This is a genomic window from Tenacibaculum sp. HL-MS23, from assembly GCF_032463465.1.
Lineage (GTDB): Bacteria > Bacteroidota > Bacteroidia > Flavobacteriales > Flavobacteriaceae > Polaribacter > Polaribacter bernardetii.
This window is the reverse complement of record NZ_CP135989.1, coordinates 1396374-1454044: the sequence shown is the minus strand read 5'-3', so window position 1 is coordinate 1454044 and position 57671 is coordinate 1396374. Positions and strand designations below refer to the sequence as shown.

Annotated in this window: 52 protein-coding genes and 2 tRNA genes (2 of these 54 cut by a window edge); 29 read left to right on the top strand and 25 right to left on the bottom strand. The window is 31.7% G+C overall.

Features of this window, described 5'->3' with window-relative positions:
* The 7 genes from topA to RRF68_RS06700 all read left to right on the top strand — a co-directional run.
* Positions 1-105: the 3' end of a type I DNA topoisomerase gene (gene topA / locus RRF68_RS06730; protein WP_315943874.1), read on the top strand. Its footprint begins 2394 nt before the window's first position; the window shows 105 of its 2499 coding nt (coding positions 2395-2499); its start codon lies beyond the left edge, outside the window; the stop codon is at positions 103-105.
* Positions 106-143: 38 nt separating this feature from the next.
* On the top strand, positions 144-1304 hold the full coding sequence (locus RRF68_RS06725; RefSeq protein WP_315943873.1) for a formimidoylglutamase: 1161 nt from the start codon (positions 144-146) through the stop codon (positions 1302-1304).
* 99 nt (positions 1305-1403) lie between these two features.
* Entirely contained in the window at positions 1404-2783 is a 1380-nt protein-coding gene (gldK, locus tag RRF68_RS06720) for a gliding motility lipoprotein GldK (RefSeq protein ID WP_218771365.1), read from the top strand.
* Positions 2784-2831: 48 nt separating this feature from the next.
* Entirely contained in the window at positions 2832-3482 is a 651-nt protein-coding gene (gene gldL, locus RRF68_RS06715) for a gliding motility protein GldL (protein WP_218771364.1), read from the top strand.
* A gap of 48 nt (positions 3483-3530) precedes the next feature.
* Complete coding sequence (gene gldM / locus RRF68_RS06710) at positions 3531-5060, top strand: gliding motility protein GldM (RefSeq protein WP_315943872.1); 1530 nt, start codon at positions 3531-3533, stop codon at positions 5058-5060.
* 18 nt (positions 5061-5078) lie between these two features.
* Positions 5079-5942: a gliding motility protein GldN gene (gene gldN, locus RRF68_RS06705; RefSeq protein ID WP_275316537.1), complete on the top strand. Its 864-nt coding sequence runs from the start codon at positions 5079-5081 to the stop codon at positions 5940-5942.
* Between the two features lie 78 nt (positions 5943-6020).
* The gene (locus RRF68_RS06700; RefSeq protein ID WP_315943871.1) at positions 6021-7070 is read left to right on the top strand and encodes an FAD-binding oxidoreductase; all 1050 of its coding nucleotides are present in this window, start codon (positions 6021-6023) and stop codon (positions 7068-7070) included.
* On the opposite strand, the gene RRF68_RS06695 is transcribed toward RRF68_RS06700, so the two are convergent.
* Entirely contained in the window at positions 7071-7466 is a 396-nt protein-coding gene (locus tag RRF68_RS06695; protein WP_218771361.1) for a DUF983 domain-containing protein, read from the bottom strand.
* A gap of 41 nt (positions 7467-7507) precedes the next feature.
* Between RRF68_RS06695 and RRF68_RS06690 the strand changes: the two genes are divergently transcribed.
* The 3 genes from RRF68_RS06690 (at position 7508) to RRF68_RS06680 (ending at position 11421) form a co-directional block, all read left to right on the top strand.
* Positions 7508-9424: an ABC-F family ATP-binding cassette domain-containing protein gene (locus tag RRF68_RS06690; protein WP_218771360.1), complete on the top strand. Its 1917-nt coding sequence runs from the start codon at positions 7508-7510 to the stop codon at positions 9422-9424.
* A 255-nt stretch (positions 9425-9679) separates the two neighbouring features.
* Complete coding sequence (locus tag RRF68_RS06685) at positions 9680-10627, top strand: 1-aminocyclopropane-1-carboxylate deaminase/D-cysteine desulfhydrase (RefSeq protein ID WP_315945366.1); 948 nt, start codon at positions 9680-9682, stop codon at positions 10625-10627.
* The gene (locus RRF68_RS06680; protein WP_218771359.1) at positions 10627-11421 is read left to right on the top strand and encodes a glucosaminidase domain-containing protein; all 795 of its coding nucleotides are present in this window, start codon (positions 10627-10629) and stop codon (positions 11419-11421) included. Before RRF68_RS06685 ends, RRF68_RS06680 begins: the two co-directional genes overlap by 1 nt.
* Before the next feature lie 76 nt (positions 11422-11497).
* On the opposite strand, the gene RRF68_RS06675 is transcribed toward RRF68_RS06680, so the two are convergent.
* Positions 11498-12622, bottom strand: coding sequence for a vWA domain-containing protein (locus RRF68_RS06675; protein ID WP_315943870.1), 1125 nt, complete (start codon positions 12620-12622; stop codon positions 11498-11500).
* A 257-nt stretch (positions 12623-12879) separates the two neighbouring features.
* Here RRF68_RS06675 and RRF68_RS06670 point away from each other — a divergent pair, with 257 nt between their 5' ends.
* The 3 genes from RRF68_RS06670 to RRF68_RS06660 are packed head-to-tail and all read left to right on the top strand — an operon-like array spanning position 12880 to position 16322.
* Positions 12880-15066 carry a histidine kinase gene (locus RRF68_RS06670; RefSeq protein ID WP_315943869.1) on the top strand — a complete coding sequence of 729 codons (2187 nt, stop codon included), beginning with the start codon at positions 12880-12882 and terminating at the stop codon, positions 15064-15066.
* A gap of 2 nt (positions 15067-15068) precedes the next feature.
* Complete coding sequence (locus RRF68_RS06665; RefSeq protein ID WP_315943868.1) at positions 15069-15800, top strand: LytTR family DNA-binding domain-containing protein; 732 nt, start codon at positions 15069-15071, stop codon at positions 15798-15800.
* Positions 15801-15806: 6 nt separating this feature from the next.
* Entirely contained in the window at positions 15807-16322 is a 516-nt protein-coding gene (locus RRF68_RS06660; RefSeq protein ID WP_218771355.1) for a gamma carbonic anhydrase family protein, read from the top strand.
* Positions 16323-16502: 180 nt separating this feature from the next.
* On the opposite strand, the gene RRF68_RS06655 is transcribed toward RRF68_RS06660, so the two are convergent.
* A complete protein-coding gene (locus tag RRF68_RS06655; RefSeq protein WP_315943867.1) occupies positions 16503-16970 on the bottom strand; it encodes a hypothetical protein in 468 nt (155 codons plus the stop codon).
* 100 nt (positions 16971-17070) lie between these two features.
* Here RRF68_RS06655 and RRF68_RS06650 point away from each other — a divergent pair, with 100 nt between their 5' ends.
* Positions 17071-18048, top strand: coding sequence for an endonuclease/exonuclease/phosphatase family protein (locus RRF68_RS06650; RefSeq protein ID WP_218771353.1), 978 nt, complete (start codon positions 17071-17073; stop codon positions 18046-18048).
* Between the two features lie 82 nt (positions 18049-18130).
* Here RRF68_RS06650 and RRF68_RS06645 read toward each other — a convergent pair.
* Both RRF68_RS06645 and RRF68_RS06640 read right to left on the bottom strand, forming a co-directional pair.
* Positions 18131-18203: transfer RNA gene (locus RRF68_RS06645), tRNA-Phe, on the bottom strand.
* A gap of 58 nt (positions 18204-18261) precedes the next feature.
* Positions 18262-18334: transfer RNA gene (locus RRF68_RS06640), tRNA-Phe, on the bottom strand.
* 110 nt (positions 18335-18444) lie between these two features.
* On the opposite strand from RRF68_RS06640, the gene RRF68_RS06635 reads away from it, so the two are divergent.
* From RRF68_RS06635 to RRF68_RS06605, 7 genes are all read left to right on the top strand, one after another.
* Positions 18445-19176 (top strand): type III pantothenate kinase, encoded by a 732-nt coding sequence (locus tag RRF68_RS06635; protein WP_315943866.1) that lies wholly within the window; start codon positions 18445-18447, stop codon positions 19174-19176.
* Entirely contained in the window at positions 19169-20425 is a 1257-nt protein-coding gene (locus RRF68_RS06630) for a hypothetical protein (protein WP_315943865.1), read from the top strand. Before RRF68_RS06635 ends, RRF68_RS06630 begins: the two co-directional genes overlap by 8 nt.
* Positions 20426-20444: 19 nt before the next feature.
* Positions 20445-21755: a hypothetical protein gene (locus tag RRF68_RS06625; RefSeq protein WP_275316890.1), complete on the top strand. Its 1311-nt coding sequence runs from the start codon at positions 20445-20447 to the stop codon at positions 21753-21755.
* Positions 21756-21764: 9 nt separating this feature from the next.
* A complete protein-coding gene (gene lptC / locus RRF68_RS06620) occupies positions 21765-22331 on the top strand; it encodes an LPS export ABC transporter periplasmic protein LptC (protein WP_315943864.1) in 567 nt (188 codons plus the stop codon).
* A 5-nt stretch (positions 22332-22336) separates the two neighbouring features.
* On the top strand, positions 22337-22534 hold the full coding sequence (locus tag RRF68_RS06615; protein WP_218771348.1) for a hypothetical protein: 198 nt from the start codon (positions 22337-22339) through the stop codon (positions 22532-22534).
* A complete protein-coding gene (locus tag RRF68_RS06610) occupies positions 22534-23826 on the top strand; it encodes a hemolysin family protein (protein ID WP_315943863.1) in 1293 nt (430 codons plus the stop codon). The genes RRF68_RS06615 and RRF68_RS06610 overlap by 1 nt, the downstream gene beginning before the upstream one ends.
* A 110-nt stretch (positions 23827-23936) precedes the next feature.
* Positions 23937-26057 (top strand): peptidylprolyl isomerase, encoded by a 2121-nt coding sequence (locus RRF68_RS06605; protein WP_315943862.1) that lies wholly within the window; start codon positions 23937-23939, stop codon positions 26055-26057.
* Between the two features lie 352 nt (positions 26058-26409).
* Here RRF68_RS06605 and lpdA read toward each other — a convergent pair whose 3' ends face one another.
* A complete protein-coding gene (lpdA, locus tag RRF68_RS06600; protein WP_315943861.1) occupies positions 26410-27810 on the bottom strand; it encodes a dihydrolipoyl dehydrogenase in 1401 nt (466 codons plus the stop codon).
* Between the two features lie 175 nt (positions 27811-27985).
* Between lpdA and RRF68_RS06595 the strand changes: the two genes are divergently transcribed.
* Complete coding sequence (locus RRF68_RS06595; RefSeq protein ID WP_315943860.1) at positions 27986-29218, top strand: glycosyltransferase; 1233 nt, start codon at positions 27986-27988, stop codon at positions 29216-29218.
* Positions 29219-29304: 86 nt separating this feature from the next.
* Here RRF68_RS06595 and RRF68_RS06590 read toward each other — a convergent pair whose 3' ends face one another.
* The 4 genes from RRF68_RS06590 to RRF68_RS06575 form a co-directional block, all read right to left on the bottom strand.
* Entirely contained in the window at positions 29305-31323 is a 2019-nt protein-coding gene (locus RRF68_RS06590) for a M3 family metallopeptidase (RefSeq protein ID WP_315943859.1), read from the bottom strand.
* 77 nt (positions 31324-31400) lie between these two features.
* Complete coding sequence (gene purE / locus RRF68_RS06585) at positions 31401-31880, bottom strand: 5-(carboxyamino)imidazole ribonucleotide mutase (RefSeq protein WP_218771342.1); 480 nt, start codon at positions 31878-31880, stop codon at positions 31401-31403.
* A 91-nt stretch (positions 31881-31971) separates the two neighbouring features.
* Positions 31972-33129 carry a 5-(carboxyamino)imidazole ribonucleotide synthase gene (locus tag RRF68_RS06580; protein WP_315943858.1) on the bottom strand — a complete coding sequence of 386 codons (1158 nt, stop codon included), beginning with the start codon at positions 33127-33129 and terminating at the stop codon, positions 31972-31974.
* A 65-nt stretch (positions 33130-33194) separates the two neighbouring features.
* Positions 33195-33605 carry a Rieske 2Fe-2S domain-containing protein gene (locus RRF68_RS06575; RefSeq protein ID WP_218771340.1) on the bottom strand — a complete coding sequence of 137 codons (411 nt, stop codon included), beginning with the start codon at positions 33603-33605 and terminating at the stop codon, positions 33195-33197.
* Between the two features lie 109 nt (positions 33606-33714).
* Here RRF68_RS06575 and greA point away from each other — a divergent pair, with 109 nt between their 5' ends.
* The 3 genes from greA (at position 33715) to RRF68_RS06560 (ending at position 34921) form a co-directional block, all read left to right on the top strand.
* Positions 33715-34188 (top strand): transcription elongation factor GreA, encoded by a 474-nt coding sequence (gene greA, locus RRF68_RS06570; protein ID WP_218771339.1) that lies wholly within the window; start codon positions 33715-33717, stop codon positions 34186-34188.
* Positions 34189-34326: 138 nt separating this feature from the next.
* On the top strand, positions 34327-34719 hold the full coding sequence (locus RRF68_RS06565; RefSeq protein WP_315943857.1) for an HIT family protein: 393 nt from the start codon (positions 34327-34329) through the stop codon (positions 34717-34719).
* A 1-nt stretch (position 34720) separates the two neighbouring features.
* On the top strand, positions 34721-34921 hold the full coding sequence (locus tag RRF68_RS06560; RefSeq protein ID WP_275316876.1) for a hypothetical protein: 201 nt from the start codon (positions 34721-34723) through the stop codon (positions 34919-34921).
* 77 nt (positions 34922-34998) lie between these two features.
* Here RRF68_RS06560 and RRF68_RS06555 read toward each other — a convergent pair whose 3' ends face one another.
* Positions 34999-36147 carry a HAMP domain-containing sensor histidine kinase gene (locus tag RRF68_RS06555; RefSeq protein ID WP_315943856.1) on the bottom strand — a complete coding sequence of 383 codons (1149 nt, stop codon included), beginning with the start codon at positions 36145-36147 and terminating at the stop codon, positions 34999-35001.
* Between the two features lie 76 nt (positions 36148-36223).
* On the opposite strand from RRF68_RS06555, the gene RRF68_RS06550 reads away from it, so the two are divergent.
* The gene (locus tag RRF68_RS06550) at positions 36224-37084 is read left to right on the top strand and encodes a flavin reductase family protein (protein ID WP_315943855.1); all 861 of its coding nucleotides are present in this window, start codon (positions 36224-36226) and stop codon (positions 37082-37084) included.
* Positions 37085-37092: 8 nt separating this feature from the next.
* On the top strand, positions 37093-37458 hold the full coding sequence (locus RRF68_RS06545; RefSeq protein ID WP_218771334.1) for a DUF3127 domain-containing protein: 366 nt from the start codon (positions 37093-37095) through the stop codon (positions 37456-37458).
* Positions 37459-37677: 219 nt separating this feature from the next.
* Here RRF68_RS06545 and RRF68_RS06540 read toward each other — a convergent pair whose 3' ends face one another.
* The 3 genes from RRF68_RS06540 to RRF68_RS06530 form a co-directional block, all read right to left on the bottom strand.
* Positions 37678-37917, bottom strand: coding sequence for a DUF1456 family protein (locus RRF68_RS06540; RefSeq protein ID WP_218771333.1), 240 nt, complete (start codon positions 37915-37917; stop codon positions 37678-37680).
* Between the two features lie 22 nt (positions 37918-37939).
* Complete coding sequence (locus RRF68_RS06535) at positions 37940-38569, bottom strand: short-chain dehydrogenase (RefSeq protein ID WP_315943854.1); 630 nt, start codon at positions 38567-38569, stop codon at positions 37940-37942.
* A 78-nt stretch (positions 38570-38647) separates the two neighbouring features.
* Positions 38648-40204 (bottom strand): NAD(P)/FAD-dependent oxidoreductase, encoded by a 1557-nt coding sequence (locus RRF68_RS06530; RefSeq protein ID WP_218771331.1) that lies wholly within the window; start codon positions 40202-40204, stop codon positions 38648-38650.
* A gap of 823 nt (positions 40205-41027) precedes the next feature.
* Between RRF68_RS06530 and aat the strand changes: the two genes are divergently transcribed.
* The gene (gene aat / locus RRF68_RS06525) at positions 41028-41651 is read left to right on the top strand and encodes a leucyl/phenylalanyl-tRNA--protein transferase (protein WP_315943853.1); all 624 of its coding nucleotides are present in this window, start codon (positions 41028-41030) and stop codon (positions 41649-41651) included.
* 109 nt (positions 41652-41760) lie between these two features.
* On the opposite strand, the gene RRF68_RS06520 is transcribed toward aat, so the two are convergent.
* From RRF68_RS06520 to RRF68_RS06505, 4 genes are all read right to left on the bottom strand, one after another.
* Positions 41761-42915 (bottom strand): DUF4062 domain-containing protein, encoded by a 1155-nt coding sequence (locus tag RRF68_RS06520; protein ID WP_315943852.1) that lies wholly within the window; start codon positions 42913-42915, stop codon positions 41761-41763.
* A 269-nt stretch (positions 42916-43184) separates the two neighbouring features.
* Complete coding sequence (locus RRF68_RS06515) at positions 43185-44633, bottom strand: NAD(P)/FAD-dependent oxidoreductase (RefSeq protein ID WP_315943851.1); 1449 nt, start codon at positions 44631-44633, stop codon at positions 43185-43187.
* 2 nt (positions 44634-44635) lie between these two features.
* Positions 44636-46561, bottom strand: coding sequence for a CocE/NonD family hydrolase (locus RRF68_RS06510; protein WP_315943850.1), 1926 nt, complete (start codon positions 46559-46561; stop codon positions 44636-44638).
* 115 nt (positions 46562-46676) lie between these two features.
* Complete coding sequence (locus RRF68_RS06505; protein ID WP_218771326.1) at positions 46677-49184, bottom strand: zinc-dependent metalloprotease; 2508 nt, start codon at positions 49182-49184, stop codon at positions 46677-46679.
* 184 nt (positions 49185-49368) lie between these two features.
* Here RRF68_RS06505 and RRF68_RS06500 point away from each other — a divergent pair, with 184 nt between their 5' ends.
* Complete coding sequence (locus RRF68_RS06500; protein WP_218773498.1) at positions 49369-51336, top strand: YgiQ family radical SAM protein; 1968 nt, start codon at positions 49369-49371, stop codon at positions 51334-51336.
* Between the two features lie 101 nt (positions 51337-51437).
* Here the strand turns inward: RRF68_RS06500 and RRF68_RS06495 are convergent, their stop codons facing one another.
* The 7 genes from RRF68_RS06495 to RRF68_RS06465 all read right to left on the bottom strand — a co-directional run.
* Positions 51438-51947, bottom strand: coding sequence for a DUF3124 domain-containing protein (locus RRF68_RS06495; protein ID WP_218771325.1), 510 nt, complete (start codon positions 51945-51947; stop codon positions 51438-51440).
* A 95-nt stretch (positions 51948-52042) separates the two neighbouring features.
* A complete protein-coding gene (locus RRF68_RS06490; RefSeq protein WP_275316467.1) occupies positions 52043-52582 on the bottom strand; it encodes a sigma-70 family RNA polymerase sigma factor in 540 nt (179 codons plus the stop codon).
* 386 nt (positions 52583-52968) lie between these two features.
* A complete protein-coding gene (locus tag RRF68_RS06485; protein WP_315943849.1) occupies positions 52969-53418 on the bottom strand; it encodes an FKBP-type peptidyl-prolyl cis-trans isomerase in 450 nt (149 codons plus the stop codon).
* A 30-nt stretch (positions 53419-53448) separates the two neighbouring features.
* On the bottom strand, positions 53449-55062 hold the full coding sequence (locus tag RRF68_RS06480) for an amidohydrolase (protein WP_315943848.1): 1614 nt from the start codon (positions 55060-55062) through the stop codon (positions 53449-53451).
* The gene (locus RRF68_RS06475) at positions 55059-55421 is read right to left on the bottom strand and encodes a DoxX family membrane protein (protein ID WP_315943847.1); all 363 of its coding nucleotides are present in this window, start codon (positions 55419-55421) and stop codon (positions 55059-55061) included. The genes RRF68_RS06480 and RRF68_RS06475 overlap by 4 nt, the downstream gene beginning before the upstream one ends.
* A gap of 3 nt (positions 55422-55424) precedes the next feature.
* On the bottom strand, positions 55425-56861 hold the full coding sequence (locus tag RRF68_RS06470; protein WP_315943846.1) for a M20/M25/M40 family metallo-hydrolase: 1437 nt from the start codon (positions 56859-56861) through the stop codon (positions 55425-55427).
* 151 nt (positions 56862-57012) lie between these two features.
* On the bottom strand, positions 57013-57671 hold the final stretch of the coding sequence (locus tag RRF68_RS06465; protein ID WP_315943845.1) for a hypothetical protein. The gene runs 1123 nt beyond the window's last position; 659 of the gene's 1782 nt are visible here — the last part of the coding sequence; the start codon falls outside the window, past its right edge; the stop codon is at positions 57013-57015.

The window sequence follows — 57671 nt, the reverse complement described above, 5'->3', positions numbered from 1 at the left end:
AAGATGAAGAAAGAAGAAGCAGTGAAGTTAATAGAGGCTAAAACACCTAAAAAGAAAACTGCGAAAAAGAAGGTCGTTAAAAAGAAAGTAGCGAAAAAGAAATAAAGTTTAGTATATTGCCAATTCCCTAGTCCCCAAAAAAGATGAGTTTTAATTTTTTTACACCTATTAAAAGTACCGTGGTTGCACATCTAATGTCGCAATCTGCAGCATCTTTAGGGCATAAAATTGAGGCCTACACTTTAGAAAATGGATTTCCTGATTTATCGGGTGTCAATATTGCTGTCATAGGTGTTAAAGATGGTAGGGGAGCTAATGAGAATGAAGGTTGTGGAGAGGAATTACAATATATTCGTGAAAAACTATATGAATTATTTCCTGGTAATTGGCATACTAAAATAGCCGATTTAGGAAATATAGAACAAGGTAGCACGCCAAAAGATACTTGTTTTGCCGTAGCATCATCTATAGAAGCTTTATTAAAGAAAAATATAATCCCGATATTAATTGGTGGGAGTCAAGATATAACGTACGCAAACTATAGAGCTTACGATTCTTTAGAACAAACCGTAAACTTAGTGTCTGTAGATAGTCGATTTGATATTGGTTCTATAGATGAGGAGTTATCTTCTAAATCATTTTTAAGTAAAGTGATTATGGAGCAGCCAAATAATTTGTTTAACTATAGTAACATAGGCTATCAAACGTATTTTAATTCACAAGACGAAATACAACTACTTGATAAATTATATTTTGATGCTTTTAGGTTAGGTGAAGTAAAAGATGTAACTTTAGTGGAGCCTATAATGAGAGATGCAGATATTGTTAGTGTAGATATTGGCTGCGTTCGTCAAAGTGAAGCGCCAGCAAATAATAACGCATCACCAAACGGTTTTTATGGAGAAGAAATCTGTGCAATCGCAAGATATGCAGGGATTAGTGATAAAGTAACTTCATTTGGAATTTATGAGTATAATCATAGGTTAGATTCAAACAATCAAACAGCAAGCTTAATTGCTCAAATGATTTGGTATTTTATTGAAGGAGTTAATGCCAGAGCAAAAGATTATCCGTTTGTAACAAAAGAAAATTATCAAAAATTCACGGTACTTTTAAGTGATGATGATCCTATAAACTTTTATAAAAGTGATAAAAGTGGTCGTTGGTGGATGGAAATAAATTTAATTTCGAATAATAAACACAAAAGACATGCGTTAATACCATGTAACTATAAAGATTACGAGCAGGCGTTAAAAAGAAAGATGCCTGATAGATGGTTTAAAGCACAGCAAAAGCTTGTTTAAAACCTATTTATATTTGTTTTTGAAAAAATTATAACACGTAATTGTTTTTTAATAAAAAAAATAATAGGTTTACGACCTCTTTTATAAGAAAGGAATAATATGAAAAAAATAGTAATATTTGCATTGTTAGTATCTCTGATTTACGCTTGTGGTTCAAGTGGAGATAGAGGAGAGTTAGTGGGAGAGAAGTCGAAAAGAAAATGGTTTGCAGAAAAACCTTTCGGAATGGCTAAGATCCCTGGAGGTTCTTTTACGATGGGTAAGCAAGATGAAGACCCGTTAGGAGCTATGAATGCACCAACTAAAACAGTTACAGTGCAGCCTTTTTATATGGATGAGTCTGAAATTACTAATAGTGAATACAAGCAATTTGTGTTTTGGGTAAGAGATTCTATCACAAGAACAAAGTTAGCGTACCAAGCTGAATTTGCATCAGGAGGAGACATAGACCCTGCTAACGCAGGTAAAAATGCAGAAGGGATTCAATTATATGCATTTGCTTCTGCGGATACCATTAACGAATCGCCATATGCAAAATATATGCGTGAAAACTATTATGAATTAGGAGAAGGAATGGATTCTTTAAAGCCATTAAATTGGCAAGAAGAACTTATATGGGAACAGCAAGAATATCCTGATGTTGATTATGTAGAAGTGATGGATTCTTTATACCTTAAAAAAGATGAAGCTTTAAACGGAATAAGAACATTTAACACAAAACTATTAAACTATAGATATTACTGGTTCGATAACGAACAAGCTGCTAAAACAGGTAAAAATAGAAAAGACTTCATGAAAGATGAAGTTATTAATGTATACCCGGACACTACAGTGTGGATTAAAGATTTTAATTATTCATACAACGATCCAATGCACCAAGAATATTTTGCTCACAAAGCTTATGAAAATTATCCTGTAGTTGGTGTAACTTGGAACCAAGCAAAAGCATTTTGTCACTGGAGAACACAAACAAAAAATAACTTTCAGCGTTCTAGAAAGAAATTAGGATTAGTTCCTTCTTTTAGATTACCAACTGAAGCAGAATGGGAATATGCTGCTCGTGGTGGATTAAACTATGGTAAATACCCTTGGGGTGGGCCAAGTACAACAAGTGATAGAGGTTGTTTTTTAGCTAACTTTAAACCCGTTAGAGGAGATTATGCTGCAGATGGGGCTTTATATACTGTAGAAGCTGTTTCTTTTAATCCGAATGAATATGGATTGTATAATATGGCTGGTAATGTTGCCGAATGGACAAACACAGCATATAATCAAATGTCTTATTACATGGGGTCAACAATGAACCCTAATGTAGAGATTAAAGAAAATCGAAGAAAAATTATTCGTGGTGGTTCTTGGAAAGATGTGGCATACTTTTTAGAAGTAAGTTCTCGTGATTGGGAATATGCTGATACTGCTAGAAGTTATATCGGTTTTAGAACTGTACAAGATTATTTAGGTACAAATAAGAGCAAGTAATCAAACAACAATAAATATAATAATCCCCAAAAAAAAAATCAAAAAATTATGTCACAATCAAAATCAACTAAGAAAATTTTTAACATGGTCTACGGTCTGGGAGCAGCTGTAGTAATTATAGGAGCTTTATGTAAAATTCAGCACTTTTCATTTGGTCCAATTACAGGAGGTATGATTCTTACCTTAGGTCTTGTTGTAGAAGCATTAGTTTTTGCTATTTCTGCATTTGAGCCTGTTGAAGACGAATTAGATTGGACAAAAGTTTATCCAGAATTATCAGATGGACAATCTTTAGGTAAGAAAGGTAAAGAGTCTTCTCCTGAAGAAGCACAAAGTATGTTGTCTCAAAAATTAGATGGTATTTTAAAAGAAGCAAAATTAGATGCAACTTTAATTTCTAGTTTAGGAGATAGTATTAAAAACTTCCAAGGAGCAGCAGAAGGATTAACAGCTACTTCTAAAACAGTATCTTCTACGAATCAATATAATGAGCAAATGTCTATGGCAGCTGCAAAATTAGAATCTTTAAACGGGTTGTATACTACACAGGTAGAAAATGCAGGTAAACAAGCTGATTTAAATTCTGCTTTAGTTGAAAATTCTCAACGTTTACAAGAACAAATGCAATCATTAGCAACTAACTTATCTTCTTTAAACGGAGTATATGGTGGAATGTTAACTGCAATGTCAACTAAATAATTAATTAGTTTATCTAATTTTTTTATTAACTAAACAAACTAATTAAAGATGGCAGGAGGAAAACAGTCACCAAGGCAAAGGATGGTAAACTTAATGTACCTTGTATTTATTGCAATGTTAGCAATGAACATGAGTAAAGAAGTTCTATCAGCATTTGGATTAATGAATGAGAAATTATCGGAATCTAATATTAGAGCAACCGAGAAAAATAAAGCATCGTACGATCTTTTAGCACTTAAAGCAGCTGAACAAGCAAAGCAATATGGTGAAGCTAAAGAGAAAACAGATAAGCTTAGAGCTATGGCTGATGAGTTTTTTGTCTATATAGGAGATTTGAAAACTCAAATGACTACAGAGATAGAGGATAAGAAAGCTTATGAATCTATGGATAAGTCTGGTTTCTTAGATCAATACTTTTTCGCAGGTGGAAAAATCACCGCAAAAGGAAAAGAATTTGTAGATAAAATGAATCAGTTTAGAGAGCAATCTTTAGTTGTTTTAGGTGAGTCTGAATTATCTAGCGTAGTTGCAGCTCGTTTTAAAACTGAGGATGTAAAAACGCAAGGAGTAACAAAAAATTGGTTAAAGTATAACTATGAAGGTTTTCCTTTAATAGCATCATTAACCAAGTTAACACAGATTCAGGCAGATATTAAAACTACTGAAGCGGATGCTTTAACAGCATTGTTACAAGGTGAGTTAGAAAGTGCAGTATCAATGACAAACTATGATGCCATGGTTATTTTTGATAAAAACGCTTACTACCCTGGTGAAAAATTATCAGGTAGAATTGTTTTAGGAAAAAATGATCCTAACTTAACGGCAGAAAAAGTTATCGTTAACGGTGAAGAAATGCCAGCTGATAAAATTCAAGCAGGTCAAGTTATCTTAGATGGGCCAGCAGGTTCTGTAGGTGATAAGGAATTAAAAGGAGAGTTTCAGTTTATGGAAAACGATTCTTTAGTAACCATTCCTATTTTAGGAGGTTATTCAGTAATTCCTAAGCCAAATGAAGCAGTTGTTTCTGCTGATAAAATGAATGTTGTATACCGTGGGTTATCTAATCCATTAACAATATCGGTACCAGGAGTTTCAGGAAATAAAGTTTCTGCATCTGCACCAGGTTTAAGAAGAGTTAAAGGAGATAAATATGTTATGAACCCAGGTAAAGGAACAGAAGTAACTATTAGAGTTTCTGCAACATTACCAGGAGGAGGAAAAATTAGTACTCCTAAGAAATACAGAATTAAAGACATACCACCAGCAGTTGGTATGGTAAGAGGTCAGTATGGTACAGTAAAAATGCCTAAAGCAAGTGTTGCTAGAATTAGCGTTGCAGCTGGTTTGCCAGATTTCTTATTCGATTTAAAATTAAATGTATCTAGTTTTAAAATTAAAGTTCCAGGGCAGTTAACTATTCCAGTTAACGGTAGGACTTTAACAGCTAGAGCAAAACAGGCACTGGCTAAAGCTAGAAGAAATGATGTAATTACTATTTATGATATTAAAGCATCAGTTTCAGGTTCTAACTACAAGATTAAGAAAGTATTACCTGTAAGTATTGAGATTACTAATTAATAAGTAAAAATTTAAAGTATGAATTGGAAGCGTTTTTATATGGTTTTATTTGCTCTTGCAACAACAGGTTTTGCAAGTGCACAAGCTAACCTCTTAAATTCTCAAAAGGTTGAAGAGATTGGATTTAAATCTGAAGCCCAAATTGCTTCAGAAGATGACAAACCACTTCCTTATGGCTATATAAGCGATAGAGATGTGTTATGGTCTAAAGTGGTGTGGGAATATGTAGATTTAAATCAAAAAATTAATTTACCTTATTATTACCCAATTGATACTACAAGTGCTGGTTTAACGAGACGTTCATTATTTGATACCTTATTAAAAGGTATTAGTAACGGGGAAATCACTGAAGTATATAATGATTCTTATTTCACCATGAAAATTGGTATCAATGAAATTAAAGATAAAACCTATATGGAACGTGACGATGGTTACGGAAATATGGATCCTTATTCAATACAATCTGCTGATATTAAAGGATACTTAATTAAAGGTCTTTGGTATTTCGATAAACGAGGAGGAGAGTTAAAGTATCGTATGCTTGCATTAGCTCCTATGGGACCAGATGTACAAGTATTAGGTGTTGAGGAAATTGATGATAGAGAAAATGTATATGAATTATTCTGGGTGTTTTTCCCTGATGCTAGAGAAACATTACATGATTCTAAAGTTTTCAATCCAAAAAACTCAGCACATCCATTATCGTATGACAACTTGTTAAACGCTAGAAGATTTACTTCTACAATAATGAAAGAAGAGAATATTTACGGAGACAGATCTATTAAAGATTATGTTAGAGGTAATTCTTTATTTCAATTATTAGAAGCGGATAGAGTTAAAGAAAGTATTCGTGACCGTGAAATGGATATGTGGAATTACTAATTTCATACTTCTTATAAAATTTAAAAAGAGCTTGCATTGCAAGCTCTTTTTTGTGGTAATAAATAGTATTTTTGAAGTATGAATATTGATGTAGATTATATTATTGTAGGTTTAGGCTTGGCAGGAATCGCTTTTGCAGAAGAATTACAGAAAGCTAATAAATCATTTGTGATTTTTGAAGATAATTCGCAAACTTCTTCTTTAGTAGCTGGTGGAGTATATAATCCTGTTATATTAAAACGTTTTAATGCAGCTTGGAACGCTCATAATATGATACAAACGGCTTTACCATTCTATAAAGATTTAGAGCATAAGTTAAAAGTAAAATTAGATTACAAATTCGCGATTAAAAAAGCTTTCTCTAGTATTGGAGATGAGAATAATTGGTTTGCAGCTATGGATAAACCAACGCTATCACATTATATGAACCCAACAGTTAAGAAAGATAAAATAGAAGGTGTTGTAGGTGATTTTGGTTTTGGAGAATTAACAGGAACAGGGAGAATAGACACAGAAACACTCGTTAATTCATATAGAGATTATATAAAAAAATCAAATAGATTGATTGAGCAGTCCTTTGAATATAATCAGTTAGATACGTCAAAAGGAAAGGTTCAATATCAGCATATCAATGCAAATAAAATTGTTTTTTGTGAGGGATTTGGAATAAAAAAGAACCCGTTTTTTAATTACTTACCGTTAAGTGAGGTAAAAGGAGAATCGATAGTAATACATGCACCAACCTTAAAAATTGATTTTTTGTTAAAATCAGGTTTCTTTGTAATGCCAATAGGCAATGATAATTATAAAGTTGGCGCTACTTTTAATTGGACAGATAAAACATGTGATCCGACAGCAGAAGCTAGGCATGAATTAGAAGAAAAATTAAAGAAAATAATTACAGTGCCTTATACCATAAAAGATCATACAGCAGGAATTAGACCAACTGTAAGTGATAGAAGACCAATGATAGGTGTTCATCCAAAACATAACCAATTAGTTGTTTTAAATGGTTTGGGAACACGAGGTGTTATGATTGGTCCAACAATCGCTAAGAACTTATTTAATCACTTAGAAAGCGCAGAAGAGTTAGATAAAGAAACAGATATTAAAAGATTTGTTGATTAATTACCTTTCAGACTGTAATTCTTTTGCTTTTTTATTGTAACTAATAAACATATTTATCCAAATAATTCTAGATAAACGTAATGTAAAAGGTATCAATAATAAAGAAACTATAATGATAGAGATAAAGCTTTGCAGTATTGTTAGCCCAAAAATCATTTTAGAAATAATAAAAACAGCTACAAATAAGGCAACTGATAAGCCGTAGTTTACATACATGGCACCAAAGAAAAAAGAAGGTTCCATCATATATTTTAAATTGCAACTCGGGCAGTTATCATGCAATTGTGTTATTTTTTTAGGGTTAATTGTAATGTTATACTTAAAGAACTCCCCTTCGTTACAACGTGGACATTTACCTTTTAAAACACTGTATAACTTTGTTCCTTTTCTAATCATAATTTAAGTAGCTTTGCGCTTTTCAAATTTACGCAAATAATATGTTAAACGTACACAATTTATCAGTTTCTTTTATGGGAACTGATTTGTTTTCTGGAATTACTTTTAAATTAAATAAAGGTGATAGAATCGGATTGATTGGTAAGAATGGAGCCGGAAAATCTACACTTTTAAAAGTACTTTCTAAAGACATAGAAACCAGTGGTGGTACGATGGCTTTTGATAAAGATATTCGAATGGGGTTTTTACGTCAGGATATTGATTTCGTAGAAGGAAGAACTATTTTAGAAGAAGCATATCAAGCGTTTGAAGAAATTAAAGAAATTGAGTTAAAGTTAGATGATATTAACAATCAGCTAGCTACAAGAACCGATTATGAAAGTGAAGAGTATAGTCAGCTAATTATCGATTTAACGGATCTTACAGAGCGATATGAACTTTTAGGAGGATATAATTATCAAGGAGATACCGAGAAAATTTTACAAGGTTTAGGTTTTCAGCGTGAAGATTTTGATAAGTTAACCAATACTTTTTCTGGTGGATGGAGAATGCGTATAGAATTGGCAAAATTGTTATTGCAAGATAATGATATTCTGCTTTTAGATGAGCCAACAAATCATTTAGATATCGAATCAATTATTTGGTTAGAGAACTTTTTAAAATCATATTCTGGCGCTATTGTATTGGTTTCGCATGATAAGATGTTTTTAGATAATGTAACCAATCGTACGATTGAAATTTCTTTAGGTCAGATTTATGATTATAAAAAACCATATTCTGAATTTTTGGTTTTAAGAGCCGAAATTAAAGAAAAACAATTACAAGCGCAGAAAAATCAAGAGAAAGAAATTAAGCAAAAACAACACTTAATCAATAAGTTTAAAGCAAAAGCAAGTAAAGCTTCGATGGCGCAATCGTTAATGAAGCAGCTAGATAAAGTAGAACTTATTGAGGTTGATGGAGATGATAATGCGGCAATGAATGTGCGTTTTAATATTTCTAAAGAACCAGGTAAAATTATTGTTGAAGCTGATGGTTTAAGTAAAAGTTACGGAGATAAGCATGTTTTAGAGGATGTAGATTTAATGATTGAGCGTAACAGTAAAATTGCTTTTGTTGGTCAAAACGGACAAGGGAAATCTACTTTAGCAAAAATGATGGTTGGTGAAATTCCGTTTATAGGAAATCTAAAACTAGGACATAATGTAGAAATAGGATATTTCGCACAAAACCAATCAGAAGAATTACCGCCTGAGAAAACAGTTTTAGAAATCATGGAAGATGCTGCTTCGGATACAAACCGAATGCGTGTTAGAGATATGTTAGGGTCGTTTTTATTCGGTGGAGATGCTGTAGACAAAAAAGCAAAAGTATTATCGGGTGGAGAACGTAACCGTTTAGCTTTATGTAAATTATTATTATCACCTTTTAACGTGTTAATAATGGATGAGCCAACAAACCACTTAGATATCGCCTCTAAAACAGTATTAAAAACAGCTTTAAAAAACTTTGACGGAACTTTAATTGTAGTTTCTCACGATAGAGATTTCTTACAAGGATTAACATCAACTGTTTACGGATTTAAAGACAAGGTTATTAAAGAGTATTTAGGAGATATTGATTATTTCTTAGATCAGCATAAAATGGAAAACCTTAGAGAAGCTGAAAAAAGAACAGTTGTTAAAGTTGAAAAACCAACAGCCAAAAAAGAAGCACAAGAGTTATCTAGAGAGCAAGAAAAAGAGTTAAAAAAATTGAAGAATAAACTTTCTAAAACAGAAAGAGATATTGCTGATTTAGAAAAAGATATTGAAAAAATAGATTTAGAATTAGCAAATAATTATGATGAAGTTTCTGCTCGTCCTAATTTCTTTGAGAAATATAAAGCAAAAAAAGCAAGTTTAGAAAAATTAATGACTGATTGGGAAAAAATAGAAGAACAGATTTCTGATTTTTAGCAGTTTATTAATTTTTTATTCTAATAGTAACAGCGGTTTTGTTTTTAAACAAAACCGCTGTTACTATTTAAAATTATTATAGAGCTCAAAATAACTTATTTTGTATACAGCTAAAGCAACTAATTTTTGAAAAGAGTTTAGAGATATTATTAACTAATAATGTGTTTTTCTGTTGTGAAATCAACTTTAAATTAGTTGTTTATTAATAAACCTTTCTCTTATTTTTACACCATTAAAATTTATGTATTGAACGATATTAATAATCTTTTATTTAATCAGGTTTTTAAAACTGAAAATCAACAAATTTTTCTTCCTATTTTAGAAGAGAAAAAAGTGGCGTTGTTTATAAAACGAGAAGATAAAATACATCCATTTGTTTCAGGAAATAAGTTTCGTAAATTGAAATATAATATTGAGGCTGCAAAAAATCAACATAAAAAAGTGTTGTTAACTTTTGGAGGCGCTTTTTCTAATCATATTGTAGCAACGGCAATAGCCGGGAATTTATCAGGTTTTAAAACTATCGGGATAATTCGCGGAGATGAATTGGGTAAGAACCTCGAAAAAACGTTGGCAGGAAATTCAACCTTAAAAGAAGCCTATAAAAACGGAATGCATTTTAAGTTTGTTTCGAGAGAAGCATATCGAAATAAAACATCCGAAGAATTTATAAATGACTTGAAAAATGAGTTTGGTGATTTTTATTTAATTCCTGAAGGCGGAACAAATGAGCTGGCAATTAAAGGATGTGAAGAGATCTTAACAGAAGAAGATAAGAATTTCGATTATATTTGTGCTGCAATTGGAACTGGAGGAACAATTTCTGGATTGATAAATGCAGCAAAAAAGCATCAAGAAGTAATTGGTTTTCCTGCATTAAAAGGTGATTTCCTACAAAAAGAAATTGAACAATTAACAATAAATAAAGTTAATTGGAGTTTACAAACCGAATATCATTTTGGAGGTTATGGAAAATATAATACAGATTTAATTCGTTTTATAAACGAGTTTAATGAGCTAACAAAAGTTCAGTTAGATCCTATTTATACGAGTAAAATGCTGTTCGGAATTATAGAAATGATTAAAAAAAATGAGTTTCCAGAAAATAGTAAAATTGTAGCAATTCATACAGGAGGTTTACAGGGAATTACAGGATTTAATCAGAAGTTGAAAAATAAAAATCAAGCATTAATAAAAATTTAATGAAAATAAAATCAGTTTTATACATAGCAATAAGTACTCTTTTTTTAGTGAGTTGTGGTTCTAACAAAAATATGGTTACTAAAAACCGAAAAAAAGTGGTGTTGCAAGAAAGAGAAGAAGTATATCCTGTAATACCTCAGCTAGAGCAAGTAAATAAACCTTTAAAAACAAGCTCTAATCACACAGTTGCATACATTGAAAAATTTGCACCAATTGCAGTAAAGAAAATGTATGAGCACAATATTCCTGCCAGTATTACCTTAGCGCAGGGAGTTTTAGAATCGGGTAGTGGTAGAAGTGCTTTGGCAATTAGATCTAATAATCATTTTGGTATAAAATGCCATAAAGGTTGGCAAGGAAAAAGTGTAACTCATGATGATGATGAAAAAGGAGAGTGTTTTAGAAAATATAAATACCCGCAAACATCATACGAAGATCATTCGCAGTTTTTAATCACAAGAAGTCGTTATGCAAGTTTATTTAAATTAGGGCACACTAATTATAAAGGTTGGGCTTACGGATTAAGAAAAGCAGGTTATGCGACAGATAAACGGTATCCACAAAAATTAATATCGATTATTAAAAAATATAATTTAACAAAATACGACAGAATTAAACTTAAGAATACTACCATAACCAAAAATACAATAGAAAGTGATTACCATAAAGTACAAAAAGGTGATACTTTGTATTCGATATCAAGAAGATATGATTTATCGGTAAGTGAGTTGAAAAAAATTAATGAACTAAGTACGAATGAAATTAGTATTGGGCAAAACTTATTAGTAAAATAAAAGGATTGTCTTTTATGACAAAAAAGCATCATTCTTAGCGTTTAACTAAGAATGATGCTTTTTTATTTAGTAGCGTTTACCAAGAGTATTTTTTCTTTTTAGCTTGTTTTTTTATTGCTTTAATCATTACACTTTCCAATTCGTTTTTAGTGTTGTTTTCTCGTTGTTTTTTAGCAACATATTGTTTTCTTTTTTTATTTAATAGCTGAATTTCTTGTTGAATTTCATTACGTTCTTTACGTTTACTATCAACATAATTTTTTATTTCTTTAGCTGATTTTTCTTGTAGGTTTTTTGGCAATTGCTTCTTCTTTAATTTACTATAATCCATTTCTTTTTCTTCAGAAGCATCAACCAGATCCCATTCGGCATTATTATATAATTTAGAACTTTTACTAACGGCACGTTTTACAACAACAACTTCATCTAAAGTTTCGGCATTAGCATCTTGTTTAGCCTGATTTGTGTATTTAGAATACCCAGCACTACCATAATGGATGTACGTTTTATTTAATCGCTTATTTAAAATAATAATATCGTTATCGTATGGCGTTACAATGTGTACAATATTCTTTGTATGATTAATAGTCATATAATCTCCACCACCGTAAACTGCTCCGTCTTGCCACATGCCAGAAACACCTTGATTGTAATCACCGCAAAAAATAGTATTCACCGTAATGTCATTCTCTTTAGCGCTGGTAATGGCATCTTTATAATTTAATTTTCCTTGTGTAAAAGGTTCGTTTCCTGCGATAAAAATCATTTTTAAATCACGTTTATTGTTTCCCCATTCTAATTCATTTAAAGAAGTCTGAATTACTTGTCCGCAAAACTCGCTACCACCATTGGTAGTTAAAGAAAATAAATGTTCAGATATATCATCTAAATCACTTGTGAATTGTAAAACCTGTCGAATATAACCTTCGCTAGAAGAAAGTTTGCTGTTGCCATATTCATACAAAGCGATTTCTAATATAGGAGTTATTCCTTCGCATTTAGCATGCGATAATTCGTTTATAATTTCCCATAATTGTGCTTTTGCTTGGTTTATTAGTCCGTCCATACTACTACTTGTATCTAGTAGTAAAGCAACTTTGGTTGTTTGTTTCTTGATGTCTTTCTTAGTATTAGTAGCATAACTTCCTATTGATATTAAAAAAGTAAAAATGAAAACTGTTTTTAAGATGTAATTTTTCATGATTTTATGTTTTAAATTGTTTATTTAATTTCAAAACAACAGGTATAAAAAATAGTAGCTTGTCGTTTTACACTGTCAAATCTACAAGCAACTTCCTTCTTAAAAAACAGCGAATGAGTATGTGGGTAAAATGAATGAGTGAAGTGGTTTTTAAAATGAGTAAAAGCAATTATTTAGTGTTTTTCTATGCTGTTATTTAAGGAGCCTCATTTTTTGAACCCAGTTTTTGTGTGTATGTTTACAGTAATATATAAAAGATGAATAGATTTTTTAAAATAGTATTTATAGGATTTTTACTTACGTTATCTTCTGTTTTTTCTCAAGAAATTAAAGAAAGCGAACAGGAGTTTACAGTAGAAGTTCAGGTGGTAGATAAAAATACGAGAGCGCAAATTAAAGATGCGAGAGTTACGATAAACGGACGTGTTTTTAAGTTTTCAAATACAAAAGGCAGGTATCTTGTAGAAGCTAAAAAGGGAAGTGAATTAGAAGTGTCACATGCTGGTTTCGAAACTGTTTATTATACAATTATAGATAATGAAGATGTTAAGGTGTTGGTGGAAGATTTTAATGAGAAGAAAAAATCAAAAAGAAATCCTTATAGTCGAAAAATAGTAGATCTATATCCGAAATATTTAGATTCTGTAAATTTTTACAAGAAAAAAGATATAGATAAAAGTTTAACAGCTGTAGAGAAAATGCTTTTAAACTCATCTTCTAAAATCCGAAAAGCAACTACTTATAAAGAGTTGGGAGATGTTTATTTTTACTGGAAACAATATGATTTAGCAGTTGAGAATTATAGCGTGTCTTTGAAAGAAGATGACAAAGCAAGTGTTCGTTTGTTATTGGCTAAAACACAGTTTTTAGTAAATAAATTTGATAATAGTGAAAAGAATTATCAAGAAAGTTTACAAGACGAACTAACCAATTACGAAAAGTTAAAAGGCTATGAAGGCATGGGTGATGTGTTTATGGCAAAGAAGAATTATGCTAAAGCTACTATTAATTATACCAAAGCCTTAAAAATTGCAAAAAACGATTATGTAACACCTAAAATAACAGATTTAAACTCGAAGTTAGCAGAAGTTTTTGCAGCACAAGGTAAAACACAAAAAGCAGATGGTTATTTTCAGAACTCTTTAAAATTAGCATCCAAAGAAAATAAAAAAAGAGCTTTAAAAGAACAGCAAAAAGTAGCTGATTTTTATAATGAATCCCGAAGGTATGATGATGAAATTCAATTACGAAAGCAAAGTTTAGTAGCCGCAGATGATATTGTTATAGAAACGGAAGAAAAAGAATCGTTGGTAGATTCTATTACCTCTCAAAAAATAAATTACAAAATAGGAAACGCTTATATTCAAAAAGAATCTTATAACGAAGCTATTCCTTTTTTAAAGAAAAGTATAAAAGACGCCAATAGTAAAGAAGATTTAATTATCGAAAAAGATGCAACGCGTAAACTATCAGAAGTGTATGCAACTGTAGGAGATTATACAAAAGCGTTAGAGAGTTATCAAGATTATGTGAAGTTGGTGGATACGTTGTATTCTAAAAAAGAACAAGAAATTCAACAAGTAAAAAGATTCGGAAAAAAAATTGCAAACAATCAAAACCGAATCCGAAGTCTAGAAAAAGATAAGCAATTAAGCGATAGTAAAATTAGCTTGGCATATAAAGATCAGCAATTAATACAAGAAAGTAATAAACAGCAAAAACTGATTATTTATTCATTAATTGGAGGTTTCTTTTTAATGAGTTTGTTGGCGTATTTTATGTTTCGAACCAATAAGCAACAAAAATTAGCGAATAATTTATTGGCATTAAAATCGATGCGATCACAAATGAATCCGCATTTTATATTCAATGCTTTAAACTCGGTAAATAATTTTATAGCTGTAAATGATGAACGAAGTGCGAATCGTTATTTATCTGAATTTTCAGTATTAATGCGATCGGTTTTAGAAAATTCTGATGAAGATTTTATTCCGTTAGCAAAAGAAATAGAACTGTTAGAATTGTATGTGAAATTAGAGCATAATCGATTTAAAGACAAGTTTGATTATGTAATGTTTGTTGAAGAAAAAATCAAAAAAGAAAACTTTTCTATCCCGCCAATGTTATTGCAGCCTTATATAGAAAATGCTATTTGGCACGGACTCCGTTATAAAAAAGAAAAAGGGAATCTAGAAATTTCTATGCGTCAGCAAACAGCGAATACGATTTTAATAACAGTGCAAGATGACGGAGTTGGTAGAAAGAAATCGATGGAAATGAAAACAAAACATCAGCTAAAGCAAAAATCGAAAGGAATAAGTACTATCGAAAACAGAATTGCTATTTTAAATAGTATGTACAAAGATAAAATTGATGTTACAGTTTCGAATGTTTTTGAAGATGGTAGCGGAACAAAAGTCGAACTGATTTTAAAGAAAAATTAAAGATGAAGTTAAAAGCAGTCATTATTGAAGATGAGGCTATTGGTAGAGATATTTTGCGAAATTATATAACAAAATATTGCCCAAATGTTCAGTTGTTAGGAGAAGCGGATAATATAAAAGACGGACAAGCATTAATCGAAGCACACGAATTAGATTTGGTGTTTTTAGATGTGGAAATGCCTTACGGAAACGGATTTGACTTGTTAGAAAAAATAGAAAATCAAACCTTCGAAACCATTTTTGTAACTGCCTACGATCATTATGCAATAGAAGCTTTAAACAATCAAGCAACGTATTATTTATTAAAACCTATTTCGATAGATGAATTAATTAAAGCAGTAAACTTAGTTGAAGAAATTAAAACCAAAGAACAAACATTAGAAAGCACGGTTTTAACAACTAAAAGCATTGCGGATTTAAATAAGATAACGATTCCGCAACAAGATGGATTTGAGGTTGTTTCAGTTGCAGATATTCTGTTTTGCAAGGCAGATGATAATTATACCGAAATCTACTTCGAAAACACCAAAAAAGTAGTTAGTAAAACCTTAAAACACTTTGACGATCTTTTAAAAGAAAGTGGTTTTACGCGCGTACATAAATCGTATTTGGTAAACGTAAATGAAATCGTAAAATATAAAAAAGGTAAGGGCGGAAGCGTACTTTTATCCAACGGAAAAGAAGTAATGGTATCCGCATCAAAAAAAGCAAATTTATTATCATATTTTAAATAAATACAAATGAAAATTATAAAAGGAGTAAACGGTAAATCGCCCCAAATTCCAGCTGATTGTTACATAGCAGAAAACGCCACAATTGTAGGCGATGTGCAAATGGGAAAAGAGTGTAGCGTTTGGTTTAATGCCGTAATAAGAGGCGATGTACACTACATAAAAATGGGTAATAAAGTAAATATTCAAGACGGTGCCGTAATCCATGCAACCTATCAAAAATCACCAACTACAATCGGTAACAATGTTTCCGTTGGGCACAATGCCATTGTACACGGTTGTACTATTTACGACAATGTCTTAATAGGTATGGGAAGCATTATTATGGACGATTGTATTATTGAATCTAACTCGATAATTGCAGCCGGAGCGGTGGTTTCAAAAAACACCATTGTAAAAAGCGGAAGTGTTTATGCCGGTGTGCCAGCTAAAAAAATTAAGGACGTTTCTAAAGAATTAATTTCAGGAGAAATTGATCGAATAGCTAATAATTACGTAAAATATTCAAGTTGGTTTAAGGAATAATATTTGGGCGTTACCTAAAGGTCGGGCTTTACGTTGTATCTTTTTTTCGTGCCTCAAAAAAAGGATGTCACTTCAATCCCTAACGCAAACCTCACAAAAATTCATAAAAATTCATAAAAAAGCTCAGTTTTGTTTCCAAAACTGAGCTTTTAATCAAAACTAACCTACTATCAATCAATACTATTTTTCTTGATGTTCTCTATGTTTTCTTTTTGCATCTTTTCTGTGTTTCATTTTCTTTTTAGCTTTATACTTTTTCTTTGCGCTCATTTTTTCGAAACGTTCGTATTGTTGTTTGTTTAAAATACGTTTCATTTCGGCTTTAAAAGCAATTTGAGCATCTAAAGCATTGCTTTTCTTATTAAAACGTTCATCAGCAGATAGTTTAGCTCTTTTTTCACCACTTTCCTTCATTGCCTTTCTTTTCTGATGCATTTCTTTACGTTTTATAAATTTATCAGTTAATAAGGGAGTGATATCTCGCTGCTGAGAAGTTGTTAAATCTAGCTTTAATGTCATTTTTTTTACAGCTAACTCAGTTTGTTGTTCTACAGTTAGCATTTCTAAGTTATTTCTTTTTCCTTTTTGAGCTTGAGTTGTTAATGTAAACCCAATTGCTAAAACCAATACTGTTACTAATTTTTTCATATTTATAAAATTTAAGTTTTTTAATTATTTATACATCTATGACTATGCTTCTTTAAAAAAGTTTAAATTTGAAAGTAACTTTAACATTTCTTTAATTTTTATGAAAAATACAGTCAGATTTTTGTGGAAGCTGCTTTTATTAATGTTTGTAGGCTTTGTACTCTTTTTTTTCTGGGCATCATCACCATCAATTGATGAAAAAGAGTATAGTAAATTAATAGAAAGAGAAAACTCCCTAGTTGTAAAAAATGATTCAATATATAGTATTGTAACTTATAATGTTGGTTATTTAAGTGGAATGACAAATAATTTACCGGTAGCAAAACCAAAAGAGTTGTTTGATAAAAATCAGCAAAAGGTAGAAAGTGAACTTAAAAAAGTAAATCCGGATATTATTGCTTTTCAGGAAATTGATTATAAGGCTTCAAGATCTTATAACGTAGATCAGGAAGAAGCGTTTATGAATTTAGGATATAATTATGCCGCAAGAGGTGTAAATTGGGATGAGCGCTATGTGCCTTTTCCGTATTGGCCACCAAGTATGCACTTCGGAAAAGTAATCTCGGGTCAATCAATTATTAGTAAATATAAATTAAAAGAGTACGAGCGCATTGTTTTAGAACGTGTACCAGATAATCCTTTTTATAGAGATGCTTTGTATCTAGAAAGGTTGGCGCAAGTTGTAAAAGTTATTTTAGAAGGGAAAGAAGTGGTGTTAATAAATATCCATTTAGAGGCTTTTGACAAAGATACTAGGGTTCGTCAGTTTGAGTATATTTTGGAGCTGTTTAGTCAATATAAGGATAAATATCCAACAATATTATTAGGTGATTTTAATTCAAGCGCGAGAGATGAGAATTCAGCAGTTCAAAAAATATTTAAAATGAACGGAGTAGGAAACGCTGCTTTTAACGCTGTAGATCCTTCAAATACATTTAATAGTAAAAATCCTTTCGAGCGAATAGATTATATTTTTTATACAGAAAACTCTATTGAATATATAGGCGGAAAAGTATTGAATGATTTTGAGCAAGCCTCAGATCATTTACCCGTAGAAATGAGATTCAGATTAAAATAAAACTTAAAAACTCATTGCTAAAACAATGAGTTTTTTATGTTGTAAAAACAAAAAACCCGAACAAATGTTCGGGTTTTTTCGGTGGTGCCTCCAGGAATCGAACCAGGGACACAAGGATTTTCAGTCCTTTGCTCTACCAACTGAGCTAAGGCACCGTTGAATGCTTATTTAAGTAACAAAATAAAATTCACAATTAGATTGAGAAAATTATAGTGGTGCCTCCAGGAATCGAACCAGGGACACAAGGATTTTCAGTCCTTTGCTCTACCAACTGAGCTAAGGCACCAGTTTGCTACTTTCGTTAAGCGGATGCAAATATACAACCGTTTTTTAATTATACAAAGTATTTGTTTTAAAAAAAATGTATTGTAAATTTGAATTCTAAGAAATAAAGAGATGAATTTAATTATCGATGTTGGTAATACAAGAGTTAAAGCAGCTGTTTTTGAGTTGAATACAATCAAAGAAGTTTTTGTTTTTAGTAAGACAGAAATTGTATTTGAATTGAAAAAAATTATTAAAAATTTTTCTATTTCAAGCTCTATTGTGTCTTCTGTGTCTAATATATCAGAAAAAACACTAAAAGAAATCACTGATTTATTAAATCCGATTTTTTTAAATTCCGATATTAAAATTCCTTTTATAAATAAATACGAAACACCAAAAACTTTAGGAGTTGACAGAATAGCACTTGCAGCAGCAGCTACAGGAAAATACCCGCAAAAAAACGTTTTAATTATTGATGCAGGAACCTGTATTACTTTCGATTTTATCAATAATAAAAACGAATATTTAGGAGGTGCAATTTCTTTAGGTATTACAATGAGGTATAAGGCATTACATGATTATACGGCTAAATTACCATTGCTAGGTTTAAGTGAAGTATCTAGTTTTATAGGCACAAACACAAACACATCAATACATTCGGGTGTTGTAAACGGCGTAATTAATGAAATTGAAGGCGTTATTAATCAATATCAAAAAAAGTATGGAGATTTAACAATTGTTTTAACAGGAGGAGACACATATTTCTTGGCTAAACAATTAAAAAGTGGCATATTTGCCCATCCAAATTTTGTTTTGGAAGGATTACATACCGTTTTGACATATAATTTAACGAATGATTAAGAGATTTATATTAGGAATACTTGTGCTTAGCGCAGTAACAATATCAGCACAAAGAAACAGTGCGTCACCTTATTCTTATTTTGGAATTGGAGAAAATTTTGAAGCAGTTACTGTAGAGCAAGCATCTATGGGGGGTATTGGAGTTGCTTTAAAAGATACTCACCACTTAAATTTCACGAATCCGGCTTCAAATGCAGATTTAAGAGCGGCTACATATGGTATAGGTGGAAATATGAGTTTCCTAACAATAAAAGAAGGAAATACATCACAATCTGGTAAGTCAACAAACTTACGTTATATCTCTTTAGGTTTTCCGTTAGGTAAAAAAGCAGGGGTTTCTGTTGGGTTACAACCTTTTTCTTCAGTTGGTTATTCTTTATTAAATAACCAAAACGATGAAGAGGTAACTTTGTTTAGAGGAGAAGGAGGAACAAATAAAATATATGCCAGTTTTGGAATGTATGTTTTAAAGGGGCTTTCAGTAGGTGTCGGAGCAGGATATATTTTTGGTAATCTAGATAATAGCATCATAAACCAAAGGGCTGATGTTGCTTTAGGAACAAAAAATGAAGAATCTGTAAATATTAGAGGAGGGCAATTTAAATTAGGTGCTCAATACAAAAGAGAGTTGAAAAATAAATTAAACTTTTTTACTGGAGCTTCAATAACTTTAAATAGCGATTTATCTGCAAACGGAAATGAAAGAATGTATTCTTTTTCAGGACAAGATATTCAAAGAGATGAGCTTTTTAATAGAACGGTAAGTGGAGATATAAACATTCCTGTAAAAACTGTTTTCGGAGTAGGTTTAGGAAAAGAGAACAAATGGTATGTAGGTATTAATCAGCAATATCAAAGTGCTTTAAGTAGTAATAGTTCATTAATTTCAGATGGCGGGGGTTATAAATACGATGATTCAAATAAATTATCAATAGGAGGTTATTATATTCCGAAGGTGAATTCAATATCAAGTTATTGGGATAGAGTTACTTATAGGGCTGGTTTGCGATTCGAAGATACAGGTCTGTTAGTTAAGACCACAAATGATTTTACAGCAATTAAAGACTTTGGCATAAATATTGGATTAGGATTGCCATTGCCAAGACAATTGTCTAATGTAAATATTGGATTTGAATATGGGCAAAAAGGATCATCAAGTAGTAGCTTGGTAAAAGAAGAATATTTTAATGTTAGATTAAGTTTATCATTAAATAGTCTTAAATGGTTCCAGAAAAGAGAAATAGATTAATAAAAAAAACTGATACAAGATGAAAAAAATTACGTATTTACTAACAGGATTATTTTTGTTCGTAGCCGTAAATGGTGTTAAGGCACAAGCGAGTCAAGAATGTAACATAAAGTATAACCTTTTTAAAGGAGATGCATCTACAGGGAAGTATGCTGAAGCTAAAGGAAACTTAGAGTATCTATTAACAAACTGTCCAAAACTATCAGTTAATATTTACAAGTACGGAGAGAGAGTAGCAGAGAAATTAAAAGATCCTGTATTGGCCAAGAAAGTTTATGAAACACGATTAGTAAACTTCCCAACAAAAGGAGTCGCAAAATTACATAGTGATTATGCAAGTTATTTAATTGAGAATAAATTAGCGACAGATGACGAGGTTTTCGAAATCTTAAAAAAAGCATATGAACTTTCTCCTAAGGATATGGGAGTTAAAAATATATTTAGATATTTTGAAACTATAGCAGAGATTAATAAAGATACCAATCCTCAAAAAGTATTTGATACTTATGATGATGTAATGGAATCTGTAGAAGAGAAGTTAGAAGACTATAACAAGAAGGTAGCTAAATTACAAGAAAAGGATTCTTTAGGAACTATTAGTGCAAGAGAAAAAAGAAACTTGAGAGCTTTTACTATTAACTCTGGTTCTTTAGGACAGGTTGAAGGTGGTTTAGATGCTATGATTTCTAAAATAGCTACTTGCGAGCGATTAATTCCTATTTATACTAGAGATTTCGAAGGTAAAAAAACAGATGGTGTTTGGTTAAAAAGAGCAGTTTCTAGAATGTATAATAAAGGTTGTCAAACAGATCCTTTATTTGAGAAGTTAGCAAATGCTTATGCTGAAACTACACAATCTTCTGATGCTTACAACTTCTTAGCTGGAGTTTTGGCTAAAAATGGAGATAGAAGTGGTGCTGTAGAAATGAAAAAGAAAGCTTTTGATTTAGAAACAGATCCTTTTGTAAAGGCAAAGTATAAATTAAGAGAAGCGCAGAATGCTAGCGGAAGTAGAGCAAGATCTTTAGCTTACGAAGCATTAAGATATAACCCAAACATGGGTAAGGCGTACTTATTTATTGCAAGTTTATATCAAAAGAGTGCAAACTCTTGCGGTAGTGATGAGTTTGAAAAGAGAATGGTGTACGTAGCTGCTTTAAATAAAGCATTAAAAGCAAAAAGAGTAGATCCGGGTTGTGGAGCCAATAGATATATTTCTAGTTATACTAAAAATGTACCATCAAAGAAATTAATATTTCAAAAAGGTATTGCTTCAGGAGCTAGCCATAAAATTGGTTGTTGGATTGGTGAAACAGTTCGTGTACCATAATAGAGTTAGATGAAATTATACTCTATAAATATACATAAAAGCATTGCTGCCATTTTTTTGGTGGCAATGCTTTTTTCTTGTGTAAATTCAAAACAAGAAGTACGAGATTTTTTAGCTGATAAAAATATGCCTGTAGGAAAGGCAATAAATATTTATCACATTAAAAAAGACTCAGGTAAAATTACTTCAAAAACAAAAGCATCTCTTTTTTATGATTTTTCTAATAGAGAGGAGCATCCGTATAGCGAGTTCCCTAAGGGAATAAAAATTGTTACTATTGATAAAACAGGAAAAGATTCTACTACAATCACTGGCAATTATGCGTTGTCATATAGTAAAACAGGTGTTTCTGAAATTAAAGGAAATGTGGTAATCTTAAACCATTCTGGAAACAGAAAGTTAGAAACCAATCAGTTATTTTGGGATCAAAAAGAACATTACTTTTTTACTGAAGATGGCTTTAGGTTAACAACATTAAGAGATACTGTTAACGGTTTTGGTTTTGAGTCGAAAGAAGATTTATCTAAATATATAGCTAAAGACATTACAGGAGAAATTCAAACAAATCAAAAATAAATACAATGAATACATTTTGGAAGTATTTACAGTACGGTTACTTAGTTATTGGGGCATTGTTTTTTGTCGAAGGTGTTTTTCAATGGAGCACAAGCAAACAAGATGCGCTTATTCGATTTGGATTTGGTATCTTTATTACTTTAATTTTCTTCTTTAAACGTCATTTTAGAAGAAAAGTTGAAAAGAGAAATCAACAACGTTAATGGAATTTGAAATCATTATAATTCTTAGCTCTATACTATTTTCGGCCTTTTTTTCAGGTATGGAAATAGCTTTTGTTTCTGCCAATAAATTACATATTGAGCTAGAAAAAAAGAGAGAAGGTTTTTTACCTAAAATATTAGCGATTCTTACCCGAAAATCATCAAAGTTTATAACAACAATGTTGGTTGGTAATAATGTAGCATTGGTAATATATAGTTACTTTATGGGACAATTGTTAATGAATTGGTTTCAAACAGCATTGCCAACAGATTTTACATTTATAAACTATTTGTTAGATGATTTAAACCTTTTAACACAAACAATAGTATCTACACTTATTATCTTAGTAACGGCAGAGTTTTTACCTAAAACCATATTTAGAATTTATGCAAACGAAATGTTAAAGCTTTTCGTAGTGCCGGCATATATTTTTTATTTATTATTTTACGGAATAACTTGGATTATCACCAAAATTTCAGATTTTTTCTTATTCATTTTTTTCAGAATAAGAGAAGCAGAAGCTAAAAAAGAATTTAGTAAAGAGGAATTGGGGAATTATATTTCTGAACAATTAGATGGAGGAAATGACGAAGATAAAATCGATTTAGAAATCCAAATTTTCCAGAATGCATTAGGGTTTCACAAGGTAAAAGCCAGAGAAATTATGGTGCCTCGAACAGAAATTATGGCAATTGATATACACGAATCTGTCGAGAATTTAAAAGAGATGTTTATCGCAACAGGTTTATCTAAGATTTTGGTTTATAAAAATTCTTTTGACGATATTTTGGGGTATGTAAGTGCTTTCGAATTATTCAAAAATCCAGTTTCTATCAAGTCGATTTTATTACCGGTAGAATTTGTGCCAGAATCGATGATTATTAACGATGTTTTAAACAGTTTGATAAAGAAAAGAAAAAGCATTGCAATTGTTGTAGATGAATATGGCGGTACATCAGGGATTATAACTGTAGAAGATGTTGTAGAAGAATTATTTGGTGAGATTGAAGACGAACATGATAGTCAAGAGTTACTAGAAGAACAAATTAGCGATCAAGAATTTAAATTTTCAGCACGATTAGAAGTCGATTATTTAAATGAAGAATACGATTTAAATATACCTAAAGAAGAAGCCTACGAAACGTTGGGCGGATTTATTATAGATCATACAGAAACGATACCCGAACAAGACGAAGTTTTACACATCGATAAATTCTATATTAAAATACTAAAAGTAAGCGCTACTAAAATTGATGATTTGTACTTAAAAGTCATCGATATAGAAGATTAAAACGTACTTTTCTGCATAGATTCTCAATCAAAAAAAAACAGCTTAAAAAAACATTGCTTTGTTTACTATGAAATTGTATTTTCGCTCACTGTAAATAAAATAAATAACGTATGGCAATTTTATCGAAAATTAGAGAACGTTCAATGTTCTTAATTCTTGTAATTGGTTTAGCACTTTTTGCTTTTGTATTAGACCCTTCTACAATATCAGATTTTTTTAATGCAAGTAAAGTAAATGAAATAGGTGAAGTAAACGGTGAAGCTGTTTCACGCCAAGAATTTGCAGAAGCTTTAGATGCTTATAAAGCACAAACAGGTAATAGCGTTTCTGAAATGCAAGCAGCAAAAACTGTTTGGAATAACATTATCAGACAAAAAATATACAAAACTCAGTTAGAAGAAGCAGGAATTACTGTTGGTGATGCTGATATAATGAATAGATTGTATGAAACTCCGTTTATTCAAAACGACCCAAGATTTCAAAGCGCAGGTCTTTTAGATAAAAATAAACTTAAAGAGTTCTTAGCAACTATTAAAGAAGAAAACGGAGCTGATTGGAGTAATTGGCAAAACTACATGTTTTCTTTAAAGAACGAACTTGAAAAAGCAGCATACGATAATTTAGTATCTGCAGGTTTAGGAGCTTCTTTAAAAGAAGGTGAAGCACAATATTTAACAGAAAACACAAAGGTTTCAGGTAAATATGTTTATGTACCTTATACTACAATTGCTGATGATTTAGTTGTTTTAAAACAAAGCGACATTAAAAATTATATTAGTAAATACGAAAATCAATTTCAAGTAACAGCCTCTAGAGATATTAAATTTGTAAAGTTTGATATTAAGCCTACGGCTGAAGATGAAGTAGCTGTTAAAGCAGAAGTAGCTATGTTAATAGAAGATTCAGTAACTGGTGCTAACATAGCTGTTAAAGGATTAAAGAACACTAGTAATTATGCTGAGTTTTTATCAGAAAATGATTCTGATATCGCTTTAGACAACAATTACAAGTTTAAGGTTCAAGTACCACAAGTAATTGCTGAGCAAATTTTTAATGGTAAAGAAGGCGATGTTTTCGGACCATATAAAGACGCAAACCACTTTAAATTATCTAAAATTACAAAAGTAGTTCAATTACCAGATTCAGCTCAGGCAAGTCATATCTTAATTCCTTTTGTGGGTTCTGCAAGTGCAGATGCAACAGTAACACAAACAGAAGAAGAAGCTAAGAATACTGCAGATAGCTTATTAACAGTTTTAAAAGCTAACAAATCTAAATTTGCAGCTTTAGCAAAAGAGTTTTCTTCAGATAAAGGTTCTGCTGAAAAAGAAGGTTTCTATGATTGGTTTGGTTACAACAGAATGGTACCAGCTTTTAGAGACTTTGCTTTTGAAGGGAAAAAAGGAGATATGGGTGTTGTAAAATCTCAATTTGGTTTTCACGTAATGAAAGTTGATGGTCAGAAGAACTTTCAAACAGTTGTAAAATTAGCAACTTTTGGACGTAAGATTGAGGCATCAGAAGCTACAGAAAATACAGTTTTTCAAAATGCTGAAACTTTTTCTTTAGATTTATCAAACGGTAAAAACTTTGATGAAGTTATAAAAGAAAAGAATTTAGTTTCTCAGCCAGCAGTTGGTTTAAAACCTTTAGATGAAGTTGTACCAGGAATTGGTAATGAAAGACAAATTATAACTTGGTCTTTTGACACAGAGGTAAACGAAGGAACTTCTAAACGTTTTGATGTTGAAGGAGGATATGTAGTAGCTGTTTTAACAGGTAAGACTGAAAAAGGTTTAATGCCAGTTGAAAAAGCGATTTCAAGAGTTCGTCCTATTTTAACAAACGAAAGAAAAGCAAAATTAATTGAAGCTAAAATTAGCGGAGCTACGTTAGCAGAAATAGCTAAATCGGTAGATGTAACTGTTAAAAATGCTGCAGATGTAAACTTACAATCACCAACAATTTCGGGTGTAGGGTTTGAGCCTAAAGTAGTAGGAGCAATGTTAAACGCTAAAGAAAACACTGTAGTTAAAAACGTAGCAGGAGATAAAGGAGTATTTGCTTTTGAAGTAACATCAAAAACATTACCAACAGCTTTACCAAACTACGATTCTTACAGAAAGCGTTTAGTAAACGAAAGAAAAAACAAATCTTTTCAAATGTATGAAGCTATTAAAAAAGCTTCTAACATTGAAGATAACATGAGTTCTTTTTACGGAATTCAGTAATCAGAAAAGTTAAAATAAAAAAAATCCGAACTCATTGAGTTCGGATTTTTTTTGTGCTTTATTATAAAGGTATAACTTATCTATTTCAGAAGCTCTTCTTAGCTAATAAGCCTTAATTAGCCATCGCTTTACCCAAAGCTTCTCCAAGGTCAAAAACATAACCAGTTATTATCATAATGGCTATAAAAACGATTAAAACATACCAATAATTTATTTTTTTAGTTTTCATAACTCAATTTTTATAGTTTGTAACAATTTATTTATTGGCAATTATAATAATAATAATAATAAACCAAAAAAAAGCAATCTCAAACGAGATTGCTTTTTTTAAAATATATTTTAAAGCTTTGTATTAAGCGTTTAAAGGTTTTCCGTCCCAAGCAGCTTTTGCAGCTTCTTTAACAGCTTCTGAATATGTTGGATGTCCATGACATATTCTTGCTAAATCTTCAGCAGAAGCTCTAAATTCCATTGCTACGGCAGCTTCCATAATTAAATCGGCAACACGTGCACCAACCATATGAACTCCTAATACTTCATCCGTATTTTTATCAGCCAATACTTTAACAAATCCGTCAGTATCTCCACTTGCTCTAGATCTTCCTAAAGCACGCATAGAAAATTTACCCGCTTTGTAAGCAATACCAGCATCTTTTAACTCTTGTTCTGTTTTACCAACAGCGGCAACTTCTGGCCATGTATACACAATACCAGGAATTAAGTTATAATCGATATGAGGTTTTTGTCCTGCTAAAAATTCAGCAACAACAACACCTTCTTCTTCAGCTTTGTGTGCTAACATTGCTCCACGAACAACATCACCAATAGCAAAAATATTAGAAACACTAGTTTGTAAATGTTCATTTACATCTACCATTCCTTTATCAGTAAGCTTAACGCCTGCTTTTTCTAATCCTAATCCTTTTGTAAAGGCTTTACGTCCAACAGCAACTAAACAATAGTCTCCGTTAAAAGTAACTTCTTCACCTTTTTTATTGGTTGCTTTTACAACAACTTCGTCTCCGTTTCTTTCTACAGAAGTAACACCGTGACTTGTGTTAAACTTCATACCTTGTTTCTTTAAAACTTTTTGAAGTTCTTTAGAAATATCAGCATCCATGGTAGGTGTAATTTTCGGAGCATATTCAATTACCGTTACATCAGCACCTAAACGTTTGTAAACAGAACCTAACTCTAAACCGATTACTCCACCACCAATTACTAATAAATGTTTTGGTACTTCTTTAAGTTTTAAAGCTTCAGTTGATGTTATAACGCGCTCTTTATCTAAAGTGATAAAAGGCAATGTAGATGGTTTAGAACCTGTAGCAATAATAATGTTTGTACCTTCAATTACTTCAGAAGTTCCGTCGTTTTTAGTAACCTTTACATGTGTTGCATCTTCAAAAGAACCTAAACCTTCATGAACAGTAATATCATTCTTGTCCATTAAATATTTAATTCCGCCTGTAGTAGTTTCTACAACATTAGCTTTACGGTCTACCATTTTTCCGAAATCGAAAGAAGGCTTTTCAACAGTAATTCCGTGCTCTTCAAAATGATGCACAGCATCGTAATAATGATGAGAAGAATCTAATAAAGCTTTAGAAGGAATACATCCTACGTTTAAACAGGTACCACCTAAAGTTGAATATTTTTCGATGATAGCTACTTTAGATCCTAATTGAGCGGCTCTAATGGCAGCAATATATCCACCTGGACCAGAACCAATAACGATTAAATCGTATTTCATAAGTCGTGTTTTTATTGTTTATGTATATCTGATAAAAATTAACGTTTTATCAGTTTATATTTTGTTTTTCAGAATAATAAGTGCAAAATTACACATAAAAGTTGATTTGCTGAAGTATGTTTTCGATTACTTTTTATCAATAAGTATCATTAATTATTTTAACTTTGAAACCATTATGAAACAACTATTAATTATCGGGTATGTTTGGGTAGAACCAAATTCTTCTGCCGCAGGAAGTAGAATGTTGCAATTAATTGAATTGTTTTTAAAGAATAATTATAAAATAACATTTGCTTCGCCAGCACAAAAAAGTGAAAAAGCAATTCATTTAACTGAATTGGGAGTAGATGAAAGATCGATTGAATTGAATAATACTTCTTTTGATGATTTTATATCTGATTTAAATCCGTCTATCGTGCTGTTTGATCGTTTTATGATGGAGGAACAATTCGGGTGGCGCGTGGCAGAAAACTGTCCGGATGCTTTAAGGGTTCTTGATACAGAAGATTTACACTTTTTGCGTAAAACCCGTCATCAACAATTAAAAAAAGAAGAAATTTTTTCTACGGATGCTTTATTAAAATCTACGGATGCGAAACGAGAAATCGCTTCTATTTTACGATGTGATTTAAGTTTGATTATTTCTACGTATGAAATTAAGCTTTTAAAAGATGTGTTTAAAATTGATGAAAATCTATTGTATCATTTACCTTTTTTATTAGATAAGATTGATAAAAAAGTTGTTAATGGTTGGAAGCCTTTTGAGGAACGAGAACATTTTGTATTTATAGGGAATTTTTTTCATGCACCAAATGTAGATGCTGTTTTACAGCTTAAAAATTATATTTGGGAGTTAATTCGTAAAGAATTGCCAAAAGCAGAAATCCATATTTACGGGGCGTATGCAACCCAACAAATAAATCAGTTGCATAATAAAAAAGAAGGTTTCATTATAAAAGGCTTTGCAGATGATGCAATGCAGGTAGTGCAAAATGCAAAAGTGGTGTTAGCTCCGATACGTTTTGGTGCTGGGATAAAAGGAAAACTTACCGAAGCGATGCTTTGTGGAACGCCAAGTGTTACCACAACGATTGGGGCAGAAGGAATGAGTGAAGATTTAATTTGGAATGGTTTTGTAGAAGATGACTTTGATGAATTTGCTTTTTTAGCAGCAGAGTTGTATCGGAATAAAAACTCATGGAAGCATTACCAAGGAACAGGTATTGAAATTATCAATAACATTTATGATAAAGAAAAGATTAGTCCACTTTTCATTAATCTGATAAAAAAAATACAAGAAAATAAAAATACACATCGTACTCAAAATTTTCTTGGAAGTTTGTTACAACATCAAACCTTACAAGCTACAAAATACATGAGCAAGTGGATTGAAGTGAAGAACAAGTAATTATAAATTAGTGTCAGTTCGAGCGCAGTCCAGAACTTTTAATGTTACAGTTGTAAAATTAGTTAAACAGCGCTCAAAGTGACATTTTATGCTAAAAGTCCAGCACGTTTTAAAAGCGCATCTGGTTTTGGTTCTTTTCCTCTAAAGCGTTTATATAACTCCATTGGTTTTTCGGTTCCACCTTTAGAAAGTACATTGTTTTTAAATTTATCGGCAACTTCTTTGTTAAAGATTCCTTCTTCTAAGAAATACTCAAAAGCATCAGCATCTAAAACTTCTGCCCATTTATAAGAATAATATCCAGCAGAATATCCTCCTTGAAAAATATGAGAAAAAGCAGTACTCATACAATTTTCAGCAACATCAGGATATAGTTTTGTTTCAGAAAACGCAGCGGTTTCAAAATCTTTTACAGATTTTATTTCTAATGGATTTTGTGAATGCCAACTCATATCTAATAACCCAAAGCTTAACTGACGAAGCGTTTGCATACCTTCATGAAAACTAGCTGACTCTTTTATTTTTTCAACATATTCCATCGGAATCGTTTCTCCAGTTTCATAATGTTTTGCAAACAACTCTAAAGCTTCTTTTTCGTAACACCAGTTTTCTAAAACCTGACTAGGAAGTTCTACAAAATCCCAAGAAACAGATGTTCCAGATAAACTGTTATACGTTGTGTTTGCTAACATGCCGTGTAAAGCATGACCAAATTCATGAAATAGCGTTGTAACCTCGTTAAAAGTTAATAAAGAAGGCTTTGTTTCGGTTGGTTTTGTGAAATTACAAACGATAGAAACTTGAGGGCGCTCATTAACTCCGTTTTTAATTTGTTGCGACTTATAAGAAGTCATCCAGGCACCATTTCTTTTTCCTGGTCTCGGATGAAAATCTGCATAAAAATGTGAAACGAAATTTCCTTTTGTGTCGGTTACATTATATGTTTTTACGTCTTCGTGGTATTTGTCTATTGAGGTGATTTCTTCAAACTGTAAGTCGAATAATCTATTTGCAATTTCAAAAACACCGTCAATTACATTTTCTAATTTAAAATAAGGTTTTAGCAATTCTTGATCTAAAGAAAATAATTCTTTCTTTAATTTTTCTGCGTAATAAGCACCGTCCCATTTTTGAAGTTGCGCTATACCATCCAATTTTTTAGCGTAAGTAGCTAAATTATCAAATTCACGTTTTGCGGCAGGTTTTGCTTTTGCTAATAAATCGTTAGAAAAAGATAAAACTTTCTCAGGTGTTTCTGCCATTCGTTCTTCTAAAACAAAATGAGCGTGTGTTTTGTAACCTAATAAATTGGCTCTTTTATGACGAAGGTTTACAATGTTTAAAACCGTTTCTTCGTTATTGAATTCGTTTTGTTGAAATCCTTTTTTACCAGCAGCAATTGCTAATTTTTTACGCAGTTCTCTATTGTCTGCATAGGTCATAAACGGAATATAACTTGGGTAATCTAAAGTGAAAACCCATCCATCTTTCTCTTTTGATATTGCTATTTCCTTAGCCGCTTCTTTTACACTTTCTGGTAAACCAGATAAATCATTTTCATCAGTTAAATGCATTTCAAAAGCATTGGTTTCTGCCAATACATTTTCTCCGAATTTTAATGAGAGTTTTGATAGTTCAGCATCAATACTACGTAATTCAGTCTTGTCAGTCTCGTTTAAATTGGCTCCGTTTCTAGCAAAACTTTTGTACTGTTTATCTAGTAACATATGTTGTTCAGGAGATAATTCTAAAGAAGGTATATTCTCAAAAACAGTTTTTACTCTATTAAACAATGCTTCATTTAATGTGATGTCATTTCTGAATTCACTCAGCCAAGGAGAAATTTCTTGTGCTATTTTCTGAATTTCATCATTAGTTTCTGCTGAGTTTAAATTAAAGAAAATTGAGGTGATTTTATTTAGTTTTTCGCCTGTAAAATCTAAAGCTACTGTGGTATTATCAAAAGTAGGAGCTTCAGTATTATTTACAATTGCATCAATTTCTGCTTTGGCTATTTTTATTCCTTCTTCAATGGCAGGTTTATAATCTGTATTTGCAATTTTAGAAAAAGGAGGTGTATTAAAGTCTTGTAAAAGTGGATTCATTTTTTAATGTTTGTGTCAGATCGAGCGCAGTCGAGATCTAAATAGAACCTCTCGACTGCGCTCGAGGAGACAAATGATTATTTTCTTACTCTTTCTGAAGCTTGTTCAACTTTTAATTTTAAACCTTCCTTGTATGCAATGATTTTATCTAATACACACTTATCAGAAGCACCAATAATTTGAGCAGCTAAAATACCTGCATTTTTTGCACCATCTAAAGCAACAGTTGCTACTGGAACACCGCCTGGCATTTGTAATATTGATAAAACAGAATCCCAGCCATCAATAGAATTTCTGCTTTTTACAGGAACTCCGATTATTGGTAAAGGGCTCATGCTTGCTACCATTCCTGGTAAATGAGCAGCGCCACCTGCGCCGGCAATAATTACTTTTACACCACGAGTATGTGCGTTTTTAGAATAGTCGACTAATTTTTCTGGTGTTCTATGAGCAGAAACAATATCTACTTCTATTTGAATATCGAAACCTTCTAAAATATCAATTGCTTCTTGCATGATTGGAAGATCTGAATCGCTTCCCATTATAATTCCTACCATAATTTATGTTTTTAAAATGAGACTCTAAAATTTGTTTCTGAATCTCATTAATTTGGGTGAGAAGCTGAAATGAATTCAGCTTGACGAGTAATTATTTACTAATTACTCTAATTGTTTCTTTTACTTGTTGCGCTATTTTTCGCGCCTCATTAATGTCTTTATTAACAATAGTTACGTGCCCCATTTTTCGAAAAGGTTTGGTTGTTTTCTTTCCGTAAATGTGTGGTGTAACTCCGTCTATTTTTAAGATTTCTGTCATGTTTTCGTAAACGACATCGCCTGTATAACCTTCTTCGCCTACTAGGTTTACCATAATCCCGGCAACTTTACTTTCTGTATTACCTAAAGGAAGGTTTAAAATACTGCGTACATGTTGTTCGAACTGGTTTGTATAACTAGTTTCAATTGAATAGTGTCCAGAGTTATGTGTTCTTGGAGCTACTTCGTTAACAATGATTTGATCATCATTAGTTTGAAACATTTCAACAGCTAACAATCCGACGAAGTCGAAATCACTAGCTACTTTTAACGCTATTTCTCTTGCTTTTTCCGCTACTTTAGAATCTATTCTTGCAGGGCAAATTACATATTCAACCTGATTTGCTTCTGGATGAAATTCCATTTCAACAACAGGGTATGTTCTTACAGATCCATTAGAATTTCTGGCTACAATAACGGCCAATTCATTTTTAAAAGGAATTAGTTTTTCAGCAATACATTCTCCTTCTGGTAATGATTGTAAATCTTCATAAGTACGAACTACTTTTACACCGGTACCATCATAACCAAATTTTGCAGATTTCCATACAAAAGGAAACTCAATAATATTGTTTTCATATGAGTGTTTTAACTCTTCTAGAAAAGCATAATGAGAAAAATCGGCAGTAGGAATTTGATGATCTTTGTAAAATAATTTTTGACGTGCTTTGTTTTGAATTATCCTCAAATTAGCAGGTTTCGGGTAAATAGTTAAGCCTTCGGCCTGTAGTTTTTCGAGTGCATCAATATTTACATTTTCTATTTCGATGGTTAGTAAATCTACCTTTTTACCGAAGTTGTAAACGGTATCAAAATCAAATAAATCTCCTTGATGGAACTCATTGCATATTTGTGCGCAAGGAGCCTCTGGATTCTTATCTAAAATTAAGGTGTAAATATCAAATTTTTGAGTTTCGGTAAGTAACATCCTACCTAATTGTCCGCCACCGAGAACGCCCAATTTAAAGTCTGAAGAAAAATAATTTTTCAAGATAAATATTTTAGTGTGTTGTTGTTATCGCAAAAATAAGAATCTAAAGTATAGTATAAATACAATTAACGAGATATTCTTAATTGCGAAGCGCTAACTTTAGTAACAAGATACATTAGGGCAGAACAGCCTTCATTATCAATTGGTGCGCCATCTGCTAAATAGTTATATTGTTTATCGTCGCAAGGGCATGTAATTTGCACGCCGTTAAAAGTCATTAAAGAATTACAAGTAGTTTCAGGACACTGCTGATCGAAAGCTTTATAACCATTAATACCTGTTCTGAAAAGGAAAACATTACGACCCTGAATTGTGTTTTGAGAACTACCACTAGGAACCAATAATCCTTGAAACTCGGGTAATGTTAAATCGACAATAGCATTCATATCTATTCCTCTAAAACAATTATTAACAGGTGTATTATCACTACAACCCAACGTAATTGTTATAATAAATAGGTAAAGTATTTTTTTCATTATTTTAAAATAGAGTTATATAGGTAACGGTACGAATTTACAAATATTTTGTATATTTGTAGAGCAATCTCATTCCTAATCGGAATGAGATTTTTAAAGTTTAGAAATTATGAGTGAAGTATCATATTATACTGCAGAAGGATTAAAAAAATTAAAAGACGAATTATCACATTTAGAGCATACTGAAAGACCAAGAGTTTCTCAGGAAATTGGTGACGCTATAGATAAAGGAGATTTAAGTGAGAATGCAGAGTACCATGCAGCAAAAGAAGAGCAATCGTTATTAGAAACTAAAATTGCGCAACTTAAAAATGTAGTTGCGAATGCCCGTATTATTGATGAAAGTCAATTAGATACATCTAAAATATTGATTCACTCTATCGTGAAATTAAAAAATACGACTAATGGTATGGAGTTTACCTATACTTTGGTTGCAGATTCTGAGACAGATATTAGAAACGGAAAATTATCAGTAAATTCACCTATAGGAAAAGGATTATTAGGGAATAAAGTAGGTGATATTGCAGAGATTAAAGTGCCTAACGGAATTATGAAATTTGAAATCATAGAGATATCTAGATAATCTCTATAAAAATATTTATTGATAAAAGCGTTGCGTTTGCAACGCTTTTTTTATTTTTACTTTATATTGTTAGGTTGAGTGCAGTCGAGATTTAATTTAATCATCGGTTGTGTTCTAGAAAACATTAAAACAAAAGTTATGGCAAGTATTTTTACCAAAATAATTTTAGGAGAAATCCCTTCATATAAAATCGCAGAAGACGAAAATTTTATCGCTTTTTTAGATGTGAATCCGAATGCAAAAGGACACACTTTGGTAGTTCCTAAAAGAGAAGAAAATAAGATTTTCGATTTGTCGAAAGAAGAATATAACGGGCTGATGTCTTTTTCTTATCGCGTAGCAAAAGCGATAGAAAAAACAATTCCTTGTAAACGTGTTGGGATGAGTGTGATCGGGTTAGAAGTGCCGCATGTACATGTGCATTTAATTCCGTTAAACACAATGGCTGATATTCAGTTTGTAGAAAAAGAAAAATTAACAAATGACGAGTTTGTTACCATAGCAAAAAACATTTTTAATAATTTCAGTTAATATGAAATTTCAAAAATGGCAGAAAATAGGCTTGGCTTGGGCTTTATGGATGTTTGTTATAATGACATTTGTTTGGCCTTATTTTGATAATGAAAAAGTTACTTTAAAAGATGTATTAATAGGCATTCCTTTTTGGTTGATAGCAGGCTTAATTTTTGGTTGGACCCAACGAAAAAACTTAAAAGAAAAGAAAGAAAACTAAATTTAATACTAGCGAGTTATTCTGAAATAAGTTTAGTTTGATGAAAAACAAGTCGATATAAAGTGGTAGTAATTATTTTAAACTTTATCTAACTGAATTTCGAAAGCAGTTCCTTTATTTATTTCAGATTTTAAAACATGTATTTTCCCGTTATGGTAATCTTCAATAATACGTTTAGAGAGCGATAAGCCTAAGCCCCAACCACGTTTTTTTGTGGTAAAGCCTGGTTTAAATATTTGCTTGAATTGTGATTTTGCAATTCCTTTACCAGAATCGGTAACTACAATTTTAATAAACTTAGAGGTTTCTTTAATTTCAAGAGAAATATTTCCCTTTCCTCGCATTGCATCAATAGCATTTTTAATTAAATTTTCAATTACCCAACCATATAACTCGATATTTAAGAAGGTTGAAAGTATTTCTTTATCCGAAGAAAAAGAAAAATTAATTTGTTTAGAGCTTCTAGATTTTAAGTAATTAAATGCTGCTTGTGTTTCTGAAACAATATTGTATTTCTTTAATTTAGGAAGAGAGCCAATTTTAGAAAACCGATTGGCAATAGTACTTAAGCGATCAACATCTTTTTCAATTTCAACAATATATTCTTCGTTTACATCTTCAGATCTTAAAATAGCAATCCAACCTAATAAAGAAGATAACGGTGTGCCAATTTGATGTGCAGTTTCCTTGGCCATACCGGTCCAAAGTTTATTTTGTTCGGCAACTTTACTCGATTTATACACCATATAAACAATGGTTAAAAAAAGACCTAGTATTAAAAGTAATGCTAATGGATAATATTTAAGCTTGTATAATAAATCGGAATTTCGATAATAGAGATATTGTGTAATTCCGAAATACTCAATAACAATAGGCTCGTTCTGATCTTTCATTAGGGCTAATTGTTCTTGAAGGTATTTAGGTTTTTTAGACTTAACAATGTCTAAATTTCTATATAAATCAATTGTTCCGTCTTTATTTACAAGAATCGTAGGAATGTTTTCTATAGTTTCATAAACCTTATTAATTAAGTTTGTGTTTTCGTTTAAATCAGGATTAGAAGCTAGCTCTTTAAAGGCGACTGCAAATATTTCTATTTTACCACGTTCTTCTTCCTTAAATTTCTGAAAAAAAACATAGGTATTCCATAAAATAAACGAAACGATTAATATAGATACTAAAACAGTAAGGCGTTTTATCCAATAAGTATTCTTAAAAAATGTCATTAGTCAAATATAAACTTTTCTATACAATAACTTAATTTGTAAAACGGTAGTATATTTACATCTAAAAAGAATATATATGTTATCACTCGATCCTAAAGAATTACCTGTAGGTAAATTACATAGTTATTTATTAGGCGCTATAGCACCAAGACCTATTGCTTTTGCAAGTACTATTGATGAAGAAGGAAATCCGAATTTATCACCGTTTAGTTTTTTTAATGTTTTCGGAGCCAATCCACCAATGTTAATTTTTTCTCCAGCACGAAGTGTAAGAGGTAATAAAACAAAACATACGTTAGATAATGCTGAAGAAACAAGAGAAGTGGTTATTAATGTGGTGAATTACGATATTGTACAACAAATGTCGTTAAGTAGTACGATGTATCCGAAGGGTGTAAATGAGTTTGAAAAAGCGGGGTTTACAATGTTACCTTCTGATGAAGTAAAGCCTTTTAGAGTTGCAGAATCGCCAGTACAATTTGAATGTAAAGTAACCGATATTATTTATACAGGAACCGAAGGAGGCGCAGGGAATTTAATAGTTTGCGAAGTGGTTAAATTACATATTAACGAAAATGTTTTAGCGGAAGACGGAAGCATAGATCAACATAAAATAGATTTAGTTGCTAGGGCAGGAGGAAGCTACTATTCTAGAGCAAGAGACGGTTTTTTTGAAATTCCAAAACCAATTTCAACTTTAGGAATTGGTGTAGATCAAATACCAAGCGAAATAAGAAATAGTACTGTTTTAACAGGTAATAATTTAGGGATGTTAGGTAATGTAGAACAGCTACCAAATGAGGAAACTGTTAATAACTTTGCGAAAGAACACCCAAAATATGTTTCGCTTTCAACTGAAAAAAAACATACATTTGCACAAGATTATTTAAAGAGTAATGATGTAGAAAGTGCTTGGAAAGTGCTTTTAATTAAATAGATAAGAATATGGAAGTTATAGGGAAGATTAAATTAATTAACGAAACACAAACATTTGGAGCTAGCGGATTTAGAAAACGTGAATTAGTTGTGACTACAGATGAGCAATATCCACAAATGATTATGATTGAGTTTGTACAGGATAAATGTGATGTTTTAAATAGTTATGCTGTTGGTCAAGATGTAAAAGTATCTATTAATTTAAGAGGTAGAGAGTGGATTAATCCAGAAGGAGTTGCAAAATACTTTAATTCTATTCAAGGATGGAGAATTGAGAATTTAGCACAAGCTTCTGCTCAAAATACACCACCTGTAGATCAGTTTCAACCAGCGCCAGATTTATCTGCTAACGAACCAGACGATTTACCTTTTTAATATAAAAGGATTATATATACAAAAAAGAGAGCCACCGGCTCTCTTTTTACGTTTTACGGAAATCCACTCTTTTAAATGAGGATATCCCTTTTGTAGCTCTACCAGATTAAAATATATTTGTACTATCATTTATTAGCTAGAGACTAAAGATGTATTAAGGGAAAAAAGCCTTCTGATATTGTTCTCAGAAGGCTTTTATTATGTTGTATTGTATCGTTTTTATTTTTCCTTTTTAGGCATTGGTCCTCTTAAGTGAATTACTAATCCGTTTAAAAAGTTTCTAAGAATTTGATCGCCACACTCCATATATTTAGGATGCTCTTCATTTCTGAAAAAAGCACCTAACTCACCTTTAGAAACTTTAAAGTCAACCAAAGCACAGATTTCAATAATATCAGTATCACGAAATTTGTGAGCTACTCTTAATTTTTTAAAAATATCGTTGTTCGTTAATCCCATAGTAATAATATATTTTATTGTTTTAGTTAACCATTTTAAAAATAGCCCAAGCGTAAATGGCAAAACGTAAAAAACGAAATAGTCCAAATAGTACTACGTTTTTAAACGGATATTTAATCATACCAGCTGTTAAACAACTAATCGCAAAAGGTAATGGTAATAAGGCACCAACTAAAATTAAAAAACCTCCCCATTTACTGGTGTTTTTAAGGTTTTTAGCCATTTTAACTTCTAAATAAAGTTTTACAGAAGCAATTTTTAAGGAAGCTCTACCTATAAAATAAGCAGTTAATCCACCAAAATAAGATAAGGTTGCTAATAGCGATAAGTTTAAAACAGGATCTGCTGTTTTTTTAGACCAAGCGATAAAAATCTCAGGCGGAATTAAACCCAGTATTGTTTCAGAAATGAAAAAAGTAGTTAATACACCTAGTCTAGAAAAAGTTTCGGTAACTGTTTGTAAACCGTCATTAATATTGTAAACATATTTATTAAATAAAAATATACCTACTACTGCAGCTAATATTGGCCAAAAAGCTTTTTTTAAACTTTCCCAAATAAACATGTAAAAACCGGTACGTTGGTAGTAGTTGTGTAACCGCTTAACGTGTGGCTTTACATTCTTTTTATTTCTTCTTTTCTTAACTTTCATTTCCTTGTTTCTCTGGGACTCTTTTAGAGAATGCAAAAATACAAGGTAATTGGAAATAAATCAAAGAAATATCGTTAATTATAAGTTAGCAGTAGCAGCTTCAGCACAACGCTCACCATCCATTGCTGCAGATATAATTCCGCCTGCATAACCACCACCTTCTCCACAAGGAAATAAACCCTCTATTTGTGGGTGTTCTAAACTTTCTTTTCTAGGGATATTAACCGGAGATGAGGTGCGAGATTCTACTCCAATAATATTTGCTTCGGCAGTATAATAACCATGCATTTTTTTACCAAAAGCATCAAAACCTTTACGCAATCTACTACCAATAAACTTTGGCAATAAAGAATGCATTGGTGCTGAGTTTAAACCTGGCTGATAAGAGGTTTCATTTAAACTAGCTGATAATTTACCTTCTACAAAATCAGTTAAACGTTGGGCAGGGGCAACCTGACTTTTTCCACCAGCGTTAAAAGCTAATTTTTCTAAATCCTTCTGATATTCTAAACCTTTAAGCGCTCCGAATTTTTCATATTTGTATAAATCTTTATCGATATTAATTTCAACAACAATTCCTGAATTGGCAAATTTATTATTTCTACGAGAAGGCGACATTCCGTTTACAACAACCTCTCCGTTTGCCGTTGCAGCTGGCACAATAAATCCGCCCGGGCACATACAAAACGAATATACACCTCTGTTATTTGCTTGATGTACTAAACTGTATGATGCAGCTGGTAATAACTCATCTCTTTGGCCTGTGCAACTATATTGAATTTGGTCTATAATTTCTTGTGGATGTTCTACACGAACTCCCATTGCAAATGATTTTGCTTTTAATAAAATATCTTTTCTATCAAGCAATTCGTAAATATCTCTTGCTGAATGCCCAGTTGCTAAAATTACTGAATTCACAGTCATTTCATTTCCGTTTTGCAATTGTATAGCTTGTAGTTTGCTGTTTTTAATAACAAAATCGGTAACGCGGGTATCAAAATGAACTTCACCACCATATTTGATAATATTCTCACGAATATTCTGAATAATTTTAGGCAATTTATTAGTTCCGATATGCGGATGCGCATCAATTAAAATATCTTCAGCAGCACCATGGTGTACCAAGTTTTCGAATATTTTACGAACATCGCCACGTTTTAAGCTACGGGTATATAATTTCCCGTCAGAATAGGTTCCGGCACCACCTTCTCCAAAACAGTAATTAGAATCTTCATTTACAAAATGCTCCTGATTAATAGCACGTAAATCTCTACGGCGATCTTGTACATTTTTACCACGCTCTAAAACAATCGGTTTGTAACCAAGTTCTATGCAACGCAATGCGGCATACATTCCTGCTGGCCCGAAACCGATAATATGAACTTCTTTTGCGTTAGATACATCTTGATAATCAAAAATATAGTCAGGAGTATCAGGTAAAGGTTCGTTAATATAAACCGCTACTTTATAATTAAAAACCACGTCTTTTTTACGCGCATCGATAGATTTACGTAATACTTTTACCGTAGTTATGTTAGTAATAGCGATGTCTAATTTTCTAGAAGCTTTCTTTTTTAAGATGTCTTCTTTCTTTTCTTCTATTAAATTAACGCGTAGTTGAAGTTCTTTTACCATGGTGCAAAATTATGCAAAATTGAATTGATACGTTTTTATTTCTGCAAGAATTATAAAAAATGAAATCAAAGCAGTTTTTTTATCTGTTATTCTGTTATTAACTATGCTATCTTTGCAGTTATAATTAACTTAATTATGATGTTTTATGAATGTCAGTTCGAGTGATTTTATAAAGTGTAACGGTATAAAATAGTATCGAGAACTATTATGTGAAATCATTATTCTCGATACAAATTTCACTTATTTTAATCGTGAAATTCACTCGAATTGACAGCTATTTATTATAATGCATAATGAGTTAATTACGATAGTTTTTAGTACTGTCAGTTCGAGTGATTTTATAAAGTGTAACGGTATAAAATAGTATCGAGAACTAGTTTTTAAATATGATTCTTATTCTCGATACAAATTTCACTTATTTTAATCGTGAAATTCACTCGAATTGACAGCTATTTATTATAATGCATAATGAGTTAATTACGATAGTTTTTAGTACTGTCAGTTCGAGTGATTTTATAAAGTGTAACGGTATAAAATAGTATCGAGAACTATTATGTGAAATCATTATTCTCGATACAAATTTCACTTGTTTTAATTGTGAAATTCACTCGAATTGACAGCGATTCATTATAATGCATAATGAGTTAATTACGATAGTTTTTAGTACTGTCAGTTCGAGTGATTTTATAAAGTGATAACGGAATAAAATAGTATTGAGAACTAGTTTTTAAGTATGATTCTTATTCTCGATATAAATTTCACTCATTTCAATCGTGAAATTTACTCGAATTGATAAGGTTTATAAAAGTTTACAATTATATATATGATTTGGTTACCTGAAGAAATAGTATTTCCGCCTTATGAATTCGCAAATGAAGATGGTGTTTTGGCATTTGGTGGAGATTTATCTGCCAAACGGTTAATACATGCGTATAAAAACGGAATTTTCCCATGGTTTAATGAAGGCGAACCTATTGTTTGGTATTCGCCACCAGAACGCATGGTGTTGTTTCCGCAAGAAGTAAAAGTTTCTAAATCGATGCGCCAAGTATTGCGAAAAGAAGGTTTTACAATTACCGAAAATAGAGCTTTTAAAGAGGTGATTTTTAATTGTCGCCATATTGATAGAAACGACCAGTTAGGAACTTGGATTACCGACGATATGGAAGATGCTTATATTAATTTATACGAAAAAGGAATCGCAAAATCTATTGAAGTTTGGATTGATGATAAACTCGTAGCTGGTTTATACGGAGTTGATACCGGAAACGGTGTTTTTTGTGGCGAAAGTATGTTTAGTAAAGCAAGTAATATGAGTAAAGTTGCTTTTATTCACTTAGCCAAAAATGGCGATTACAAGCTCATAGATTGTCAAGTACATAACAAACATCTAGAAAGTTTAGGCGCGCGAGAAATTGATAGAAATGATTTTTTGAGGATGCTGTGAGGTAGGTTTGTTATCGATGTTTAAGAACGAAAGTATAGATAGCTCGATAGGGTTTTCGTAAATAAGCAAGAATTAGTAACTATTTATATGGCGATAGTCATATTTTTTCTTAAAAGAGACTTTTCTTTAATTCAATTGCTATAGAAAGACTAATTCTTAAATTATCAAGTAAGTCTTCTAATTTCATTCCTACGTTAGATTTAGCTTTATTTAATTCTTTTGACATTCTCGGTAAATCTTTTACTGATTGTAAAAAGCTGTCCATACTTTCAATTGAAAATGTAATTCCATTTATAAGAGATGATAATAAGTCGTTAGTTTCTTCAATTTCTTCTTGTTCTACACTAAAGTCATTTATAGAGATATTTATTAGATTAGATAATGCATCTATTCCTTTCTCAAAATATTCTTGAAATATAGGGATTTCGGGTTCTATGCGGTTAGCGTAATTATCCATTACTTTTGCAGTCCGAATGAAATAATTTTTTAATGTTTTTCGACCAGGTTTATTACTATTTGCAGTCATCGTATTCATTTCTGCGGTTTTTTTATTTAGTTGTTCTCCAATCCATTCTGTAGCGTCAGAAATTCTTGTTAATGATTCTGTCGATTCCCGTATATTGTCTTCTATCATTTCTTGATAGTCAATAAGTCCATATTCTTCTTTTAAAATATCAGCTTCTAATTCTTCTTTTACCTCTATTGCAGGAGCTTTATTCTGTTCGTTCTTTCTTAACTCTAATATTCTTTGAGGAATATGGATTCTTAAAAATTTACTTAATTGTTGTGTGTCTTGATATTCCCAGTATAGAACTTTCTTGTTTTTTCCAATATCAGTTCTGAAATTTTTTATTTTTAATAGTTGTTCAGGGTTCATATCATTCATAGATACAGGTTTACTATTAAAATAAAAGAGTATTTGTAAAGAATTAGGATTTTTTGCAAATCTATTATAGGCATTTAAAAATTCTTCTTCTGTTCCAGAATCTGCTTCGTTAGTTGGTGTTCCAAATTTTTTCCAAATTAGGCCAATAAATAAATCGTAGTCTTTTCCTAAATCAGTATTTATTATTTCTTGAGGATGATTAATTGCTATTGCTGGCGCTGAATGTGTTTCCCATTTTAATAATTCTAGATGAATATCTTGTTGTTTTCCAAATGTGAGATTTAACTCATTTATAACCTCATCGATTGAATCTCTTTCATCTTGAACGTCACTTGGTGAAGCTAAAAAAACCTTATATCTTGTTATTATTGATGGCATTTTTTCAAATTAGAGCTTAATAATTAAAATATCCATAGTTTTAACACAGAATATCACACAACAACGAATTTAGTCATTTTTACAAGGTAAATCAAGCTAAATAACAACGCGTCATTCTAAATTTATTTCAGAATCACATCCAATATTACGGTGTTTTGATGCGAACCTGAAACAAGTTCAGGTTGACGTAATTGTATAAAATAAACCTCGTAATTTTAATTACGAGGTTTAGTAGAAAAGTATTATTTATGCCAATTTAAAAACAGCTATTAATTGAACTTTAAAGTATCATCTTTTACCGATTTTATACGTAATGTGAAATAATCGTAAATCCAATTTTGATATAATTTCCAAGGGAATTTGCTTCCTTGTTTTGGTAAGTTAGCTGTTGAACGATGTATGTAACCCGAGTTTAAATTAATAAGCGGTACAGTTTCCATATTCATGTCACTAACTTTAGGTACCACAACTTTATGTCCTTTTTTATCCATTAAATTAATAAGTCGGCTTGCGTATTCGCTTGTTAAATCGCTTTTTAATGTCCAAGAAGCATTGGTGTAACCCGCAAAAAAGATAAAGTTAGGCAGGTCATTTAACATCAAGCCTTTGTAAGTTAATTTATCCGAAGGATTAAAAGGAATGTTTTCAACGCTAATTTTAGCATCACCAAAAGCAACTAATTGCAAACCTGTAGCGGTAATAATAATATCAGCTTCAAGTTCTTTTCCTGATTTTAAACGCAATCCGTTTTCGGTAAAACAATCAATATGATCGGTTTCAACAGATGCTTTTTTCTCTCTTATGGCTTTAAATAAATCGCCATCAGGCGCCACACAAAAACGTTGATCCCACGGATTGTAGTTCGGAGTAAAATGTGGCTCGACAGGAAAACCTTTTAACTGCTTTTTTGCCCCTTTAATGATAAAGTTTCTCATAAAATTCGGAAACTTTTTAGAGGTGTTGTAAAAAGCAATCGAAAAAAGAATGTTTTTAAAACGGATTACTTTATGAGCTGTTTTTTTAGGCAGTGCTTTTTTTAGAAAGCCAGCAACTTTGTCTTTATTAGGTAGCGCACCAATATAGGTTGGCGAGCGCTGCACCATGGTAACATGTGCTGTTTTTTTAGCCATTTCGGGCACTAAGGTTACAGCTGTTGCTCCGCTACCAATAATAATTACTTTTTTGTTGGTATACTCTAAGTTTTCTGGCCATTGCTGCGGATGAATAATCGTTCCTTTAAAATTAGACACCCCTTCAAAATCGGGTGTGTAGCCATTTTTATAGCTGTAATAACCGCTACATGAAAATAAAAACTTAGCAGTATATTGGTGTTTTTCTTTTGTTTTTTGATGCTCTGTAATCACTGTCCAAAGAGCAGATTTTGTATCAAAATTAACCGATGTAACTTTTTCGTTATAGCTTATTTTATCGCGTACTTTATACTCATCAACAGCTTCGTTTAGGTATTCTAAAATAGAGGGTGCATCGGCAAATGATTTAGAAGCGTCCCATGTTTTAAAAGAATATCCGAAGGTATACATATCCGAATCAGAGCGAATTCCTGGGTATTTAAATAACGACCAAGTGCCACCTAATTCTTCACGCATTTCAAGAATTTTATAACTCTTATTAGGGTTTTTTCTTGATAAATGACAAGCAGCTCCAATACCTGATAATCCGGCTCCAACGATTAGTACATCGGTATAATTTTGATTCATAATTAATTTTTTAAGACCGTAAATTCAATGCTAGAATCGGTAAAAACAGAATGTATTTGTGTTTTAAAATCCTTCTCACCTGCCTTATAAATGTTGTCTACATAGGTTTGCGGATTTAAATCGATTAAAGGAAACCACGTACTTTGTACTTGAATTTGTAATTTATGTCCCTTTTTAAAGGTGTGAAATACATCTTGTAATTTAATATTTACATCCGTTTTTTTGTTAGGTGTAAACGGTTCTGGATTCGAAAAACTATTTCTAAAACGCCCACGTAAAACTTCGCTACGAACCATCATATGGTAATTGCTTAGTTTTAAGTGCGATTGCATTTCTTTGTTGTCATTTTTTAAATCCGCAGGATGCACATCAATAACTTTAACAATCCAATCGGCAGCAGAACCTGTTGTTGCTACTTTTAATTTTGCTAAAATATCACCAGCTAACGTAAAATCATCTGTTAAAACATCAGTTTCATAAACTAAAACATCTGGTCTACGTGCAGCAAAACGCTGATCATCGGTCATGTATTTTCTTGGTGTGAATACGGTTTTAATATCTTCAGAATACGGAACAGGGCGTTTAATATCACTGATGAAATCAACTTTAGAATTGTCTTTCTTTGAAGCTGTTAATTCTTGATTTTGTGATAAGAAAAATGATTGTTTTTTTGCTTCTTTTGGAGGCCAAATATCGTATGATTTCCATTCTTTTTTACCGCTATCAAAAACGTATGCTTCAGGTAAGCCGCTATTTTTAGAACCGTCACCTTTTAAGAAATGATTAAAAAATTTAGTTTCGATATTCTTTTGAAACTTTAAAGAAATTGAATCCCCAAAATAATAATTACCCACTTTATTGGCTACTTTATTTCGTGCCCATCCACCATGATCCCATGGTCCAAATACTAACGTATTGTAATTATTAGGCTGATTTTTTTCTATATTTTTATAGGTTTCTAAAGGGCCGTATAAATCTTCCGCATCAAATTCTCCACCAACAATCATAGTTGCTACTGTAGATGGAACTTTATCTAAATGTTGAATAATTCCTTTGCTTTGCCAAGTTTCATCATAATTTGGATGCTCTACAATTTCTTTCCAGAAAAAATCATCAATACGTTCTTTATTTTCAGATTTAGCAACATCTAATTTATCGTATTGAAAATATTCGTTGAGGTTTTTTAAAGGTCCTTTATCTAAGAAAAATTGATATTGATCTTGCGTATCCATTTTAGGAAAAGAATACCAAGCAGAATCCGTTGGTTGATCTTTGTAAGTTCCGAATAACGAAACAGCTCTGAAATAACTTAATAAAAAAGCACCGTTGTGGTGAAAATCATCAAAAAAGAAATCGCCAATACAAGCTTGTGGTGAGGCTGCTTTTAAAGCCGGATGTGCATCAATCGCAGAAACGGTAGCGTAGTGCCCAGGATATGAAATTCCCCATGTACCAACTTTTCCGTTATTGTTAGCAACGTTTTTTACTAACCAATCAATTGTATCATAGGTATCGGTAGTTTCATCGGCTTGTTTAGGTGTTTTGTTAGGAATATAAGCACGCATATTATCATACACGCCTTCGCTCATCCAACGACCACGAACATCTTGATATACCACAATGTTTCCTTCTTTCATTAAAATACTATTCGGACCAATTTTGGTTTTAAATTTACCGTCTCCATAAGGCCTAGAACTGTAAGGTGTTCTTTGCATTAAAATAGGGTAGGTTTTACTCGTGTCTTTAGGGGTGTAAATAGTAGTATGTAATTTAACACCATCTCGCATGCTAATGGTTACTTCTTTTTTTGTGAAATTATCCTTAACATAAGTGTCTTTAGGAGTTTGAGCAGTTGTTTGTTTTAAATCTTTTTTAGTACAGCTTACTATAAAAAGTAGTAAAAAAGCAAGTTTTAAAAAGTGTTTCATACGGTTTTGTTGATTAATAAAGAGTTATAAAAATAGCGATTCTTTTTTTAAGAATAAAAAAACACCAGTAATACATATTACTGATGTTTTAATAAAAGTCGGGGGGTAATACCTACTATTTATTAGGATTTAAAATAGTATTAACCCTGTCAGCAGCATCCTGTAAGTGGTAACGTGTAATTGTGTTACGAGCGTTAGGAATACTTCTTTTAATATCTTTTTGGATTCTTTTTAATTCGCCTCTAACGACTGCTTTAATATCAGACTGACTAATATTTACAGCAGTTTGTTTAAAATATCCACCGTTTCTTCTTACACCATTTTGATTTTTAGCTTTGTTTAATAAAAAGTCTAAACGATCTAAATGAGCTCTTTGTAAATTTCTTCTGTAACCATCAATTGTTTTGTTACTGTATAATTCAGACCAAACACCTTTTCTAAGATCACTCATCATATTTACAATACTATAAGCTTTATTACCGTTTAAAATTTCATTTTCAATTAAACGAGTTAAACGACCGGTCTTTAAAATTTTATTTAAAGTACGTACTTGTAAACTTCTAATTTCATCTACAGAACCAGAATATTGTGTTTTAGAAATAATGTTTTGATCGATTAACCAAGTAGGCGTTTTAAACAATTCGTTGTTCACAAAAGTTAACGCTCTTTTTTGATGTTCTTTTGGTGTATGCGTATAAACAGCGCCTTCTTGATCGGCAGTTTTAAAGTTTTCGTAAACTCCACCAATATTAGAACTTACATGTCCCATATATCTGTTAAACTGACCAACTAATTGACCATACATTGTTTTTAACTCTTGATAGTCTTCACCGTTTTCGGTAGTCCATTCTTCTAACCTAGGTAAAATACGCTGTAAGTTTTTAATACCGTACGCACTTGCTTTCATAGCATCATCACCTAAATCTTCAGTTTGTGAACTAGGATCGATAGTATTTCTTGATTGTTGATGACCGAATCTATAAATAGGATCTCCTTTTTTGTCGGTAATCCATTTATTTAAGATTTCTTTTTCATCCTTAGCAGTTGTATTTAAAATAGGACGGTAACCCCAGCTCATTGCATACTTATCATAAGGCCCGATGTTTGGCATTAAAGCAACACCTTTATCTTCTGGTTGTGCAACGTAGTTAAAACGAGCATAATCCATAATAGACGGAGCAGTACTAAATTTTTTAGTAAAACTAGCAGAACGTAAAGAGTCTACTGGGTAAGCAGCAGAACTACCCATGTTGTGAGGTAAACCTAAAGTATGACCAACTTCGTGAGAAGATACAAAACGTATTAAACGCCCCATAATTTCATCTTTAAACTTGTTTTTTCTAGCTTCAGGATTAATGGCTGCAGTTTGAATAAAATACCAGTTATGTAATAACGTCATTACATTATGATACCAGTTAATATCAGATTCTAAAATTTCTCCCGAACGAGGATCACTAACGTGTGGTCCGTTTGCATTCGGAATCGGAGACGCTAAATAACGAACAACAGAATAACGAACATCTTCAGGACTCCATTCTGGATCTTCCTCTTTCGTAGGTGCATCCTTAGCAATAATTGCATTTTTAAAACCTGCAGCTTCAAAGGCAACTTGCCAATCTTCTATACCTTCTTTTATGTATTTACTCCATTTTTTAGGCGTAGCTCTATCAATATAATAAACGATTTGTTTTTTAGGTTCTACTAATTCACCTCTTTTAAACTTCGCTAAATCTTCATCTTTAACTTCTAAACGCCATCTGTCTAAATAAGTAACAGATTTACTTTTTTGAGTATCTAAACCATAATCTGTTTGTGAGCTTGTAAACCAACCAACACGTTCATCGAAATAACGACGCTTCATAGGTACTTTAGGAAGTAAAATCATAGAATTACTTAACTCTAAAGAAACGGCACCAACACTTGAGTTTGATGGTGCTTTACCTGCAACATATGTTTTTACATGGCGAACTTCAATGTTTTGAGGGTAACTACTCATACGTTCGATGTACGAACGATCTTTATCCATTTTAGTAATCTTGTAAGCTTTTCTTCTAAACTGAGGAAATCCGATTGCTTTAACATCCGAAGAAAATAGAGGAGTCGCATCAATAACAGTGGCAGTAGAATCTTTGCTAAATGCTTTTATAGGGAAAGCATATAAAATAGGCTCGAAGTTAGAGTTTGTAACTGCTTCATGAATTGGTAAGATAGAATCGGCGACAACATTATGAGAAACTACGCGTAATAATATTTTTTTTTGCTTCTTCTCCCAACGTAAAACTTGTGTGTTTTGCTTACCTCCACCAAAACCAATTCCGCTTGCGGTTTTAGCAATCCTGGTAACCATTAACATTTCTCTATTTAAAAGAGAATCTGGAATTTCAAATAAATAATTGCTGTCTTTTGAGTGAACTTTAAATAAACCTTCGTCAGTTTTATGTTTTTTTGTAACAACCTTGCTATAAGGTTTTATGGCATTTTTATCTGGTTTGCTTTTAGGTTTTGCCGTTGAAGTTTTTTTGTCGTTTTTCTTCTTCTTTTTCTTTCTTTGAGCTTCTGAATTTACAGTAAAACCTAAGAAAAAGATTACAATCAATATTTTTGAAAGTAGTTTTTGTGTCATTTTTATTATGCTTGAATTATGAAATCCGAAATTAATTAAATCAAATTATTGTTATTCTTAATTAAATGTTAAAGAATAAGTGTTTTTTTTAGATATAAGATTGAAAAAAATGAATAAAACGAAACGTTATTACTTGTTTAAAAGTGAGGACTTTATTCCTAAAAACCTTGTACCTTTGCAGCGCATGGGAATAAGACGAGTTTCAGATTGGTTACCGACTACAAATAAGGAGGTTAAGTTAAGAGGATGGGAAGAATTAGATGTAATTCTTTTTAGTGGAGATGCATATGTAGATCATCCATCATTTGGTCCTGCAGTAATTGGGCGTATACTAGAAAGTTACGGGTTGCGTGTTGCAATTGTGCCACAGCCTAGTGTAAACGATAATTTACAGGATTTTGAGAAGTTAGGGAAACCAAGATTATTTTTTGGAGTAACAGGAGGATGTATGGATCCGATGGTGAGTAATTATACGGCAAGTAAACGTCGTAGAGATAAAGATGCGTATACACCAAACGGAGATAAAGGATTTAGACCTGATTATGCAACTTCAGTATACTCGAAAATATTAAAAGATAAATTTCCTGATACACCTGTATTAATTGGAGGTATTGAAGCTTCTTTAAGAAGAGTAACACATTACGATTATTGGTCAGATAAATTGTTGCCAACTATTTTAGAAACTTCTAAAGCAGATATGTTGGTTTACGGAATGGGAGAACAACCTTTACGTGAAATAGTAGAGTTATTACAAAAAGGTGTTCCGTTTTCGAGCTTAAAAACGATTAAACAAACAGCTGTTTTTGTTGATAAAGGAGAGGATATTCCTAAAAATAAAAACTGGGAAGATATAGAGATTAATTCTCACGAGGCTTGTTTAAAGGATAAAAAAACATTTGCATCTAACTTTAAAGTAATAGAGCAGGAGTCTAATAAATTAAAGGCACGTCGTATTTTTCAGAAAGTAGGAGATAAGAGGTTGATGATAAATCCGCCTTACCCTACAATGACTGAAAAGGAAATAGATGGATCTTTCGATTTACCTTTTACACGTTTGCCGCACCCAAAATATAATAAAAGAGGGCCAATTCCGGCTTTTGAAATGATAAAATTTTCTATTAACATTCACCGTGGATGTTTTGGAGGGTGTAGTTTTTGTACTATTTCTGCACACCAAGGAAAATTTATAGCAAGTCGTAGTCAAGAATCTGTTTTAAGAGAAGTTGACAAGGTTGCTGAAATGGATGACTTTAAAGGTTATTTATCTGATATTGGTGGGCCATCTGCCAATATGTATAAGATGAAAGGTAAAATACAATCTATCTGTGATAAATGTGTTGCACCTTCTTGTATATCGCCAGTAATATGTAGTAATTTAGATACATCTCACAAGCCATTAACAGAATTATATCAAGCCGTTGATAAGCATCCGAAGATAAAAAAATCGTTTATTGGAAGTGGAATTCGACACGATATGTTAGTGCCTGAATTTAATAAAAATGCAGATCCGAAAGAGTTAGATGCCTACACCGAAGAGGTGATGACAAAGCATATTTCTGGACGATTAAAAGTAGCGCCAGAACACACATCTGACCCTGTTTTAAAATTGATGCGTAAACCGTCATTTAAATATTTTCACATGTTTAAAGAGCGTTTTGATCGTATTAATATAAAGAAAAAATTAAAATTACAGTTAATACCTTACTTTATATCTAATCATCCTGCTTGTGAAAAAGAGGATATGGCAAATTTAGCTGCCGAAACAAAAGAGATGGGATTTCAGTTAGAGCAGGTACAAGGTTTTACGCCAACGCCAATGACTGTTGCAACGGTAATTTACTATAGTGGTTTTCATCCGTACACTTTAAAGCCAACGAAAACACCTAAAACAGCTAAAGAAAAAGAAGATCAGCACAAGTTTTTCTTCTGGTATAAGAAAGAAAATAAAGATTGGATTCGTAACACACTTAACAAAGTAGGAAGACAAGATTTATTGAAAGTTTTATTACCTGAAAACAATTCTTGGAAGAAAAATAAATCAGCAAAAGAAACAAAAAATACTTTTGATGACGCTGTTCCTTTTAATCAGCGTAAAAGTAAAAACTATAGAGCGCCTAAGGCTAAGAGTGGTTCTAAGAAAAGAAGAAAATAAGCTTAATAAAGATATTTAGATAAAACTTAGTGTGTAAAAGCACTAAGTTTTTTTGTTTAATAAATAAGCTATTGACACCTTTTAGCAGTATCGTTATTGACTTATTTTATTCTTTTTGATTGTGTTGTGAAAGATAAACCTTGTTGTCCCATGGTTGAGTTCATTACGCCTTCAAACAAAGGTTCAGGACAGTTTTTTGGAATTTTCCATTCGATTATAAAGTTAGATCCTGTTCCTCCTTCAACATCTATCTCATCAATTATTATTTCGGTAGTTTCCATCGGGCTCAAATAAATTGGTTTATCAAAATAGGTGCGAATAGATTTACCGTGGGTATCAAAATATTCTGACTTTAACAAGTATATAGTATCAGTATCACTGGTATTTCTCATACTTATCATTGCTGTTAAATTATGTGTTTTGTGTTCTGAACTACTATAAATTTGTGAATAAATAGATAGGTATGATTTTCCGTATTCAAGAGAGTCTTTGGTACTTATATCTACATATCTTTTCGACCAATTCTCTGGGTTTACAGAACTGATTGCTTTTTTTTCATTACAACTAAAAATTAAAAAACTTATGAATAAAAGTAGAATGTATTTTTTCATTTTGATGCGGTATTATTGATTGTTAACAAGAGGAGCAGTATTTGCTAAATTAGTAGTAAAGTTATTAAAAAAAGAGTTAAAAATAGCGCAATTTCCTATCCGCAAACTTTACAATCATCTTTGTCTTGTATTTCACCAACTAACTTGCCGTTTTCGTTTAAAACAAATCCACAGCAATCCATAAAACCTTGTGCTATTAGTTTACGAGCACGTTGAATTTGTGATTTAGTTGTAGGTAAACTCTGTTTTAAGGTATCAGCAACATCTTGTTGTTTTAAGCCTTTAATGTCTGATAAGAATAACGGATTTCTATATTTTTTTGGTAATCTTTCTAAGATGCCAAGTAAACAATCTTTTTCGGTATGCGAGGTTGTTTCTAAGCTTGTTTCAGTTTCGGAATTAGCCAATTCAAAAATCTTATTCGTACTCTTAAAATAGTCTATGATAGCGTTTCTAGCAATGGTAAATATCCAGGGCTTTAGTTTAGTAATGTCTTTTAGCGTATGAAGTTTGGTGTGTATTTTAATAAAAGTGTCTTGTAAAACATCTTCAGTAACCGTTGCATCCTTTACCTTACTTAAGATAAAATATTTAACGTCATCAGCATATTTTATGTAAACTTGATTTGTTGTCATTCTATAAATTTACAAAAATGTTATTACAAAGCTGAAGGTATTTTAAATAGAAAAGACTAAAGCTTTGTAATAACAAAAGTTAACAAATATATTACTAACAATTACAGTTGTTGCAAGAGCAGTTTTCGCAGGTGCAATTAGAGCAGTTACCTGTTTTGCAACCGTCGCAATTACAAGTACATTGATTTTTATGTTTCATGATTTTTAAGTTTTATGTTCATATAGTAGACTTTTAAATGTTTAAAAAGATGCATTTATTTACCATTTTTTTCTAAAGAAAAAATAATCTTATGTAAACGCTAAAAAGACGCTTAAAACAAGTAGTTGTTTTAAGCGTCTTTTTTATTTAAAATTAGATGAACTCTTAATGAAAAGAATGATAAATGTTATTCAACACTTATAAGTTCGATGTCGAATATTAAAACAGATCCACCAGGTATTCCTGGCCTTCCATTGCTTCCGTATCCTAATCTTGAAGGAACTAGTAAAACACCATTACCACCTTCTTTAAAATAAGTGATTCCTTCTGTCCATCCTTTAATAACTTGTTGTAAGTTAAAAGAAATACCAGCGCTATCACTTTCATCAAATGTTTTACCATTTAAAAAATAACCTTTGTACGCAACAGTTACGTTAGAGTTGTTTACGGGTCTTGTTCCAGAACCTTCATTGTTTACAACATAGTATAAGCCGGAATTGCTTTTTTTAGCATCTAAATTGTTGTCAGCGATGTACTCAATAATATCAGCTTCGTTTTTAGTGTCGTAGTCAATAGAATCTTCGCTACACGATATAAATAATAATGCAATTAAGGTTGCATAAAAATAAGATTTCATAAAAGGGATTTTATAGTTTTTAAAAAAAAATTAATTTACTTTTTCTCCGTTAACAAAAGTTTCTAAAACTTTCGTGTTAGGTATTTTGTCGCCGTTAACAGTTACAATATCATTTTCTAAGATGATAAAATCGGCAAGTTTACCTACTTCAATACTTCCTTTTTCGGCTTCTTCAAAATTAGCAAAAGCGTTCCAGATAGTCATCCCTTTCAAGGCATTTTCTCTAGATAAAGCATTCTTCATTTGATATCCTTTTTCTGGATATCCTTTTAAATCTTTTCTGATGGTTGCAGCATAATAGGTGTGTAATGGACTCACGTTTTCAATAGGGAAATCGGTTCCTAAAGCAACCATACCATGTTGTTTTAATAAATCGTTATAGGCATAAGAACCTTTAATTCTTTCAGAACCTACACGTTCTTCTGCCCAATACATATCGCTTGTTGCGTGTGTTGGTTGAATAGACGGAATGATATTTTTAAATAAATGAAAATCTTTTAAATCAACAATCTGAGCATGTTCAATTCTCCAACGACGATTGTCTTTGTTTTTTAAGAATTTATTATAAGCTTTAAGCATTACATAATTAGCAGAATCACCAATGGCATGCGTGTTCATTTGATATTCAGAACTAGCAATTCTTTTTGCTAAACGTTGAAGATCATCGTACGAATTTACTAAAGCACCAAAATGCCCTTTTTTATCAGAATACTCTTCTTTTAAAGCACCTCCACGAGAACCTAAAGCTCCGTCTGCATATACTTTTACAGAACGAACATGTAATTTATCAGTTTTAACAACACCTTTATTAAGGTAGTAATCTAAGTTTTCTTTATTGTTAGAAATCATTGCGTAAATACGCATTTTTAAATCACCTGTTTGTTGTAAACTATCAATCAATTCAATTACTTGTCTATCTAAGCCAGCATCATCAACGGTTGTTAAACCTAAGTCGAAACAAATTTTTTCAGCGTCTTTTAAAGCCTGAATTTGTTCTTGTTTATTCGGTTTTGGTACTTCAATGAAATTCATTGCATTGTCAATTAACACACCTGTAAGTTTTCCATCTTTTTTAAAGAATTCACCTCCATCAATTTTAGTGTCAATTGTAATACCTGCTAAATCGATTGCAGCTTGATTTACCAACATTGCATGACCGTCAATTCTACGAACTGCCACAGGAATACTAGGAAATAAAGCATCTAGTTTCTCTTTTGTAGGAAATTCTTTTGTTTTCCAATCATTTTGATCCCAACCACGACCAGTTATAAAAGTGGTGTTTTTTTCTTTTTGAAATTCAACTAACTTCTGTAATACTTCATCGTAACTTTTTGTACCGACTAAGTTTACTTTTTGTTGTTGTAAACCTAATCTGTAAAAATGACAATGTCCATCAATAAAACCAGGATATATAGCTTTATTTTCAGCATCGATAGTTTTTGATGAGGTGTATTTATCTTGTATTTCTTTATTAGTTCCTATAGCGATAAATTTACCGTCTTTAATCGCAAAACTTTCAGCCTTATCGAAATTAGAATTAACGGTATATGTGTTTGAGTTAATAACAATCGTGTCTACTTTTTCTTGTTGTTTACAAGAGGTAATAGCGATTGAAACGGCAATAATTAATAATGATTTTCTCATGAATTTGAATATATTAAATAAGCGATATATAAAAGTAAAAATTGTATTGGTAAGCGTATAATGGCAATTTTTTTAGATCCTATAGCAGGTTTTTCTTTAAATAAATCCCATATATGTAATGGTAAAAAAACGACCATTAGCACAAAAAAAACGATGGCTGCATTTTTTGCAGTAGCATTAAATAAAAGACCTATTCCGATTACAACTTCTATAAAACCTGCAACATAGTTTACAGCTAGTTTAGGAAGTGGTTTGGGAATAAAACCATTAAAAAAACGTGGTTTTAAAAAATGCATAACACCTATGTAGGCAAAGAATAAACCAAAAATTATACGAAGAATTAATACTAAAATTGTCATCCGTTATGGTTTTATGGTTTCGTTATTATATAAATACTTATCCATTAAATATACGATACTTGCCATTGACGCACTTCCTAACTCTAGTTCACGTTTGTTAACTTTATCGAAAGTATCGCTAGCAGCATGGTGATAATCAAAATAACGTTGAGAATCTGGTCGGTATCCAACCAAAGTAACATGATCGTCCTTTAAAGGACCAATATCAGCACCACTTCCGCCTGCTGTAATATCATGTAAGCCGTAAGGAGCTAATAATTTTTTCCAGCTTTGTAATAATTGAAGGTTCTTGTCATTAGCATCGATAGAGAAACCTCTAGGTGTGTGACCTCCAGAATCAGATTCTAAAGCACCAATATGATTTTCGTTATTCAGTTTTGCTAAACGCGCATATTCTGTAGCACCACGCAAACCGTTTTCTTCATTCATGAAAAATACAATACGAATAGTGTTTTTAGGTTTAATGTTGTTCTTTTTTAACAAGTAAGCTACTTCTAATGATTGTACAATTCCTGTTCCGTCGTCATGAGCGCCATCACCTAAATCCCAAGAATCTAAATGCCCACCAATAACCATAATTTTATCAGGGTTTTTACTTCCTTTAATTTCTCCTACAACATTGTGTGACTGAGCTTCTGGTAGTGTTTCACAGCTTTGTTTTAAGTAAAACTTAAGTGTTGGATTCTCTTTTAAATGCTTGCTTAAGTTTTCGGCAGCTCTAGAGCTAATTGCTGCAGAAGGAATATATTCTGATTTAGGAATATCTCCATACCCCATTGATCCGGTATGAGGATAATCATCTATTCCGTTTGTCATAGAGCGAACGATAACTGCTTTTGCGCCGAATTTACCAACTGCTGCTGCTCCGCCAAAACGCTGACCGACACATCCGCCGTAGGCTTTAAAAGTGTGAATTAAAGTATTATCAAAAGCACCATTAAAGAAAACGATTTTACCCTTGGCTTTATCTCCTAATTTTTCAGCTTCTTCTAAGCTTTTTACTTCAATAACTTCTGCTGTAATTCCGCCAGTTGGTGTTGCAATAGAACCTCCTATAGCACAAACAGGAACATTAATTTCTACTCCGTTAAAGCTATAATTTGCAACTTCTTTTTCTCCACGAACCCAATGCGGTACCATAACAGGTTGTAGCCAAACAGAGTCTAAACCAACTTCGTTCATTAATTTTTCACTCCAAATAACAGACTTTGCTGCTCCTTCTGAGCCGGATAAACGACTACCTATATTTGTAGTTAAGTCTCGTAACCATTCGTACGATTTTCCTTCGGTTAAGGCGGCGTTGAATAAGTGTTTTATTTGAGTTGAATCTATTTTTTCTTCAGTAGAAAAAACATTAGAAGTTAAAGGTGTTTCTTTTTTTTCTGTATTACAAGAAATTACAAACAACCCTAAAATTAATAAGAGAGATAATTTTTTCATTTATGACACTGTTTTAAAGTGCCATAAATGTAAGTTTTATATTTTTAATCGTAAAGTGATCGTAAAGATTTTGATTTGTAGTTGTTTACTTTAAATTAAGTCTAACTATTCTTTGTAAATAGTTAGGCGTAATTATATTTAGATTGTTTTTTTAGAAAAGTGAATCAAATTTCCAAGTTAAACCTCCCATTGCTTGAAAACCTTGTACATTAAAATTATTAAATCTTTGGTAACTGTTATTTAGCACATTATTAAGGTTTAAAAACACAGAAAACGAGTCGTTAAAATGGTATCCACCATTAAAGTTAATGTCAAAATAACCATCTAAGTCTATAGTTGAGAAATTTTGTGATGGTAATACTTCGTATAATTTTCCTTTTCGTTGGCCGACAAAAAAGAAGTTAGCACCTGCAAACCATTTTCTTGTTTTATACGTTCCGAAAAGTTCTCCTTTTATTTTTGGAGCGTTCCATGCTTCAAGCTCATTAGTTAATGTAAACTTATTAAATTGACCGTTTAAGCCTACACTTAAGTTTTTAATTCCGTCGAAAGCAATTTCACCAAAGAAAGACACTCGTTTAATATCGTCGTATGTGGTGTTAAATGAGTTTCCGTAATCATATCCGAAGAAAGAAAAAGCATCTGTTCCTGCAATATTATTTCCGTTAGATTTTGATTGGTTTAAAGTAAAAAAAGCATTGTTTTCAATATCGGCATAACTTGCTTTTAAATTATAACTAAACTGAAAATCTAACTTTCCTCTTACTCCTGCAAAGAGATCGTATTTCTTGTTGGTTTGCTGTATGTTTT

Coding starts and splice junctions, on each gene's coding strand:
- RRF68_RS06605 (WP_315943862.1), top strand. CDS start 23,937: ATGGCAATTTTATCGAAAATTAGAGAACGTTCAATGTTCTTAATTCTT.
- RRF68_RS06595 (WP_315943860.1), top strand. CDS start 27,986: ATGAAACAACTATTAATTATCGGGTATGTTTGGGTAGAACCAAATTCT.
- RRF68_RS06630 (WP_315943865.1), top strand. CDS start 19,169: ATGATTAAGAGATTTATATTAGGAATACTTGTGCTTAGCGCAGTAACA.
- RRF68_RS06670 (WP_315943869.1), top strand. CDS start 12,880: ATGAATAGATTTTTTAAAATAGTATTTATAGGATTTTTACTTACGTTA.
- RRF68_RS06530 (WP_218771331.1), bottom strand. CDS start 40,204: ATGGTAAAAGAACTTCAACTACGCGTTAATTTAATAGAAGAAAAGAAA.
- gldM (WP_315943872.1), top strand. CDS start 3,531: ATGGCAGGAGGAAAACAGTCACCAAGGCAAAGGATGGTAAACTTAATG.
- greA (WP_218771339.1), top strand. CDS start 33,715: ATGAGTGAAGTATCATATTATACTGCAGAAGGATTAAAAAAATTAAAA.
- RRF68_RS06495 (WP_218771325.1), bottom strand. CDS start 51,947: ATGAAAAAATACATTCTACTTTTATTCATAAGTTTTTTAATTTTTAGT.
- RRF68_RS06615 (WP_218771348.1), top strand. CDS start 22,337: ATGAATACATTTTGGAAGTATTTACAGTACGGTTACTTAGTTATTGGG.
- RRF68_RS06485 (WP_315943849.1), bottom strand. CDS start 53,418: ATGAAATCTTATTTTTATGCAACCTTAATTGCATTATTATTTATATCG.
- RRF68_RS06555 (WP_315943856.1), bottom strand. CDS start 36,147: ATGACATTTTTTAAGAATACTTATTGGATAAAACGCCTTACTGTTTTA.
- RRF68_RS06725 (WP_315943873.1), top strand. CDS start 144: ATGAGTTTTAATTTTTTTACACCTATTAAAAGTACCGTGGTTGCACAT.
- RRF68_RS06680 (WP_218771359.1), top strand. CDS start 10,627: ATGAAAATAAAATCAGTTTTATACATAGCAATAAGTACTCTTTTTTTA.
- RRF68_RS06565 (WP_315943857.1), top strand. CDS start 34,327: ATGGCAAGTATTTTTACCAAAATAATTTTAGGAGAAATCCCTTCATAT.
- RRF68_RS06660 (WP_218771355.1), top strand. CDS start 15,807: ATGAAAATTATAAAAGGAGTAAACGGTAAATCGCCCCAAATTCCAGCT.
- RRF68_RS06625 (WP_275316890.1), top strand. CDS start 20,445: ATGAAAAAAATTACGTATTTACTAACAGGATTATTTTTGTTCGTAGCC.
- RRF68_RS06505 (WP_218771326.1), bottom strand. CDS start 49,184: ATGACACAAAAACTACTTTCAAAAATATTGATTGTAATCTTTTTCTTA.
- RRF68_RS06540 (WP_218771333.1), bottom strand. CDS start 37,917: ATGGGATTAACGAACAACGATATTTTTAAAAAATTAAGAGTAGCTCAC.
- RRF68_RS06695 (WP_218771361.1), bottom strand. CDS start 7,466: ATGATTAGAAAAGGAACAAAGTTATACAGTGTTTTAAAAGGTAAATGT.
- RRF68_RS06560 (WP_275316876.1), top strand. CDS start 34,721: ATGAAATTTCAAAAATGGCAGAAAATAGGCTTGGCTTGGGCTTTATGG.
- RRF68_RS06635 (WP_315943866.1), top strand. CDS start 18,445: ATGAATTTAATTATCGATGTTGGTAATACAAGAGTTAAAGCAGCTGTT.
- RRF68_RS06700 (WP_315943871.1), top strand. CDS start 6,021: ATGAATATTGATGTAGATTATATTATTGTAGGTTTAGGCTTGGCAGGA.
- RRF68_RS06500 (WP_218773498.1), top strand. CDS start 49,369: ATGGGAATAAGACGAGTTTCAGATTGGTTACCGACTACAAATAAGGAG.
- lpdA (WP_315943861.1), bottom strand. CDS start 27,810: ATGAAATACGATTTAATCGTTATTGGTTCTGGTCCAGGTGGATATATT.
- RRF68_RS06665 (WP_315943868.1), top strand. CDS start 15,069: ATGAAGTTAAAAGCAGTCATTATTGAAGATGAGGCTATTGGTAGAGAT.
- RRF68_RS06480 (WP_315943848.1), bottom strand. CDS start 55,062: ATGAGAAAATCATTATTAATTATTGCCGTTTCAATCGCTATTACCTCT.
- RRF68_RS06510 (WP_315943850.1), bottom strand. CDS start 46,561: ATGAAACACTTTTTAAAACTTGCTTTTTTACTACTTTTTATAGTAAGC.
- gldK (WP_218771365.1), top strand. CDS start 1,404: ATGAAAAAAATAGTAATATTTGCATTGTTAGTATCTCTGATTTACGCT.
- RRF68_RS06535 (WP_315943854.1), bottom strand. CDS start 38,569: ATGAAAGTTAAGAAAAGAAGAAATAAAAAGAATGTAAAGCCACACGTT.
- RRF68_RS06490 (WP_275316467.1), bottom strand. CDS start 52,582: ATGACAACAAATCAAGTTTACATAAAATATGCTGATGACGTTAAATAT.
- RRF68_RS06610 (WP_315943863.1), top strand. CDS start 22,534: ATGGAATTTGAAATCATTATAATTCTTAGCTCTATACTATTTTCGGCC.
- gldL (WP_218771364.1), top strand. CDS start 2,832: ATGTCACAATCAAAATCAACTAAGAAAATTTTTAACATGGTCTACGGT.
- RRF68_RS06475 (WP_315943847.1), bottom strand. CDS start 55,421: ATGACAATTTTAGTATTAATTCTTCGTATAATTTTTGGTTTATTCTTT.
- RRF68_RS06690 (WP_218771360.1), top strand. CDS start 7,508: ATGTTAAACGTACACAATTTATCAGTTTCTTTTATGGGAACTGATTTG.
- RRF68_RS06515 (WP_315943851.1), bottom strand. CDS start 44,633: ATGAATCAAAATTATACCGATGTACTAATCGTTGGAGCCGGATTATCA.
- RRF68_RS06520 (WP_315943852.1), bottom strand. CDS start 42,915: ATGCCATCAATAATAACAAGATATAAGGTTTTTTTAGCTTCACCAAGT.
- RRF68_RS06590 (WP_315943859.1), bottom strand. CDS start 31,323: ATGAATCCACTTTTACAAGACTTTAATACACCTCCTTTTTCTAAAATT.
- lptC (WP_315943864.1), top strand. CDS start 21,765: ATGAAATTATACTCTATAAATATACATAAAAGCATTGCTGCCATTTTT.
- RRF68_RS06675 (WP_315943870.1), bottom strand. CDS start 12,622: ATGAAAAATTACATCTTAAAAACAGTTTTCATTTTTACTTTTTTAATA.
- RRF68_RS06575 (WP_218771340.1), bottom strand. CDS start 33,605: ATGAAAAAAATACTTTACCTATTTATTATAACAATTACGTTGGGTTGT.
- gldN (WP_275316537.1), top strand. CDS start 5,079: ATGAATTGGAAGCGTTTTTATATGGTTTTATTTGCTCTTGCAACAACA.
- RRF68_RS06650 (WP_218771353.1), top strand. CDS start 17,071: ATGAAAAATACAGTCAGATTTTTGTGGAAGCTGCTTTTATTAATGTTT.
- aat (WP_315943853.1), top strand. CDS start 41,028: ATGATTTGGTTACCTGAAGAAATAGTATTTCCGCCTTATGAATTCGCA.
- RRF68_RS06550 (WP_315943855.1), top strand. CDS start 36,224: ATGTTATCACTCGATCCTAAAGAATTACCTGTAGGTAAATTACATAGT.
- RRF68_RS06655 (WP_315943867.1), bottom strand. CDS start 16,970: ATGAAAAAATTAGTAACAGTATTGGTTTTAGCAATTGGGTTTACATTA.
- RRF68_RS06545 (WP_218771334.1), top strand. CDS start 37,093: ATGGAAGTTATAGGGAAGATTAAATTAATTAACGAAACACAAACATTT.
- purE (WP_218771342.1), bottom strand. CDS start 31,880: ATGGTAGGAATTATAATGGGAAGCGATTCAGATCTTCCAATCATGCAA.
- RRF68_RS06470 (WP_315943846.1), bottom strand. CDS start 56,861: ATGAAAAAATTATCTCTCTTATTAATTTTAGGGTTGTTTGTAATTTCT.